This window comes from Rhodospirillaceae bacterium, from assembly GCA_018660465.1.
Classification (GTDB): Bacteria; Pseudomonadota; Alphaproteobacteria; order Rhodospirillales; family JABJKH01; genus JABJKH01.
This window is the reverse complement of sequence record JABJKH010000112.1, coordinates 1-40,900: the sequence shown is the minus strand read 5'-3', so window position 1 is coordinate 40,900 and position 40,900 is coordinate 1. Positions and strand designations below refer to the sequence as shown.

Here is a 40,900-nt window from a genome sequence, read left to right as displayed (position 1 = left end):
CTGCGATTTCTGTCTCATCTTCGTTCCCTTCGGTCACTACGATGAGCTAAAAATCCTCTCTTATGCAATCCCGCTAATTTGTTCCATAGGCGCTGACGTTAGACAATCTCCATTTTAGTTTAAAAAGTATTCTCAAATGTCGGTATATGTACATAAAACCAGTGAGTAGGGGAAAGTATCATGAGTGTCGGTTGGGCAAAAATTGAAGGCTGGTTCTTAACAATAACCAGAATAATGTTCTTCATAATAGCAGCCGTTTCTGCTGTTACTGCAATTGTGCTTGGTACGGAAGTAATCTCAGATTATACGGCAGAACCTAATGTAACTCGATCAATTCAAACACCTAATCTTTCTGAATTTAAGGCGATTAAGGAAAAAGAATTTAATCAATCGGTTAAAGAAAAAGAAGAGCGTCAAAGAAGAAAAAAAGAGGAAGAATTAAGAAAAAAAAATAAAGAAAATAGTACAGAAACTGAAAAGCAAAAAACTCCAATTAAACAAAAATCTCAAATTCAAATAAAATTTGAAAATCATAGAAATGAAATTCTAAAAAACCTTCGTGTTTACGCCGCTGAGTTAGGCGAGCCCGAAATTGATGAAAAAAAATTAGGAGCATATCTTGTAAATCAAGCTAATAAGTTTCTAAAAAAGGATGAAAGTTTGGCATTTGATATGTTGCTTGGGTTGAATCGAATGGTAATTCGATTACGTGAAAATGCTAAAGAAATCGCAAAATTTAATGTGGCGGATCCAAGACGAGTAAACTCCCGTGATATAGTCGTGTGGTACGTAAAGGAATTTGAAGATCGCCAGTTAAAAGAAGATAGAAGAAGAGTGCAAGAGGAACGAGAGGTGCGAATACAAAAAGCGTCCGTATTTGCAAAATTGCCAATTTTAGGCGGTGCACTTGGTACATTTATTGTTGCAACATTATTCCTTGTAATCTTTCGCATAGAGTCAAATACGCGGGTTTCCGCGAACAAACCTTCCGATTAACCGCTATGTGACAAGGATCAACAATATTACGGCGCGGGTGACCAATCTGAATTAGAGGTTGATTTTTTAAAGGGGTATTGGACGCTATGAGTAACGCAATCAAATCATCAAAATCTTGGTTCGTCGTCGCACTGGTATTTTCTATTTTTGTGTTCAACGCGCAATCCTCTCTCGGCGCTTCAAGTTCACAGGAACAGTTTATGAAGGGGCTGAAACTGTACGCAAATTGGGCTCCAATTCCCTGGCGCAAAGCATTTAGTATTTTCGAATTAGACTCTGGGACTAATCCTAATTCTACTGTGTTTTTGGCAAGACTGTATCAAACAGGTCGTGGCGTAACGAAAGATGAAAATATGGCGCAGCAAATTTCTAAAAAGGCGTTTCCAAAAGTTAAGAAACTCGCCGAAGGTGGAAATGCGACTTCTCAATTTGTTTTAGGCATGATGTACAAAGCGGGATTAGGAACAGAAAAAAATTTTGAAAAGGCTTTGAAGTGGTTTGAGAGTTCGGCAAAGCTTGGATTTAAAGTGGTTCATTGGGAATTGACAGCCGTGTTTCATAATGGACTAACAGGTAAGAAAGACTGGACGAAAGCAATAGAACATTCCAAAAAATGTAGTTCTATACTTTCCATTTGTTCCCGTACTATAGGACTGTATTATTTTTGGGGTGGTAATGGAGTTACTAAAAATTAAAAAAAACGGCAAAATGGCTTCGCAAAGCAGCAGATCTAGGCAATGGCTCAGGTCAACAGTTCCTTGGTAAATTGTACGAAGAAGGTAAGGGCGTTACTAAAGATCCTAAGGAAGCGAACAAATGGTTTCGTAAGGCGGCAGAAAATGGAAACGTACAGGCGCAGTTCGCTCTCGGACAGAATTATCGTTTAGGTTATGGCGTTCAAAAGGATCACAAGGAAGCAGCAATTTGGTTTCGTAAGGCAGCTGAACGAGGTCACAGGGTTGCGGCGGATAATCTTGCAACGATGTACAAGAACGGACTAGGAGTCGCTCAAAGCGATAGTGAAGCTCAAAAGTGGCGTAGCAAAGGACTTCTAACCAAGGTAACTAAAATGAATAAAGCGACCGACAAATTAACAGAACTATATCGGTCATATTCTTGGGTGAAAAAATGTCATGAGGCGAGGAAAGGGTATCAATTACAATATATTCATGCGAATGAATTGAAACAGGCAAAAAAGCACATAAAAGCATTAGAAAAGAGGTATAAAAATGACGGAGCGAATACGGATCGTGCTTGGGACGATGGAACGCAACAGGTAATAAAATTGGGCGCAATTATGGGTGCTCAATTTACGCAAAGCGCACTCAATCTATGCAAACTGAATAAACTTAACCTATCGTCTAACTTTAGTAAGTCTGTTGGTCCAAAAACGATCAAGAAGGATTTCTGAGTGTCATAAAGAACGTGGCGAATGGTGAGTTTACATTCTGAGTGAATTCAAACAGTTTCATATATGAAACAAAGAGAAAGCGCCTTTCGATTATTTGAGAGTAGCAACCCTTACAAATATGGTTTCCGTGCGTCAGCGGCGATATGGATGCTTTGGAGGCGTGGTTCCAGTGGTCTGATGGAACATAACTGCTAGATAGTGGTATTTTGGCGATCTATTATTATCCCTCAATTTGAAGTGCTAAAACCTGATCGTCCGTCATAGGTAGGTATTTGAGATAAAATCGTTCCAATTGATCCACAGAAGTTCCTGCTGTTTTCGCTAATAGCAGTATATTTAGTTTGCCCTTTGATTTTAGAAACCTGATTTGAAGCGCGTAATGTCGTAACGCATATGGCGTTCTGTTGCGACCGTCATTGGTTTTCTTCAATTTTGCCTGTTCCAGTAGATAATTGAATTGCCGATTTACCAATCGTTTGGCGGTGCTTCTATTCTTGTATTTTGGAAAGAAAACATAATCATCGGGGTTATAATCTGGATGAATATTTTTCTGGATATGCTTGTAGAAAACGGGCGCGTATCGAGTCGTAATAGCAGGTCTATATCCAGTTTTACCTTGAACTTCTATTACCAATCTTCGGGGGTTCTGTTCTTCTGTGATATCTCGGTGTCGTAGGGCAAATACTTCGCTTTCAGTCGGTCGTAGAAATGAATGGGTCATAAAAACGATAAAATAATACATTTCAAGTGTGATGGGTATTCCTCTAACTTTTACACCCTCCTTTACGACCTCACGGGTAATTTTGAGTAAATGCTTATATTCTTTTTCTGTAAATGACGGACGCGGATTATCGACGCGGCGGACTGGCGGCATTTCTGGCAATCCATCAATTGCGCCACTTTCGATGGCTAATTTCAAAACCTTTCTAATTACAATTACCCGTTTGCTTCTTGTAGACGCCGAAAGTGACTTTTCGCTCTTATCATCAACCCAATTTAGGTATTCCCTGATATCGGATGTTTTTATTGAACCAATATCTCTGTGACCAAAATATTTGAGAACACCAGTATCTTTGCCGTTCAAAACATAGGCGTCTTCTTTCGCAAATAATGGGTGCCTATCTTTGCCAGCAAGTCGCTCCTGATCCCTCATTAACTTTTCAGCAAAATTCCTAAATGATCTTTGATTAGGAATACTGGCGACAATCTTCTTTTCTTTAAGGTCGTGTAAGATTTCTTCCGCAACCTCCTCGGCGACTAAACGGGAGGTTTCTTTGGTTGAGCGATACACATATTTTTTTTGCGAAGCGTTCCAAATCCGCGCGATCCAATAAGGTGATGCGACGATTTTGTAGATTGAGAGACCCCGACGTATGGTCTTTTTGTGCGTTTGGGTGTTTGGAGTTTTCTTTTTCATAACAGACCATAGACTACTTCATAGGTCTTCATAACTCAATATCAAAGAAAAAGACTTACGAGAAATCTATGTAAGTATCTAATAATAAACAACGAATGGTGATCCCGACAGGATTCGAACCTGTGACCCCCAGATTAGGAATCTGGTGCTCTATCCGACTGAGCTACGGGACCTTTATGAGTGTTCTATAGCACAGACCTAGGCTTGATCAACGCTGGGACTTGCCGGGATCTATGAAGGGGAATCAATGAAGAGAAATCAATCAGGCGGGAATAAGACGTTTAGGGGAATCGAATAATATACCGATAGGGTTTCCGTGCCCGGGTTGGTATCGCCGATGCTGGCGTTGGAGTAGTGGGAAATTGCCACACCTAAACGGGACCGGTCATTAAACCGGTACGCCAGTTCCATTTGCGAGCGGAATTCGAGTGGGTAGCCTAAATCCAACCCTTCGGTTTCGCCGCGCCACCATGTTGGCGCAAAACTAGGGGTCAAAACCAAACGCCGTCCTAGATGAATATCGACTAGCACACCCATGCCAAGGAACGACATTTTGTGGTTGGTTGCGGCAGCCATCAGGAACGGTTTAAAAATCCACCATTTATGATCGGATCTGTATTCCAGGCGGAATTCACCGCCGACATCTTTTTCTCGATTCCAGTCAAACCAGCCCGCACCAACAGACAGGAAATCCGGATCATCCGCACGCGCCATCTTGCTGCCGAGGGTGCTGCCCGCTCCAATCAGCAGAGAAAACACAAAGAGAATCGTCAATAATCGCTTTGTTCTAAAGGCCACGAAACCGTTTCCGTTTTTAGTAATCCCCAAGGAATCACGCATCTTACGTAACCTCAGGAAGGTTTCAATACTCTTAATCTTAAATCGTATTAGAGAGTGAGCGCCTTAAAGCGCTCGCTTGCCTTGATCAGGGCGGACCGAATGCCGGGCTCCAGCGCTGAATGACCCGCGTCAGGAACGACGATAAATTCTACGCCGGGCCAGGATCGAGCCAACATGTCTGCGGTCGTGATCGGACAAACCATATCATAGCGGCCTTGGACAATGGTTGCCGGATGATCGCGCAATATTGAAATTTTGTTGAGCAACTCGCGATCTTCAAGAAACATTTCATGTTTGAAGTAATGAGCTTCGATTCTTGCCAGGGCAACCAGACCAAGGCCACTTCCCCCGTTGCCACTCGATTGCGGCCCCGGAAGTAATGTGGAACACGCGCTTTCATATCTGCACCATGCGGCTGCCGCTGCCCGGTGGACATTGGGGTCATCGTCGGTCAAGCGGCGGTAATAGGATTCGACCAAGTTCCCCCGTTCATCTTCGGAAAGGAATTCAACAAAATTTCGCCGGGCCTCTGGAAATACGGTCGCAATACCATTGAGGAACCAATCCAATTCAGAATTCATGCCCAAGAATACCCCGCGCAGGATAAACCCCAGGCATCGTTCCGGGTGGGCAATGCCGTACGATAAGGCGAGCGTGACGCCCCACGATCCACCAAATATGAGCCATTCATCTATGCCCAAATGCCGTCGTAAGTGCTCAATGTCGTCAACCAGATGGGCCGTGGTGTTGTTTTGAACCTCTGCATAGGGTTTAGAACGCCCAGCCCCCCGTTGATCGAAGATAACAATTCGATAATGACCCGGATCAAAGAACCGTCGGTGTGTCGGGCTCGCGCCTGCACCGGGGCCACCATGTAGAAAAATTACCGGCACGCCGTCTGGATTGCCGGATTGTTCCCAATACATTTGATGCAGCCCATCCAGGTCTAAAGTGCCATGCTCGAAGGGCTCTATCTGCGGAAACAAATCCATTTTATCGGTGGTGGCGTCCATAAGTCGTCGCGTCCTTTTTGGGTCTGGCTAGGACGCATTATACGAACTTGCGATGCAAACTCCCGGTAAAACGTTGCCGATTTAAATAAAAGTTTCTGGACGCATTGACGGTGAGCCCTCATCCTTTCACCTATGATGTGTCGGCTGCCATTACTCTTCCTGATTTTGGCCTGGGCGTTTCCGGTCCAAGCGAGCGAGCCACGTCTCGTTGGAGGCGAACGCGCCTTTGTAAGCTCTGTTGTGGATGGCGACACGGTGGTTTTGCGTGACTCTATCGAAGGCATGACACAAATTCGGCTGGTTGGACTGCAGGCCCCAAAGCTTCCCCTTGGAAGGCGGGGTTTTAAGGCCTGGCCCTTAGGCGAAGACTCCAAGTCCACGCTCGAAAGCCTTGTTCTGGGGCAGGCGATTACGTTGAAGTTTGGCGGCAGACGGAGCGACCGACATGGCAGAATCTTAGCCCATTTGTTCCTGAACGATGGCGGCTGGGTTCAAGGCGAGATGTTGCGCCGGGGCATGGCCCGGGTCTACAGCTTTCCAGACAACCGTGCCGAAGTTGCTAAGATGTTGGCGCTGGAAAGGGCGGCGCGCACGAAAAGGCAGGGTATTTGGGACCATCCGTTTTACGCCGTCCGTAAGGTCAAAAATCTTCACCCACACATCGGCACATTTCAGGTGATAGAAGGCCAAGTGCTGGATGTGGCCAAGGTTAAGAGCCGGGTCTACCTTAATTTCGGCGATAATTGGCGCACGGACTTTACCGTGACCCTTTCTTCAAAAGTATTCCGGCTTTTCAAAAAAGCTGGCATGGACCCCATGGCCTTTAAGGACCAGAGCATTCGAGTGCGCGGCTGGCTCCGCAAAAGAAATGGCCCGATGATCCAAGCCAGCCACCCTGAACAGGTGGAAATCGTTAAATGAAACACTTCCGGTTAACAATCAATCAGGATAAACTGAGATTATGATGAAACGATATTTTGTTCTTTTGATCCTTATCGCATTGCCAATCCTTTCAGGTTGCACGCAGAATCCGGCGACCGGAAAGCAAGATTTTACCGCCTTCATGACGCCGGAAGACGAAGTCCGCGTTGGTAAGGAAGAGCACCCAAAAATTCTAAAACAACACGGCGGTGTGTATGACGAATTCAAATTGGGCCGCTATGTTAGCGAAGTCTCATTTCGACTGACCCAAGTCGCCGAACTGCCAAACCTGACCTATACCATCACGATCTTGAATGACACCGGGGTGAATGCCTTCGCTCTGCCGGGGGGGTATATCTACGTCACCCGAGGGCTTCTGTCCTTGGTTGAGAATGAAGCAGAAATGGCTGGCGTATTGGCCCATGAAATTGGCCACGTCACCGCCCGTCATACGGCGCAGCGCTACAGCAAGGCCATCGCGACCAATCTGGGCCTGAACGTGGTCGGAATTCTTGGCAGTCTTTATGGTGCGCCTGCCGGGGCGGGGAACGTTCTTTCGCTGGGTGCGGCACTTTATCTTCAGGGCCATTCCCGGGAACAAGAATTGGAAGCTGATAAGCTCGCCGTGCGCTACCTGGTCCGGGCGGGCTACGACCCCAAGGCGATGGTCACATTTTTCAAGAAAATGCAGGCGCATAGCCATTTACAGGCGAAACTTGCCGGTAAAACCGACGAACCTGATCAATTTCACGCCCTGTCGACCCATCCCCGCACAGAACAGCGAATTGTGCAGGCGATTAATCTGGTCAAGTTGGCGCGATTGAAATCACCGCGTTTGGGCCGGACCCAGCTGTTGGCTGCGTTGGACGGCATGTTGTACGGCGACGACCCCAAGCAGGGCGTGCGTCGTGGGAGAGACTTCATCCACCCTGGTCTTCGCCTAAAGTTTCGCGTGCCGCCGGGGTTTGTCATGGTCAATACCCCGACCCAAGTTATCGCCCGGGGTCCGATGGGATCCGTCATCGTATTTGATTCGGAAAAGAGTGCCGAAGTTGCCCGGTCCTACCGAAATCTATCGGTCTATTTAACGGAGAAATGGGCGAGCCGTCTGGATTTACGGGGGGTGGAAAATATATCTATCAACGGTCTTGCCGCAGCCACGGGTGGAAACCGGCTGCAACTCCAGGCCGGGGTTCGTGATGCTCGCTTGGTGGCCATGCGGGAGCGGCCCGACGTTATTTATCGATTTGTTTTTCTAACCCCACCGAACCGCACAGGCGCGCTGTCGACGGAACTTCGCCGTACAACCTATAGCTTCCAGCGCATTTCAGAACGTGAAGCCAGAAATCTTCGTCCGCTTCGTATTTCTGTGGTGACAGTTCGGCGCGGGGATACGGTTGAAAGTTTGGCAGCCCGCTTACCGGTCGAACGTTTTCGTTTGGAATTGTTTGAGGCCCTTAACGGCATCACCCGCGGTCAGCGCCTAAGGCCAGGGCAAAAAGTTAAATTAATCTCTGGCTAAAGTTTAATTATTCTGTGGCGCTAATCATATCGTCCAGTCCGCCATCGGCGTCAAAGCACGCAGCGATGAGGTCGCCACCGAAGCCACATCTGTCGTCTAGAGTTGCGGTGTAGGGATTTACTTCTGCACCGCCACCAGAAAAATCAAACCCTCGGACGATGCGTTTGAATATTCCATACGGCGCATCGATGCCGCGGAACATGCGCCCGCCCCACCAAAATGTATCGCCTTGCATCGAAAGCGGGCGAGTGATGTCCACACCAGCGCTTACCAATAACAGCGGCCCGTGCTCTTGATACGCCGCCCAGGTAAGTTGATCTAGAAGCTTATTATGGCCGTCAGACGCACGCAGTTGTGTTTGAATTTTCGCCGTCCACCGGCTTAGAGCGACGTTCCCCTGGTTGGCGGCGGCGAGCCCTTCGGCGGAGAACCCGCCGTAAGCAGATAGGGTCGGCGCAATGCCATGTTTCAACATCCACCCAAGTACGAATTCAGGGTCTGGTGCGAACTGAATTTGCAGCAGCTTTTGGAACATTTCCTCTTGGCATCCTCTGAGATACACCAAGGCGCTTTGCTCGCTGTTAGGACGTGCCAGCAGGGTGCGACGGAAATTCAGAAGTTCGTTTATGGTTTCTGAAACGCGCGGGCCGTGGCCCATGTAATTTCCGAGATAAACAAGATTGTCGCCGGTCTCGAACCGTGGTTCTAGCTTCCTGTGCAATGCCCTGAGACGGTTGGCTTCGCCATGAATGGCGGCAACGGCCCAGGTTTTTCGACCTTCTGTGAGGGTTTTAAAGTTTTGTTGGTCGGAGATAATTCAAGATTCCGAAAGACAAATGAAGCAAAAAAAACGGAGGACATAGCCCCCCCGTTTTTGAATTGAAGAATAAAACGATCTAAGCAGCGGTTAAAAGTTCTTCCAACCGTACCGTTGCTGCGGCGAGGTCGAGATCTTCGACTGCGCCCAGTTCTAGTGCCAGCCGATCACGGGCTGATTCGTAGATTTGGCGCTCGCTGAACGATTGATCCGGTTGGCCTGTATTGCGATGTAGGTCACGGACGACTTCCGCAATCAAGACTGGGTTGCCGGAATTAATCTTGGCTTCGTATTCCTGGGCGCGCCTGCTCCACATGGTGCGCTTGGCTCGGGCGCGACCCTTTAAGGTCTCCAAGGCAGAATCCATGATTTTTCGGCTGCTCAGCTTTCTGAGGCCGGACGTTTCGGATTTTTGTGTCGGCACCCGTAGGGTCATGCGCTCTTGATCGAAAGAAATAACGAACATTTTTAATTTATGCCCGGCAATTTCCTGGGTTTCGATATCGATTACCTTGCCGACGCCATGGGTCGGATAAACGACATAGTCTCCGGCGCTAAACATTAGATCTTCAGCCATTTAATTTTCGCTCTCCATATTCAAGTACAGCGCTTCCCACTCTCGAAAAAAATCGATGCCACATGACGTGCACCGACAGGCACTATTATACCACAAAATTAAGGTGAAATCACCTTTGGTGGTGGGAATCCGGGCTAAGCTGTCAGGATACTCACGGGAGCAACCTGGCAGGCATCAGGATGATTAGGGGTGTTTAATCCCCTTTTCCCGGATTAGCGCTAAAGTGTTCCATTTTATCAGGCTTGCCACGCCAGTCGGCTTCATCCGCAGGGCTTTCTCCCTTACGGGTGATATTCGGCCATTTTTCGGCGTATTCAGCGTTTAATTCCAACAACTTGTCCAGATCGGGTTCTGTATCCGGGACGATGGCTTCAATCGGGCATTCCGGCTCACACACGCCACAATCGATGCATTCGTCGGGGTGAATGACGAGCATGTTCTCGCCTTCATAGAAGCAATCGACAGGGCACACTTCGACACAGTCCTGCAATTTACATTTAATACAGTTTTCGTTAACGACGTAGGTCATGTTTATCTCCGCTGAATGAAACAGATAAAAAGTCTAAATCAAAATGCCCGACTTACGGTGCCTGAACTTTCGAAGCCTGGATGTTCTAAGTCTGGGCGTCGTTCAGTCCCATGGTTGTAAGTACCCGTTTGCGCGCTTCACCGCTCTCACGATCAGAAACATATATAAGTCCGGTAACGCGACGGACCAAATTTGCTTCAAAATGATGCAATTCACCGTCTGAATACGCTACTTCCCACAGCATTTCAATCATTCGAATTCGTTCTTCCTCGGAAAAATTATCCTTAATGATGCGGGTAAAGCCATACAGCTCGCCGGAATGAGCTACAGCCTTGCGGCCTTCTTCCATAAGATCATCGGTATCTGCGGCGTTTAATTCAAAATGGTCTTTAAGGAGAGCCGCAACTGTCGCCTGCTCATCGTCGTCAAAATGGCCATCCATGGATGCCGCTTCAATCAGCAAAGCCGAGGTCGCAACGCGAAGACGTTCGGAGTTTTGATCCGCTGTTTTTGCATCAACAGGCGCGGGTCGGCCTGTCAGTAACGCTTTAAATTTTGAAATCATGGACGTCGTCTAACACACAGCAGCCCCCAAGGACAATAGGCGGTGCCACCCTCAGTCTTCTTTCGGCTAGAAAACAGATGTGCAGCAATACAACCGCGAAAAGTCCAACACTAGGGATCAATCTGCCGCAGGCGGTCGGTTGCGCGGCGTTCTGCTTTGGTCGGGCGACCACTGCCCGGCAACCTGGAGGCTGGCGACGTGAGGCCTGTTTTCTTACTGGCGCGCGGTTGCGGCGGGCTGAGGTCTTCATAGAGACTTTGGGCCTCTTTGGCAGGGCCTCTGCGGGTACCGAGCGCCAGCACCTTAATGACCCGAATGTGGTCGCCCTTGGAAAACGTCAGGACATCACCGGGTCTGATGACCGCGTGTGCCTTGGTGATGAGAACAGAATTCACCCGCACCGGCTTTGCAGCACAAACCTTTGCCGCCAGGGACCGGCTTTTGAAAAATCGCGCATACCACAACCATTTATCAATCCGCAACGCGGCGTCTTGGGCGCCATCTGTTTCTTGAGTCTTGGTCATGAACGTTTCGAGAGATTTTGCAGTACGGCGAAGGGTGAATCCGGCTTCGGCGTCCGGGACTTCTTTTGCTTCGCGGGCTTTCTAGATTTGCGCTGGCGGTGAAAAATTTGATTTTTGCCTTCACCCTTTGCCAAATAGCCCAGTTCGGACAGGATATCAGCTAATTCTTCGTGCCCGCATCCGCACATCGATAAAAGCTCAGGCGCCAATCCAAAGCCGCCTGATTTTGACCGTTCCCAGGCTTGGTGCGCGAGCCGTTCCAGGATATCAATGCGCACGGCGCGTCGGCCCAGCAGGGTGTATCCAATCGCCTCAAAGGTCGTGCTTTTAACCCCTGGGGATGCCGGCAACGAAACCCGACCCGGCGGCAGTGGGGCAACCGGTTTCGATTCCATCCAGGCTGCCCATATAATGTTGCGGAGTTCGACCGCTTTGGGTTTGAGCAACGCCGGCATATAGGCGGCTTCGCGTCCAATTTGGACGCCTAATTCCCGTAACTTGCGCCGTTCGGCAGGCGCAAGCACCGAAATTTCCTCCAACGCAGATGAACGCGATACAGACCCCAAAGATTGGTAAAGCTGAAAACAAAGCCCCCGCGCAGCCCCTGTTAAAGAGGCATCGGTTCGAATTCGAACCAAGGACACTAAAATCGAATTAATGCGCCGACTTAACCAGGCGGCAAGTTGCTTTTGAATGCGCTGCGTGGCATTGGCATCCAAAAGGTCGCTCTGAAATACAGTGACATCCGGGCGCAGGATATCGCCGCCTTTGATAACCCGTGCGATGGCAATGCCGAGCCACAAAATGATACCCTCTTCGGTCAATTCGATAGCCGCATTTGTCGCCTTTTCGAGATGTCGAATGCGATGATCAATTTCCTGACGAAGCGCCTTAAGTGCGGCGGCATTGACCGCCTTGGCAGCAGCACCATCTTGCGCGTCATCCGGTATAAATCGAAAGCCTTCCAACTGACCCACGTGATGGCCTTCGACGATCACGGCGCCGTCAGGTTTTACCCCGGCCAGGAAACTCGACCCCTTGTCCAATTGGCTTATAAGACCGGCAGATCGCTTATCGACGAAACGTTGTGTCAATTTCTCGTGCAGGGCGTCGGACAACCGATCTTCCACGTCCCGGGTCCTGTCCTGCCAATGAAGAGCATCTACGAGCCAATCACTGCGGTGAGATACATAAGTCCAGGTTCTAATATTTGCGATCCGCTGAACCAGGGTATCAATATCGCCCTCGGCCTTATCAATCCGCGCCACATGCCGGGCAACCCAGTCTTCTTCCAACGCCCCGTCTCCCTGCATAAGGTGGCGATACATGTTTGCCAACAGCCGAGAATGCGCATCGCTCATCACTTGGCCGAAATCAGGCACCTGGCAGACCTCCCACAGAAGTCGGACGGCCTCAGGTGTTGTTGCCAGATCGCGAATTTCCTCGTCGTCAGCCAAGACCTCCAGCACGTTTTCGTCATTGGCGACCCGTGCTTTAACCAGACCGTTTAATTCAGGCGTGTGGGTGAGGCTTTGACGCAGGGCTTCAATTGACGACACGTCCAGGTTTGGATTGCGCCAAAATAAAGTTTTAAGCGGCTTAAACGAATGATTTTCAATATGTTCGGCGACCCTGTCATCAAGGGGACCAGCCATCGCCGTTGTCCCAAAGGTACCATCGTTCATGTGCCGCCCGGCCCGCCCGGCGATTTGCGCCAGCTCCGCTGGTTGCAAATCGCGCCGCCGTCGGCCATCAAATTTTCGAGTTTGCGCAAAGGCTACGTGGTTTACGTCCATGTTGAGGCCCATGCCAACCGCGTCGGTGGCGACCAAATAATCAACCTCTCCTGCCTGATACATCTCGACCTGAGCATTGCGAGTTCGGGGGCTCAGCGCGCCGAGGACCACGGCGGCACCTCCGCGTTGTTTGCGGATCAATTCAGCCAGTTCATAAACCCGCGCCGTCGTAAAAGCGACAATGGCGCTTCGGGGGGTAAGGCGAGTTATTTTTTTATGACCGACATGGGTGAGCGTTGAAAACCGGGGCCTCGAAATAATTTCAGCTTCCGGCACTAATCGACGCAGCAAAGGTCGAATGGTGTCAGCGCCCATGAACATGGTTTCTGCCGTGCCGCGGGCATGCAAAAGACGATCGGTAAAGAAATAGCCGCGATCCGGATCCGCTGCCATTTGAATTTCATCAACGCCTAAGAAGGCGACCGGCTTGTCCTGCGGCATGGATTCGACTGTGCAGAGATAATACCGCGCACCTTCCGGGATAATTTTTTCTTCGCCGGTGATCAGCGCGACTTTGTCTATGCCTTTAATTTTGATTGCACGGTCGTAGTTTTCCCGAGCCAAAAGGCGCAACGGAAAACCAATAATGCCGCTGGCGTGGCCCAGCATGCGTTCCATGGCAAAATGGGTCTTGCCGGTATTGGTGGGGCCCAGCACCGCGGTGATACGAGGGCCGTCGGATCCGGTTCGTATTTGCATGGCTTCAGGATCGTCGTTTGGGCATTAAATTTCAAGGGATGTCACAGGTTATTTTAGGCTTTCCACCATGGGAACAAAAGCAACCGGCAGGACTTTCTTTTTGGTCAACTCGCCGTCGTCGTTTTTGGAGCAAAGATAGAGCGTCTGTGGTTCATGCGGCCTGCCCACCGGGACGATCATACGACCGCCGTTGGCAAGTTGCTGGGTTAGGGCTTCAGGAAAACGAGGCGGAGCCGCCGTGACGATGATTGCATCGAAGAGGGCTTCTTCCGGCCAGCCTTCGTAACCATCCGCATGGCGCACGTGCGCATTTTCGTAGCCCAGATTTTTCAGACGCAGCCCCGCTGCATCGGCTAGGGGGGCAATTGTCTCTACGCTGTAGACCTCCGCCACGATGGAGCTTAGCACAGCGGTTTGATAACCTGACCCTGTGCCAATTTCTAGAACTCGGTCCTTGGGTGTTAAGTCCAATAAATCGGTCATGAGAGCGACAATATAGGGCTGTGAAATGGTCTGCCCATGGCCAATGCTTTGCGGACGGTTGATATAGGCGAAGCGGGCTTCATCAGGTGCCATGAATTTGTGTCGAGGAACATTGGCCATAGCGGACATGACCTTGTCAGAAAACTTCCGCCGACCCGTTCTTTTGCGGGTCTCGAAGGCGTCAACTTCGATTTCCTGTAGCAGCCGCTGACGATTTTTTTCCAGCTTGTCAGGGTCCATAACTCAAAAAAATCCTTAAAGGCCTTGCAATAATGCCCCATTCACACATATCACGTGCGGAATTAATTGATCTAACATAAAGGGACATCAGCAGATCATGGCGAAAGAAAAATTCACATTCCAAGCGGAAGTCGGCAAGCTTCTCGATATCGTTGCCCATTCGCTCTACAGCCACAAAGAAATTTTTCTCCGTGAGTTGATTTCCAACAGCTCGGACGCGTGTGACAAATTGCGCTACGAAGCACTGACTCAAGCGGACCTGATCGAGGGTGACAGCAATTTCAATGTCACACTGACCTTAGATGCGAAGAAGAAAACCATGTCAGTGGCTGACAACGGCATCGGCATGAACCACGACGATCTTTTGGAAACACTCGGCACGATTGCCAGTTCCGGTACCCAGTCGTTTGTTGATCAATTGGGTAAAGACGATGGTAAAGACGTCGATTTAATCGGCCAGTTCGGCGTTGGGTTTTATTCAGCGTTTATGGTGTCGAAAAAGGTTGAAGTGCTGACCCGCAAAGCTGGCGAGGATAAGGCCTGGCTGTGGACTTCCGATGGCAAAGGCGAATTCACCATCGATGAGACCTCGCGGGACGGTCGTGGCACCACGGTCACCTTGTACTTTGCCAAGGGTGAGGACGAATATCTTGAGCCCATGCGAATTAAGAACATTGTTAAATCCCATTCAGACCATATCGGCATCCCGGTGATCCTGACGCCGAGTGAAGAGGGTGCTGAGCCGGAAACATTAAACGAAGCTTCGGCCCTTTGGACCCGGATGAAGAAGGACATCACCGAGGAACAATATAAGGAATTTTATCATCACGTTGGCGGCGGCTTCGACGAGCCTTGGATGACCGTCCACAACACGGTTGAAGGCGTTCTGTCGTATACAAACTTGCTCTTCATCCCGTCTGCCCGACCGTTCGATTTGTTCCAGCCGGAACGTAAGACCCACGTAAAGCTTTATGTAAACCGGGTCTTTATTACAGATGACTGTGAAGGGTTGCTGCCTGCGTACCTGCGGTTCTTGCGCGGCATCGTGGATTCTGAAGACCTGCCCTTGAACATCAGCCGCGAGATGTTTCAGCATGACCCGCGATTGGCCAAGATCAAGACAGGTCTGACCAAGCGGGTGCTGGGAGAGCTAAAGAAAAAAGCCGATAAGAAGGCCGATGAGTATGCGAATTTTTGGGAAAATTTTGGACAGTTGCTGAAAGAAGGCCTCTACGAAGACTTTGAAAATCGCGACAAGTTGCTGGAATTGGCTCGGTTCCATTCAACCAACGGTGAAGACCTAACCAGCCTCGCGGATTATCAGGGCCGTATGAAGGAAGGCCAGGATGCAATCTATTATATCAATGGCGAAGACCTAACCCAGGCGCGACGCAGTCCGCAATTGGAAGGTTTCAAAGCGGCCGGGATCGAAGTGCTGATCCTCACCGACCCGATTGATGAATTCTGGATGCCCACGGTTGGAGTCTACCAAGAAAAGCAATTTAAATCCGCGACCCGAGGCGGTGCTGATTTGGATAAGTTTAAGCCTGACGAGAAGAACGATGATAAAAAGGCTGAGGATAAGGCGGACACGCCCGCTTTGGACGCCTTATTTGCGAGTTTCAAGGAGGCCCTTGGCGAGCAAGTTAAAGATGTCCGTGCTTCGGATCGCCTAACCGATAGTGCTGTGTGTCTCGTTGCCGATGAGGGGGATCTGGATATCCACACCGAACAGTTGATGAAGCGTCATGCCCAGCTTCAAGGGGGCGGACCGACACCCCGAATTCTCGAAGTCAATCCTAATCACCCCCTGATCAAGCGTCTTGGCGAATTGGCGACTGCAGATGGCTCAGACGACGGCGCAGGAAACTCTGTGGCCGACGCGGCGTTTCTGTTGTTCGATCAGGCCCGCATCATGGAAGGCGAAGGCGTCACCGACGCAACAGAATTTGCCCGACGTATGGCCAGCATGATGGAAAAAGGCTTGGTGGGTTAGCTAATAAACTTGTTCTCAAGTGCCTGAATTTGTGAGCGAAAGCTTGGCCGCGCCAAGAATTCTACCGGTTTGTTTGGACTGAACGATGACGGCGCAGTTGTCTGGTTTGTGCTTGGCTAGGTTCAAGACATTGGCGGGAATGGTGACGGCTTTGCCGGACCATGTGCCGATCCGGCGCATGCCCCGCACGACATTATAGTTATAGAGCTTCCGCCCACTGTTTTCGCCGCGCCGGATATCGGTGCTGTGAGAATTGTCAAAGCCAATGAGATATATCTCGGCACTACCTTGGTCTTTAAAAGCCTCTACGCTGATTTGGACATCGCCCCCGGACTTTTGTTTAATTGTTACGGGCACGCTGTCGTTGCGCTGAGTCTTGGCTATTTTTTTATTGATGTCCGCGATGTTCGAGCCAACGGCTTGTTCTGAGCCCTGAATAACGACTTGCGGCGTATACACATAACTGAGGTTCATCTGCCGGGAATAGCGCCGCTGGCGCACTGTATGTTGAGGATTGGCGAACGGGTCTTTCCAGCCGATGTAGTCCCAATAATCCACATGGAACGACAACGCCAAAACATCATCACGTTTGGCCAACTCGCCAACATACGAATCCGCAGGCGGGCATGACGAACACCCTTGTGAGGTGAACAGTTCCACGACCGTTAAGGTTTTTTCTGCTGCCTGTGCCGAAAACGGTGTCAGAAGCAGAAATGCCGCGAACAAAACTGTTAGTTTTAAGTAACGCATCCAAAAACCTTAGAACGAAACGGATCACGCCGCCAATCACATGAGGGTGATGGCGGCGTGAAGCGTTTGTTAGATTTGTTATTAGAGATTTAAGCCGCGTGCAAATTCCCCAACACATAAGGCAGGATGCCGCCACTTTTGTAGTATTCGACTTCATCCAATGTATCGATGCGGCAGCGCACGGTGGTTTCTTCGCTTGAACCATCGGCGCGGTTGATCTTAACCGCGATGTCCATGCCAGGGGTGATGCCACCTTCGAACCCGGTCACGTCATAGGTTTCGGTGCCATCCAGCTTCAAGGACTTCCGGCCTTCACCGTTCTTGAATTCAAGTGGTAACACGCCCATGCCCAATAAGTTAGACCGGTGAATCCGCTCGAAGCTTTCGACAATAACCGCCTTGACGCCCAGCAACCGTGTGCCCTTGGCTGCCCAGTCGCGGGACGAGCCACTGCCGTATTCCTTGCCGCCGATAATGACCAAAGGCGTGCCTTCTGCCTGATACTTTACGGCAGCATCGTACATCGTCATCGGATCGCCTGATGGCATGAAGCGCGTAACGCCGCCTTCGGTGCCAGGGGCGACTTCGTTCTTGATGCGGATGTTGGCTAATGTGCCGCGCATCATGACTTGATGGTTGCCACGACGTGAGCCAAAGGAATTGAACTCATGGGGTCGAACTTGATGTTCCAGCAAATAATTCGCCGCCGGGCCGTCCGGTGCAATGCCACCCGCCGGTGAGATATGATCGGTGGTGACGGAGTCTGCAAGGATTGCCAGAGGCCGTGCGCCAACCACGTCTTTCATCGTGCCTGCGGCACCGCCGTCACCACTCTCAAAGAACGGCGGGTGCTGAACATAAGTTGACCCTGGGTTCCATTTATAGGTCAAGCCCGTCGGCGTCGGGATGCTCTTCCAACGGTCCGAGCCCTCCAACACGTTGTCGTAGCGCGCACGGAACATTTCAGGTGTGATGACCCTCGCGATGGTTTCTTGGATTTCCTGATCGGTCGGCCAAATGTCTTTCAGAAACACCGGATTGCCTTCGGAATCTTTGCCCAAGGGATCGTTGTAAAGGTCCCGGGTCAGAGACCCTGCCAGCGCATACGCCACCACGAGTGGCGGAGAAGCGAGGAAATTTGCCTTAACAAACGGACTGATGCGGCCTTCAAAGTTACGATTGCCGGACAGCACCGCCGTGGCAACGAGGTCGCCTTCGGTGATGGCGTCGGAAATTGGCTCATTCAGAGGGCCGGAGTTGCCAATACATGTCGTGCAGCCGAAGCCCGCAATGTTAAAGCCCAGTGCATCCAAGTCGTCTTGCAGACCGGCACCCTCCAGATAATCGGCAACAACCTGGCTGCCGGGTGCAAGGGATGTCTTGACCCATGGCTTAGACTGTAGGCCCTTCTTAACGGCATTCCGAGCAAGCAGCCCAGCGCCCATCAGCACGGAAGGATTGGATGTGTTGGTGCAGCTGGTGATGGCTGCAATCACGACATCGCCATCGCGGAGTTCGTGGTCCGCACCTTTGACTGCAACGCTCCGAGTTTCTGATATCCCGGCGAGGTCCGACAAAATTTTATCGAAACTCGCAGATGACTCAGACAACTGAATCTTGTCTTGAGGACGTTTAGGTCCGGAGATGCACGGCTCTACCGTGGAGATGTCCAGTTCCAGGGTGTCGGTGAAGACAGGGTCTGGGGTATCCGCATCCCGCCACATGCCGTTGGCCTTTGCATAGGCTTCTACCAGTGCGACCTGATCATCATCGCGACCCGTGAGTGTTAGATAACGGATGGTCTCTTTATCAACCGGGAAGAAGCCAATTGTGGCACCATATTCAGGGGCCATATTTGCAATGGTCGCCCGATCCGGCAGTGCCAAGTTATCAAGGCCTGGGCCATAGAATTCGACGAACTTACTGACCACGCCCAGTTCGCGCAGCATTTGCACGACGTTCAGCACCAAATCAGTCGCCGTGGTGCCTTCTTTCATTTTACCGGTCAGCTTGAAGCCAACGACTTCCGGGATCAGCATGGAAATGGGTTGACCTAACATGCAGGCTTCAGCTTCGATGCCACCGACGCCCCAACCCAACACGGCCAATCCACTGACCATGGTTGTGTGGCTGTCGGTGCCGACGCAGCTGTCAGGGTAGGCGACTGTCGTGCCACCATCATCAGCGGTGAAGACGGTCTTGGCGAGGTATTCAACGTTGACTTGATGACAAATGCCCGATCCCGGCGGGATCACGCGGAAATTATCAAATGCAGTCGCACCCCAGCGCAGGAATTCATAGCGCTCGGTGTTGCGTTCGAACTCAAGATCAATATTTTTTTCGAGAGCATCCGGTGTGCCGTAATAATCAATCATCACAGAGTGATCGACGACCAGATCAACCGGGGCTAAAGGATTAATTTTGGCCGGATCACCGCCCAATTCCACCATCGCGTCGCGCATAGACGCAAGATCAACAACGGCGGGGACGCCGGTCATGTCCTGCAACAAAATTCGCGCCGGGCGGTAGGCAATTTCGTGGGTCGATCGGCGATCTTTCAGCCAGTTGGCGACGGCTTCAACGTCTTCTGTGGTGACGGTACGACCATCTTCCCAACGCAGAAGATTTTCCAAAAGCACCTTTAGCGAAACGGGAAGGCGGGATAAATCGCCGAAGCCGGCCGAATTAGCAGCGGCTTCAAGGCTATAATAATCGTATTTCTTACCAGCGGCCTCGAGGGTCCTACGGGCTTTTAGCGTATCTTGACCAAATACCGACACGGTCTCTCTCCTTTATGGGAAACTTTGGAGCGAGTCAGTCACCACAAATCGCCCAAGATGTCTAGGACAAGTGTGCCAAAATAGCAGAATTACAGATATTATCGGGCGCGTTGCGCAAAGGTATCAGGAGCGCGATAGTTCGCCTGGCCCTGGCGCTTTTCGGCGCCGTCAAAGGCGCTCTGGCCATTTCTGCGTTCATTCGCAGCATTAGCGTGCGTCCGGCGGTCCTGACCCCCAATTTCCATTCGGCGCCGACGGCGGTCGGGACCAAAAAAATCTTGGCAGCGGATGAACAGGCGTTGCCGCTCAATGATCGAGCAAATTCTAGAATAAATCATTCCAGCCGATATGGGCTTTGCCAGAAATTCAGTCATTCCAGCATCCCTGGCCGTCATAATATGGCGGATTTCAGTATTGGCGGTGACGACGATGATTGGCACAAATGGATTTTTCGACTGATTTTCCTGCCGAATCATTTGCATCAAGGTGATGCCATTAAGGCCCGGCGACCAATCGGTGACGACAAGATCAAATTCTTCTTCTTGAAAAATTTGCAATGCATGGTCAGGTTTAGCCGTATCAACGATGCTTTCAACGCCCATTTCGCTAAGAATATTGCGCATGATCCGCCGCATATAATTATGTTTTTCGACCAAAAGGACGTTTAACCGCCGAATATCGTAATTTTTCACGTTTCTTAGTCTCCAATAACCAAAAAGATCACAGAAATTTACTTATTGCATACACTAATAAGCTGTCTACAAGCTTAAATTTAGGGAGGGGGCATAAAAATGCCACATTTATTTGCCTTAATAGTAATCGTAGACCTCCAAATCTACACCACCAGAGATCCCCCTCTCTGGTCCCCAACATCGGCGATTATCGCCGAACTTCATGGCCGGGCTCCGAAAGGATGTCCGGCCATTTTTTTATAATTGGACGTTATTGAGCCAACGGTGGAAAAGCAATGACAACTTCGATCCGGCGCCGGGGGCGAAATCCCAGTAGCCGGGCGACATGGCGCCAGTAAAATCGTAATGATAGCAACATTTTTGGAAGCCTTTATTCGAAAATCCCAGTGTTGAGAAACACCCAAAATGTGATCGCTGCATAGACAAGTGCAACCGCGATTAAGGTGCTGAAAAATTGGACCAGGGTCCGAAGAGGGTACATGTATTGTCGGCGGCCCTCTCCGGCCCTGGCCTCCTCCCTGACGGTCAAACCCGCCGCGGGTAACAGGCCAATTAATGCCTCCATTTCCAGTTCCCCCTTTTCGATCTTTCCAACAGGTTCATTTATCGCGCTGAAATGTGGCTGAGATGCGGCTCGACTAAGGTAATTTTGTGTGCCTGAAAGCTCTCTCATCGCCCTTCTAATATCTGGAGATATGGGCTAGCGTGTCGCCGAAACGACAACGGCGATCAAACGGACCTTTTTATGGCGCAATTTTCCGGCACGGACATCACCTGCGTACGGGGCGAGCGACGGGTATTCTCAGGATTGAATTACACCCTGGAAGACGGCGGTGCGCTTGTGCTGGTAGGTCCCAATGGCAGTGGTAAGTCGAGCCTGCTGCGACTCATGGCGGGTCTCTTGCGGCCGTATGAGGGGCAATTAACCTGGTCTGATGAGGTCATTCATGAAGACCCGGAAGCCCATAATGCGAAATTACATTACGTCGGCCACTTGGATGCTGTTAAACCCGTATTGAATGTTATTGAAAATATATTGTTTTGGGCGGAACTTCGGCAAGGTCGCAAAGGATTTGGTGTCGAACCCGCCTTGGAGGCCTTGGGCATTAGCCACTTGGGCGACGTGCCAGGGCGATATTTGTCAGCCGGTCAGAAACGTCGGGTAAATCTTTCTCGGCTTCTAGCAGCCCCAGCTCCGCTTTGGCTGCTCGATGAGCCAACCACGGCGCTGGATGCGCAGGCGATCAAGAGTCTCGCCGACATTATTGCTAAGCATCGGCAAGAAGGCGGCATGGTGGTCGTTTCTACTCATACGCCAATGGATTTGCCGGACGCGGAGATTCTCAACCTTGGCGATTTTACCGGGGGGGACATGCTATGAACTCGTTCACAGCTATTGTCCGCCGCGATTTGCATATGGCGTTCCGCCAAGGCTTCGACAGCCTGATGGTGGTGATGTTTTTTGTCTTGGCAGTAATCCTGTTCCCGTTTGGCGTCGGGCCGGAAGGCAATATCTTGGCGCGAATTGCCGCAGGTGTGATCTGGGTTGCGGCCCTGCTGTCGACCATGTTGTCGTTAGAACGCTTGTTTCAAACTGATTTTGAAGACGGCAGCCTGGAACTTTTGGTGCTGTCGCCGGTGCCTTTAGAAGTCGTGGTCGTGGCCAAAGTCGTCGGTCATTGGCTGACCACAGGCTTGCCGTTGATCATCGCCTCACCTTTGTTGGCAGTATTTTTAAACATGCACGGTGATGGATATCCGATGATGTTGGCCGCATTGGCGCTTGGAACGCCGACACTTAGTCTTATTGGCGCTGTCGGAGCCGCTTTAATTTTAGGAGCCCGACGCGGTGGTGTATTATTATCACTGTTGGTTTTACCATTGTTTATACCCGTATTAATTTTTGGTGTCAGTGCGGTCGATGCTGCGTTGGGCGGGTTCAGCGTCAAAGCGCAATTGCTGATTCTAGGCGCTCTTTTGTTGGCGGCCGCGCCCTTGTGTTCGTGGGCCGCCGCCGCCGCGTTACGCCAAGCTGTTGAATCTTCATGACGATCAATATCTCTTGGTATAAGGTCCCTCTTAATGTCACGTAATTTTATTCGCCAGGTCCTGTATCCCGCCATCAACAACCTCTTGCACCGCTACGCCAATCCGGCTCGGTTCATGCGGATGAGTGCGCGCGTCACACCGTGGTTGGCTGGGATTACAATTCTACTTGCAGGCGCCGGGCTTTATCTTGGGCTGTTTGTATCGCCTGCGGATTACCAACAAAGTGAGACCGTTCGAATCATGTATGTGCACGTGCCGGCGGCTTGGATTGCGCTGTCGTGCTATGTCGGCATGGCGGTTGGGGCGGCGGTTGGCTTGATTTGGAAGCACCCACTGGCCCATGTGATGACAAAAAGCAGTGCCCCGATCGGCGCAATATTTACATTTCTGGCGCTGTTAACGGGCTCGCTTTGGGGTAAGCCGATGTGGGGAACCTATTGGGTCTGGGATGCGCGACTGACGTCAATGCTGGTGCTGTTCTTTTTATATATTGGCTATATGGCGCTGAATAATGCTTTCGATGATCCCGGAAGAGGCACAACCGCATCCGCAATTTTGGTATTAGTCGGCTCCGTGAATATCCCAATTATCAAATTTTCCGTCGAGTGGTGGAACACGTTGCATCAACCGGCCAGTGTTATTCGGGCAGGCGGGCCAACAATTGATACGAGTATGCTCTGGCCCCTCTTGTTGATGATCGCGGCGTACACCACTTATTATGTGTGGGTCCTCTTTATACGGATGCGCACTGATATTATGGAAACCCGCCTCCGGGCGCTCCGGATGCGGCAAGTGCATGAACAGGCAGGCAGCTGATGCAAGAATTTCTAGACATGGGTGGATATGCTGCCTTTATTTGGCCTTGTTTCATCGTTAGTGCGGTGTTGCTGGTGGGATTGTTGGTGGTGAGCCGACGTCAGTTAAACACAACCCAAGCGACTTTAACCGCACTGGAGGCAGAAATGCCTGCCCGAAAGGATATGTCTTGAAGCCTAAACATAAGCGCCTGACCTTCGTTTTTGTTGCTGGAGTTTTGCTCGCATCTGCGGTCGCCTTGATGCTAGTGGCATTTGAAGAGAACATTGTTTTCTTCCACAGCCCAACGGATATTGTTGAAAAGAAAGTACCGACAGACCGTCGCATGCGCATTGGCGGCTTGGTTAAGGAAGGCAGCGTTAAAAATGGCGACGATGCGGTGGTTAGTTTCCAAGTGACCGATCTCACCAACACAATAGCGGTTACCTATAAAGGCATTCTTCCGGATCTATTTCGCGAAGGCCAAGGGGTGGTTGCTGAAGGACGCCTGACCGATGGGGTGTTCAAGGCCGACGAAGTGCTGGCCAAGCACGATGAAAACTACATGCCGCCAGAAGTCGCCGATGCGCTGAAAAAGTCGGGGCAATGGCAAGGTAACGTTAAGGAGAGCAAAAAATGATCGCTGAAGTCGGACATTTCGCGTTGGTCCTGGCCCTGGTGGTCGCAATGGTTCAGGCGAGCGTGCCGATGGTTGGGGCGGCTCGCAACAACGAAGTCTGGATGGCGCTATGTCGTCCGGCGGCCATTGCCCAGTTCCTGCTGGTAGCGTTATCATTCTTATGCCTGACCTATGCGTTCGTGACATCTGATTTTTCGGTTATCACGGTCGCCCAGAATTCACATACCGACAAACCGCTGATCTATAAAATTTCCGGCGTTTGGGGAAACCACGAAGGCTCAATGCTGTTGTGGGTTCTGATCTTGAGCATCTTCGGCTCTGCGGTGGCTTTCTTTGGCAGCAACTTACCGCCAGGCCTGCGCGCCCGTGCCTTGGCCGTGCAGGCATTGATTGCGGTTGGGTTTTATTTGTTTTTATTGCTGACGTCGAACCCGTTTGAGAGGGTTATTCCGCCGCCGATAAACGGCAATGATTTGAACCCGCTTTTGCAAGACTTCGGCTTGGCCATCCATCCGCCGATGCTGTACCTGGGCTATGTCGGCTTCTCGATGGCGTTCTCGTTTGCGATTGCGGCTTTGATTGAAGGCCGGGTCGATGCGGCTTGGGCGCGCTGGGTTCGGCCTTGGACCATGGCGGCGTGGTGTTTTCTGACCGGCGGCATCGCGCTTGGATCATGGTGGGCGTATTACGAATTGGGCTGGGGCGGATTTTGGTTCTGGGACCCAGTGGAAAATGCCTCGTTCATGCCCTGGTTGGCGGGGACCGCGTTACTGCATTCGTCCATCGTTGTTGAAAAACGTAATGCCATGAAGACCTGGACGGTGTTCCTGGCCATCGTCGCCTTTTCTTTCAGCCTTTTGGGAACCTTCCTGGTGCGCTCAGGTGTGCTGACATCGGTGCATGCTTTCGCGACGGACCCGGAACGGGGTGTGTTTATCCTGTTGTTGCTGATCATCGTGATTGGCGGCTCATTCGCGCTATTTGCGTGGCGCGGTCCGCAGTTGAAGAGCGAAGTCCTGTTTCAGCCGATCTCTCGCGAAGGTGGGTTGCTGCTCAATAATTTAATTATGACTGTCGCAGCGGCGGCAGTGCTCTTGGGAACGTTGTATCCCCTCTTCCTGGATGCCATTGGCGGCGGCAAGGTATCAGTAGGCGCCCCCTTCTTTAATGCGGTCTTCATCCCACTGATGATACCGATGATCGCGGCCATGGCGGTGGGGCCTCTGTTGTCATGGAAGCGGGCTGACCTTGGTCCTGCATTGAAACGTTTGTGGATCGCAGCAGCTGCCATGTTGGCGATGGTTGTGGCAACCTGGATCCTGATTACAGACGGCCCGTTCATGGGCTTGGTTGGGGTGGCACTTGCAACCTGGCTGGGCGTTGGCACGCTGGTGTCGTTTGCGGATCAGATTAAGTTATTCAGAGTGCCAGGTGCTGAAAGCCTGTCGCGACTTCGTCGCACACCCAGGGCGACGTGGGGCATGACCCTTGCACATCTGGGAATTGCCATCGCCATTGCCGGTGTAACGGGTGCGGGTGCTTGGAAAATCGAAAGCGTTCAAGTGATGAAGCCCGGCGACAAGGTTACCGTCGGCGGCTACGAATACGAATTCAAGGGAGCCACCGAGCACCCCGGTCCCAACTACACAGCCCGTCGCGGCCTGTTTATTGTGAGCAAGGACGGCAAAGTGTTCACCGCGATGGAGCCTGAGAAACGTTTTTATCCTGTGCAAAACATGCCAACCACAGAGGCCGCCATCCATAGTACTCTATGGGGCGACCTGTACGCCGTTGTCGGTGACCCCCAGGGAACCGACGGTGGTTTTGTCACGCGAATATATTTCAATCCGTTGGTGATCTGGATGTGGATGGGTGGTCTTCTGATGATGTTCGGCGGCTTTTTAAGTTTGACCGACCGGCGCTATCGAATTGGCGCCCCGACCCGCAGGCAGGCGGGTGCGGCACCCGTGGCGGCGGAATAGGTTGACCCGAAAATGAAACGGCTTGTGTACCTTCTTCCGCTCGGTGTGTTTATGGTCTTGGCCATTTATTTTGCTGTCGGCTTGACGAAAGACCCGCGCAAACTGCCCTCTGTTTTGATCAACACGCCAGTGCCGGAATTTGATCTGGTAGCCATTCAGGGACGTGATCGCGGCTTTTCCAGTAAAGATTTGAAAGGCGAGGTGTCGCTGGTCAATGTCTTTGGGTCCTGGTGCGTCGCGTGCCAGGTTGAACATCCGTTTTTGATGAAGCTGGCGAAACAGAAACTGGTTCCAGTCCATGCCATTGATTGGCGCGAAGTTAATCGTACGGCTGGCCCCGCATGGCTGAAAAAATATGGCGACCCTTATACGCTGATTGGGGATGACCCCCGTTCAAAGGGTGCGATTGCTTTTGGAGTGACGGGCGCGCCGGAGACCTTTCTTATCGATGCTGAAGGCGTGATCCGATATAAATATATAGGTCCGCTTTCGCAACAAAGTTGGGATGAAACAATATGGCCAATCATCCAAAAGCTCCGCCAGACGATAAAACAAAAGGCAGGAGCCAAGTCATGAGGGCGTTGCTGTTGAGTTTGATGTTGAGCCTAATGGCAATGCCTGCATTTGCTGTGCTGCCCAGCGAAATCTTGAAGGATCCAGCACTTGAAGAACGGGCACGGGACATCAGTAAGGGACTTCGGTGCTTGGTGTGTCAGAACCAATCGATTGACGATTCCGACGCGACCTTGGCCCGCGACCTCCGAGTTCTGGTGCGAGAACGCTTGGTCTCGGGCGATAGCAATGAGCAAGTGATGGACTACGTGGTTTCCCGCTACGGCGATTTTGTCTTGCTGAACCCGCCATTCAAAACCAGCACCTTGGTTTTGTGGATTGGGCCATTTGTTTTTTTTCTAATTGGTTTAATTACCTTGGGCGTCATGTTCCGTAAACGTACACAAGTTGTGACCGAGGCCGGAGCCCCGGCATTGAGCACTGACGAAGAAAAACGCGTAAATGCACTTTTGAAGGATGATGACGCATGATGGCGCTTTGGATGATGATCGTCATGCTGACGGCGGGAATTGTCGCCGTGTTGTTGGTGCCGATGGCATTTCGCCGTCAGGCAGGCGCCGCGCCGCGCGAAGATTACGATCTGAACGTCTACAAAGACCAATTGAGCGAGGTCGACAAAGATCTGGAGCGGGGCCTTGTTAGCGACGCCGAAGCCGTTGCCGCTCGCACCGAAATCAAACGCCGCATGCTGGCGATCATTCCGTCAAATCAAACCGATGCTGCTCAGGAAGGTGGCCGCGGAGTGATGATCGGCATCGGCGCGTTTGTCTCAGTTAGCGCGATTGCGGGATATCTGTGGCTGGGTTCCCCGAACCAACCGGACGTCCCCTTCGCCTCCCGCAATGTTCCGCAACAGACGGCAAGCAGCGCGCCCGGCCCCACGCAAGATGGGGGATTGGGCAGCGTTGTTACCAGTCTTGCGGAACGTTTGAAAACCAATCCCAACGACATGCAAGGCTGGATTTTGCTAGGTCGGTCCTACATGTCGATGGAACGACCAAACGACGCGGCCGAGGCATTTAAACGTGCCATAGACTTGGGCGGCAACCGACCTGATGTTATGGCCGATTATGCTGAAGCGTTGGCGATCGCAGCGGACAATGCGGTGCCGGCAGAGGCTCGGCTGACTTTTTTCCAAGTTCTGAGCGATGATCCTTATAATGTCAAAGCGCGGTTTTATTTAGGCTTGGATCAAGCGCAGCAAGGAAATTTCCGAGACGCCATGCAACAATGGACCGACTTGATCGCGGTTTCTCCGCCGGGTGCACCGTGGATCGAACAAGTCCGCAGTCAAATTGCCAAGGCAGGTCGATCCGGCAAAGTGGATCCCGGTACGATTAAGCCTTCTAAGGCAGCGCTTGCGTTTGCCAAAGTTAGACCGGCCCCACCACCCCAACCAAAAATGCCCCCTGCCACTGCGGCAGCTCCCAGTTCAACTCCAGGCCCCACCCAAGAAGACATGAAGGCCGCACAGGAAATGTCGTCGGAGGATCGTCAAGCAATGATCCGGTCGATGGTTCAGCGCTTGGCCGATCGTTTGGAAGAAAATCCCAACGACAAGCAGGGATGGATGCGTCTCGCGCGGGCGTACGAGGTGCTGGGTGAAAAAGAAAAAGCGAAGAAGGCACGAGAACGGGCGGCGGCGGTTAAGTAGCGGGTACGCCCGCAATGCCTTTCTCAATTAAGGCGCCAATTTGGGGGTCTAATAATCCCAACTCCTCCGCCAACACCTGCTCTGTATGTTCCCCTAAAATGGGTGCTCCGCCGGGGGAAGTTCGTTCCGCGCCAGAAAAATCTATCGGGCTTCCCGCCGTCAGGACTTTGCCAATCCCCGGATTGAGAACGTTTTCGAACATTGGGTTGTTATCTGAGACCCTGGGGTCTTCCTCAACCACTTGAGAAAAAGATTGGTAGGGTCCCCAGCAAACACCAGCTTCATCAAAAGTTTCTCTGATATCTTGAAGAGTACGCAAATTGACCCAAGGTTTGATCAAGGCGACGATCTCGTCTCGCCCTGCCCATCTATCGGCTTCGTCTTTCAGGTCCCACCCGTTAGCTGCTTCCAATAGGGCGACTTCCTTGGCAATCCCCACGGCCTCGACGAGCACGCTCCAATGGCGCGGCGTAAAGGCGGTGACAACGACCCGTCGGTTGTCTTTGGTTTCAAAGTCATGAGAAAACGTGCCGTAGACATGATTGCCGGTTTTCGGACGTTCGGCGTTATTGATTTGAACTTCACCAATAAATCCCAATGCGCTCAACACATGGAATGGAGCATCTGATAAAGCCAGTTTCACGAACTGTCCGTCGCCGGTGTCTCTGCGATGACGTTCCGCTGCCATCAAGCCATTGACCGCTTGTAGTCCTGCGATGAGGTCCCAGGCTGGCAGAACGCTGTTCACCGGTTGATTGTGATCTATGGGACCGGTGATTGACGGAAATCCAGCAGCAGCGTTGACCGTGTAATCAAGCGCCACCGAGCCATCCCGATTACCGGACAGGCTCACCATGATCAGATCGTTACGTTTAACTTTCAGGGTTTCAAAGTCGAGCCATCCCCGAGCAGGCAAGTTGCTGAGCACAATCCCCGCACCTGGGTCCGACCGGGTCATTAGGGCGTGGGCGATTTCTTGGCCTTCCGGGTCGCGCACATTCAGAGTGACTGATCGCTTACCTTTATTCAGTCCTGCCCAATACAAACTTCGCCCGTTCTCCGTCAGCGGCCAGCGGTTGTAATCGAGTCCACCGCCGATGGGATCAATGCGAATGACGTCGGCTCCCATTTGCGCCAGGGTTAGCCCAGCATAGGGGGCCGCAATAAATGCTGTGGCTTCGACGATTTTCAGATCCGACAGCAGGGCGGTCATTGTTAACTGGCTTCCAGCTCGTTGATTGCTTCCGCCATCGCAACCAACTGCTTAGCACTTTCGACGTGCAGGTTTTCGACGAGCTTACCTTCGACCACGACGACTCCCTTGCCTTCTTTCAAAGCACCGGCGTGGGCCTCAATGATTTTGTGGGACCAAGCCAGTTCATCTTCGCTGGGACCAAATACTTCGTTGGCGGCGGCGATGGTCTTGGGATGAATCAGAGTCTTGCCATCGAAGCCTAATTCCCGACCTTGAATACAGGACGTGCGAAAACCGTCGTCATCGTTTAGGTCCAGATGTACGCCATCAAGCACAGCCAACCCCGCCGCCCGTGCTGCGAGAACGCACATGTTGAGGGTTGTCATGAATGGCAGCCGCATTTCCGTGTGCGCAGCGCCCAGGTCTTTGGCCAGGTCAGACGTGCCCATCACGAACGCGCCCATGCGCGGGTGTGAGTCCGCAATTTCTTCGGCATGCAGGATCGCCCGCGGGGTTTCCATCATGCACCAGATTGCCATGGTCTCAGGCGCGCCGACGCTGTCCATGATGTTTGCTGCCTGGTGTACGGCTTCGGCGCTGTCGACTTTGGGGATCAGAATGGCATCGGCATTAGTACCTGAAATAGTTGCAATATCATCGAAGCCCCAAGGCGTGGTCAGGGCGTTGACCCGAACCGCCAGTTCTCGTCCACCGTAGCCGCCCTCGCCTAATGCCGCGACAATCTGTTGGCGGGCATCGGCTTTGGCGTCTGGTGCGACTGAATCTTCCAAATCAATGACCAACGCGTCTGCCGGTAGGGTTCGGCCCTTATCCAGAGCGCGGGCGTTTGAGCCGGGCATATAGAGGACACTGCGACGAGGACGGGATGAGTTGGTCATAATTAGGCTCCTTTATTAGCCACGAACGAAATTTTTTTTGCAGGGTAACCTACAAGTCCTTGGGGCTCAATTCCAAAGCTACCACAAGGGGTTGGGGGTCTGAAAATATGCCGGATAAAGCGACATTTCCCATAACGAATTGTTAAACCTAGGCATGCTTCCTTAGTAGTCTCCCAAGCGCATTTGGGGCGGGGCCTAAACTTAAAACGGTTTACAAATGAACTTCGTTAATACCGAGCAGCAACCGACAGAGAAGAACCAACTGAGTAAGGGATTAACCGTCCCTAGCGCGGCGGATAAGGCACCTGGCTATCTTGAAAACCTCAAGTTTTTAATCGTCGATGATAATGCCTTCATGCGGTCGATTGTTAAGAACGTTTTGAATTCTCTCGACGCGCGTTATTTCCGTGAAGCGGCAGACGGTGCGGAAGCGCTAAAAATTTTGCAGAGCGGCTTTACTCCTGATATCGCCATTGTAGATTGGGAAATGAAGCCACTGGACGGCATTGAGTTGGTTCAAATGATTCGCACTGCACCCGATAGCGCCAATCCGTTTTTGCCCATCATTATGCTTTCTGGACATTCTGAAGTGAGCCGTATTCTGCAAGCCAGGGATGCTGGTGTGAATGAATTCGTGGTCAAACCGATCTCTGTTAAATCGCTGTTTAGCCGAATTGATTCGCTCATCAACAAGCCTCGGAAATTTATCAGGGCAGGCAGTTTTTTTGGTCCTGATCGCCGTCGCCGCACAATTGATGTTGGAATTTCAGACCGGCGCGGCGAAGCAGCCCCTGACCAAAGCCAAAGCCTGACCACCGATCAGGTGTCCGAACTTCTCGCGCAATAGAATTCTTAGCAATCCATTAACTGAATCGCTCTAGAGTATAACTCTGCGGTTTTACCGCGGCCTCAGAACGAGGCTAAATCTTTAGAATAGAGAGACAGTACCGTGACTTATATTCGATCAAATTTTCCGCCCACCGGGTTGGAGGACCTTCGTGTCCTTCTCGTCGATGACAACGAGCTTACCCGCCGAATGATGGAGCGTGTTCTCCGAGCCTTTGGCATCACCCAAATTTGCCATGCGTCTGACGGCGAAGAAGCCTTGGAAACTGCGCGCCTGTATTTTCGCCCGAACGTGATTATTACTGATTGGGACATGAAGCCCATGAACGGTTTGACGTTCGTGTCTGAACTTCGGATGACCCAGCCTTCTAGCGTGAATATACCTGTTGTGATGGTTTCTGCTCGTACAGGGGAGAGTGCTATTCGTTCAGCCATGGATGCAGGCGTTGACGAATACCTGACCAAGCCTATCGATCCGACAGCGCTTTATCACGTGCTAGCCCAGGTCACCGGGAAGATGGGTTTGGGACAGGCCAGCGTCGCACCTTGCGCCGCAGCCCATCCGTAATCCAGCTTCTTAAGCCGCCTTCTGTAGGTAGCTTGCAATCAGCTCTTCAGCAATTTGGATGGTGTTGAGTGCGGCACCTTTGCGCAGGTTGTCCGCCACCACCCAAATGTTAAGCCCGTTCTTAATCGTCGGGTCTTTCCGGATGCGACTAACGTAGACCGCGTCTTCACCAGCGCACTCAACCGGGGTCACGTAGCCTTCATCCGCGCGGTGATCCACAACAACGACGCCAGGCGTATTTTTCAACGCGTCGCGGGCTTCCTCTTCAGAAATCGGCTTTGCAAATTCGATGTTGATCGCTTCGGCATGGCCAATAAATGTTGGAACACGCACACAGGTTGCCGTCAAATCTATCGCCGGGTCGAGAATTTTCTTGGTCTCTGCCGACATCTTCCATTCTTCCTTGGTCGAGCCATCATCCATGAAGATGTCGATGTGGGGAATGCAATTAAACGCGATCTGCTTTGGAAAAATTTCTTGATTGTCGTGCGCCGGTTGGTTTACGAAAATGCCCTTGGTCTGATTAAACAGTTCATCCATGGCGTCTTTACCACTACCGGACGTGGACTGATAGGTCGAAACCACCACGCGCTTAATCGATGCCAGATCGTGCAGCGGCTTTAGCGCTACCACCATCTGAATGGTCGAACAATTCGGGTTGGCAATAATGCCGCGCTTGGTGTAGCCGGCAATAGCGCCGGGATTAACTTCGGGTACAACCAACGGCACATCCGGGTCCATACGGAACTGAGATGTGTTGTCAATGATCACAGCCCCGGCTTTGGCGGCCTTGGGGCAGAATTCAGCGGATACCTTGGCCCCCGGTGAAGACAGCACAATATCGGTGCCGGTGAAATCATAGTCAGCAAGGTTTTGGACCTTTAGGTCGTCATCGCCACAGGATACTTCTTTGCCAACCGACCGCGCAGAGGCAAGTGCCACCACTTCATCGGCAGGAAATTCTCGTTCACTCAGTGTGTTCAGCAGTTCACGTCCCACGTTCCCCGTGGCACCGACTACCGCAACTTTGTATCCCATAACAACTCCTTCAAGCACCAGACATCAGGAACGCCTGATAACAACATAGACTCTGATTTTAACAGATTTTCCAGCGGGGCGGATTTTTATCAGCCTAACTCTCTTTGGACAAGGGAGTTATTTCTGAATCTGGGGTGGTGACGTTGGTTTTATGACGGCGACAAGAGGCCGATGATCACTGCCAATATCAGGCCCGACAGTGAGGGATGTAATATCCAGCCCAGATGTAGGTAGGATATGATCAATTGGAATCCGTAATTGCGAGGGCGAAAAGGGTCCCCATGTTGGCAAAAAACCTCGGTTTTTCCGAGGATCATTCAACCCAGCAGTTTCTAAAAATTGTTTGTATGCGTGGGAAAATGGTGTGGTGTTTAAATCACCTGCGACCAGGGTTGGGCCGGGCCGGCTTGAGACCCAATTTGCAACGGCCTGTAAATGGGCGTTTCTGAGTCGAAGTCTCTCTATACCAACGGGCGGTAACGCGTGAATTGCAGCAATATGATAAGTCTGGCCCTTAATCGATAACTCAAAAAGCAGACTTGGAATGTTCTGATTCTTTAGGAAGTAGCGGGTTTCTGCGGCTTTTATAGAATTTTTAGAAAAAACCATCATTCCGAAATGTTGGGCGCGAGATACAAACAGTTTATAGGGATAAATTTCGTTCAGGGGGCTCATGGCCTGAACCCAGCGGTCGTTGGTCTCGATAAGGACTAAAAGATCTGGGTTCTCTTTTCGGGCGAAGGAAAGAACGGCGTTATGGTCGCGGTTTGCCGTAAGGATGTTTGCCACTGCAACTTTAAAAGACCCTCTCGTCGAAGCTTGGGCACCACCGGTCGGCAAGTAAGACCACAATACCAAGCCATTTATAACGGCTGCACCTAAGAACATATTGGTTGCCCACTTGGCACGTGTCCCCATGCACATAATCAAGAGGCAGGTAACAAATCCTATGATTGCAGCGCCAAAATATTGGAAGCGGAAATGCGACAACAGGTCGATGATCAAATTGTTGGTTGGTAAAAAAGCGCTGGCCGAGACGATTAAAAGCAAGGCGGCGCAGATAAATATGGGGCGTTCAAGTTTCATCATTTTAGCGTTTTTACTGTGAAGCCTCATAGAATAGCGAATATTACGGCAAAAAAAGGGTGGACTGCCAAGTCCACCCTTTTTCATCATTTACGCAAATTATTCAAGCTATGCCGCCAACTTATCCAATTCACCAATTAGGGTTTCGCCCATGACTTCGGTGGAGACCTTGGCCTTGCCGGGCTGCATGATGTCTGCGGTGCGCATGCCACCATCGAGGACGTTCTTAACCGCCTGCTCAATCATGTCAGCGTCTTCACCCATGTCGAAGGAATAGCGCAGGCACATGGCATAACTCAGCAAGGTCGCCAGCGGATTGGCAGCACCTGTACCGGCGATGTCGGGGGCGGAGCCGTGGACTGGCTCAAACATGGCCCGGCGACGCCCGCTTTCGTCGGCTTCGCCCAAGCTGGCCGATGGCAACATGCCGAGAGAACCCGTACACATCGATGCTTCGTCAGACAGGATATCACCGAACAGATTGTCAGTTACAATCACGTCGAACTGTTTGGGATTGCGGACCAACTGCATGGCCGCGTTATCGGCGTACATGTTTTCGAATTCCACATTCGGGAATTCGGTTTTGTGGACGTGTTCGGCTTCTTCGCGCCACAGCACACCTGCTTCCATGACGTTGGCTTTTTCGCACGACGTCACTTTGTTGTTGCGCTTTTCAGCCAGTTCACAGGCGATCCGAACGACCCGACGAATTTCATTTGTGGTGTATCGGTGAGTGTTGATGCCAACCCGTCCGCCGCCTTCAGGATCATCCTCAACGCCGCGGGGTTGACCGAAGTACATGCCGCTGGTGAGTTCACGAACGATCATGATGTCGAGACCCTGGACGATTTCGAGTTTCAGGGTCGAGGCCTCCGCCAACGCATCAAACACGATGGCCGGACGTAAGTTCGCGAAAAGGTCCATTTCTTTGCGGAGCCTTAGCAGGCCGCGTTCTGGCTGCATATCAAAGGGCAAGGTTTCCCATTTAGGCCCCCCGACAGCGCCAAGAAGAACCGCATCCACACCCATGGCATCGGCCATGGTGTTGTCATGCAAGGGGGTGCCGTAGCGATCATAGGCCGCACCGCCGACATCGTCTTCTTGAATGTCGAAAGAGACATGGCGGCGTTTGTCCATCCAGTCGATGACGCGACGGACTTCGACCATGCATTCACGACCAATGCCGTCGCCGGGTAGGATGAGAAGTTTCTTATTTCCGGCCATGGTGCTGACCCTTTCTTAATTTTCTTGTTTGTAAAAGTTTAGCCAGCTAACCAGGGCTCTGACGCCTTCTTGCCGTCTTCGAATTTGGAGATGGCATCGTCTTTTTTCATCGTCAGGCCGATATCGTCCAAGCCTTCCAACAGGCATTTCTTTTTGAACGGATCGAGCTCAAACGAAATGGTTCCGCCATCAGGACCGGTAATAGTCTGTGCTTCCAAATCCACTGTGATGGTGGCATTGGCACCACGCTCGGCATCTTCCATCAACTTGTCCACGTCTTCCTGCGGCAACTTGATCGGCAAGACGCCGTTCTTAAATGAGTTGTTGTAAAAGATATCGGCGAAGTCGGGTGCGATCACACAGGTGATGCCGAAATCCAACAAGGCCCAAGGAGCATGCTCGCGACTGGACCCACAGCCAAAATTATCACCAGCGACAATAATCTTTGCGTCACGGTAGGCCGGTTTATTCAGTACGAAATCTTCGATCTCTGAACCATCATCGTTAAACCGCATCTCAAAAAACAAACTTTTGCCGAGACCGGTGCGTTTGATGGTTTTCAGGAACTGCTTGGGGATGATCATGTCGGTGTCGACGTTGATCATGTTCAGAGGAGCTGCGACTCCGGTCAATTGGGTAAACTTTTCCATTGCTTCTCTCCTTTCCTAGCTTAAGTCCCGGACATCGGTCAGATGACCTGTCACGGCGGCTGCGGCAGCCATGGCGGGGCTGACCAAATGTGTGCGTCCGCCTCGACCTTGGCGGCCTTTAAAGTTACGGTTGGAAGTGGATGCGCATCTTTCTTCCGGCTCCAATTTATCTTCATTCATGGCGAGGCACATGGAGCATCCGGGCTCACGCCATTCAAAACCAGCTTCGAGAAGAATTTTATCAATGCCTTCTTCCTCTGCCTGTTCCTTGACCAAGCCGGAGCCCGGAACTGCCAAGGCGCGGACGCCATCGGCGACTTTCTTTCCTTTGGCAACCGCCGCTGCGGCGCGGAAATCTTCGATGCGACCATTTGTGCAGGAGCCGATAAAGACCGTATCCACGGCGATTTCATTCAGCGGTGTGCCCGCATCCAAGCCCATGTATTCCAAAGACCGTTCGATGGACTCACGCTTTAAATCGTCGCCTTCATCTGCCGGGTTGGGAACAGCGCCCGTGATCGGCAGCGCGTCTTCCGGGCTGGTACCCCAGGTGACGTAAGGAATGATATCAGCGGCATTCAAGGTTACTTCCTTGTCGTAGCTTGCACCCTCGTCAGATACCAAAGTCTTCCAATAGGTCACAGCAGCTTCCCACTCTGCACCCTTGGGCGACATTGGGCGGCCTTTGAGGTATTCGAATGTCTTGTCATCAGGCGCAACCAGACCCGCGCGTGCGCCCCCCTCAATGGTCATGTTGCACATGGTCATACGGCCTTCCATCGACAAATTACGAACTGCTTCGCCCGCATATTCGATGACGTGCCCGGTACCACCGGCAGTCCCAATGGTGCCGATGATTGCCAGGATCAAATCCTTCGCCGTGACACCAACAGGTAATTCTCCGTCGACCGTGACCCGCATGTTTTTGGCAGGGGTCTGCAACAAGGTTTGTGTCGCCAGAACGTGTTCGCACTCAGACGTCCCAATGCCGAACGCCAGCGCGCCGAACGCGCCGTGGGTCGCGGTATGGGAATCACCACAGACGATGGTTGACCCCGGCAAGGTGAAGCCTTGTTCAGGGCCAATGATGTGGACAATGCCTTGGCGGATGTCGTTCATATCAAACAGCTGAACGCCAAACTTCTTACAATTCTTTACAAGCTCTTCCACTTGGATGCGGGATTCTTCTTCGGTGATGCCACCAGAGCGATCCGTCGTCGGAACGTTATGGTCCGCGACTGCCAATGTCAGGTCCGTCCGACGCACTTTGCGTCCGGCCAGTGTCAAGCCTTCAAAGGCCTGTGGGCTGGTGACTTCATGAACCAAGTGGCGGTCGATGTATAACAGGCACGTGCCGTCATCTTGTACGTCGACCAAGTGGCTGGCCCAAATTTTGTCGAACATTGTCCGCGGACTAGTCATCCCGCAATCTCCTGTCTTGTTGCTTTATGGAAAAAGCGGACCGCTCCTTAAATCAGGAGCAGTCTCGCCTCGAACCTCTACTCTGTAGCTGCAGTTTCTGGCGCCGCTTCTTCTTTAGCCGCAGCTTTTTTCTTACCCTTCTTACCCTTCGAAGACTTGCCCTTGCTCTGAGCCTTGGCTTCAGCCGCTGTGGCTAGGTCCTGTTGGGTCAGCTTACCAGAATAACCATCAGTCTTCTCAGCGATCCGAGCAGACTTACCAGTACGGCCCCGAAGATAATATAGCTTCGCCCGGCGCACATCACCCCGGCGTACAACATCAATGCTGTCGATGGATGGGGAATAAAGCGGGAAGACCCGCTCGACACCTTCGCCATAGCTCAGCTTACGAACCGTAAACGAAGAATTCAGCCCAGAGTTTTTGCGCGCGATGCAAACCCCTTCATAGACCTGAATACGCTCGCGGGTCCCTTCGACGACCTTGACGTTCACTTTAACCGTGTCACCTGCAGCAAATTCTGGCACAGGCCGTTCACCGGTGAGTTTCGCCAGTTGTTCTTTTTCGATTTCTTCAATTATATTCATAGTTCACTTCCTTATATCTAAACCGTTTTTGCACCGGAGATTAATCCCGGCAACAAAATTTCTATTCAGCGGTATACCTGCTCCATAGATCGGGCCGCCGTTTCCTTGTCGCGGCTTCGGCTTCCGCCAATCGCCACGCGCGAATTTTTTCGTGGTGCCCGGATAAAAGAACCTCTGGCACAGCCCGGCCATCCCAATTTTGGGGCCGGGTAAAGTGGGGATATTCCAATAACCCCCGATTAAAACTCTCTTCCTCCAGCGACTTATCGCTGCCGATCACACCGGGCAGCAAGCGCACACAGGCATCAATCAGCGCAATCGCTGCGGGCTCGCCGCCGGACAGGACAAAATCGCCTAAGCTGATTTCTTCCACGTCATGTGCCTCCAGGACCCGGGCATCTACCCCTTCAAAGCGGCCACACAGAACAGTCATACCAGGACCGTCTGCCAGTTCCCGGACCCGTTCCTGATCAGCCGGACGACCACGGGGCGACAGATAAATGAGCGGAACGTTATCCGCTTTATCTTTAGCCGCACCAATCGCCGCGTCTACCACGTCGGGTCGCATCACCATCCCAGGGCCACCGCCGAAAGGCGTGTCGTCCACAGTGCGGTGTTTATCGCGTGCAAAGTCCCGAATGTCCACCGTTTCCAGCCTCCAACGACCGTCGTCAAGCGCTTGACCCGCGAGCGAATGGCCTAACGGTCCTGGAAACATTTCCGGGAACAACGTTAGCACTGTCGCCTTCCACGTGGCCTCCTGCGCTTTAGCCGTCATTTCGTCTCTTCTTCCTCTGGTTCCCCTGGTTCAAACAACCCGTCCGGGGGATCTATCACCACTCGGCCCTCGCCGATTAATATTTCTGGCACCACCTCTTTGGTAAACGGCACCAAAAAACTTACTTCCGCTTCGATCTCCAAAAAGGGGCCGGCACCATGGTCTTCAACCGCCGTGACCTTTCCAAGGTCGCTTCCATCCAATCCCACCGCTGTTAGACCAATCAGGTCTGTATGGTAGAATTCATCTTCTTCCGCATCCGGCAATTTGTCCCTGGAGACAAAAAGCTCGGTTCCTTTTAAAGCTTCTGCTGCCGTTCGGTCATTTACATCACCAATCCGGGCCAGCAGTTGGCCTTTTGCCGATCCGGTCACCTTGACCTTGAAGGTCTTAGTGCCGGTTTCACTCAGAAGCTCACCATACGTCGCGATATCCTTTGGCTCTGCGGTGAAGCTTTTAATTCGGACTTCACCTTTTAAGCCTCGGACCCCAGTGATAACGCCCACCAGGACCAAGTTATCGTCGACGCCGCTAATTAGCTCGCTGCCGCTTCTTCAGCGGGAGCATCTTCCGCCGGTTTTTCTTCAGCAGGCGCTTCCTCAGCAGCTGCCTCTTCCGCAGGTGCTTCTTCCACAGGTGCTTCTTCGGCAGGTGCTTCTTCGGCAGGCGCTTCTTCGGCAGGCGCTTCCTCAGCGGCAGTCTCTTCAGCAGGCGCTTCTTCAGCCGGAGCGTTGGCGGCTTCTTCTGCTTCCTTCAGGCGTTCCTGCGCTTTGGCTTTGGGCAGGTGCTGTTTGGTCTGCTCAGGGATTGCAGGCTTTTCACCCATGTTTGCATCAGCCAAGAAGCGTGCCACCCGATCGGACGGCTGGGCACCAACGCCGAGCCAGTATTTGATGCGTTCTTCATTCAGGGTCACCCGCTGACCGCTGTCTTTCGGCAGCATCGGGTCATAGGTGCCGACCCGTTCGATATAGCGACCGTCGCGGGGGCTTCTGCTGTCGGCAATGACAACGCGGTAGTACGGACGTTTTTTAGCACCACCTCTGGAGAGCCGAATTCTAATAGACATATTTTGCTGTTTCCTTATCTCTGTTCGATCTTTTGGTTGATTTAAGTGTCTTATCTAATGGGTGGCATAGGGGGCATCATGCCGGGCATCATTCCCCCCATGCCGCCCATCAGACCGCGTTTTCCTTTTTTACCCATCTTCTTCATCATCAACGTCATCTGCTTATATTGTTTAAGCAGTCGGTTGACTTCTTGAACCGTGGTGCCCGCACCGGCAGCAATCCGCCGTCTGCGCGACCCGTTCAAGATTTTCGAGTTTTCTCGTTCTTTCTGCGTCATCGATAAGATGATCGCTTCCTGACGGGCAATCATCTTGTCGTTAACGTTGGCTTCTTTAAGCTGGTTCTTGATCTTGCCAACCCCTGGCAGCATGCCAAGCAGGCCTTCCATATCGCCCATTTTCTTAATTTGGCCCAGTTGCTGGAGCATGTCGTCCAGGGTAAAGCGGCCTTTGATCAATTTCTTGGCCATGGCTTCGGCTTCTTCTTGGTCGATCTGCTCGGCAGCCTTTTCAACCAACCCAACCACATCGCCCATGCCTAAGATGCTGCCGGCAACCCGTTCAGCCTGAAAGCTATCGATGGCGTCCAGGCCTTCGCCGGTGCCCATCAGTTTAATCGGGCACCCGGTGACCGACCGCATGGACAACGCCGCACCGCCTCTTGCATCACCATCGACCCGGGTCAGGGCAATGCCGGTGACGCCAGCTTTCTCGTGGAATTCCTTGGCGACATTGACTGCATCTTGACCCGTCAAGGCGTCGGCCACCAACAAGGTTTCGGTTGGCGATGTCGCGGCGCTAACGGCAGCGACTTCATCCATCAATTTCTGATCGATGTGCAGACGACCGGCGGTATCCAAGACAACAACGTCGTAGCCTTCCTTGCGGCCTGTATCCATCGCCCGATTGGCAATCGCCAAGGGCTGCTCACCAAACACAACGGGAAGGGTCGCAACCTCGGCTTGTTCGCCAAGAACGGCCAACTGCTGCTGGGCGGCAGGACGGTAGATGTCCAACGATGCCATCAGAACTTTTTTCTTGTCACGAATTTGCAGCCGACGCGCCAACTTGGCACTGGTGGTGGTCTTGCCGGACCCCTGTAAACCAACCATCAGGATGGCGACTGGCGGTGTGCCGTTCAAATTAATTTCGTTTTCGCCGGCACCCAAGACGTCAACAAGGTTATCGTGGACGACCTTGATCATCATCTGGCCCGGCGTCACGCTGCTGAGAACTTCGTGTCCAACAGCACGCTCACGAACGGCGGCAACAAAGTCTTT

At 51.8% G+C, this 40,900-nt stretch carries 43 protein-coding genes and 1 tRNA gene; 17 read left to right on the top strand and 27 right to left on the bottom strand.

Annotation, left to right across the window (positions count from 1 at the left end; genetic code table 11):
• Positions 1-180 precede the first annotated feature (180 nt).
• The 3 genes from HOM51_18790 to HOM51_18780 all read left to right on the top strand — a co-directional run bounded on the left by HOM51_18790 (position 181) and on the right by HOM51_18780 (position 2,407).
• The gene (locus HOM51_18790; GenBank protein ID MBT5036563.1) at positions 181-996 is read left to right on the top strand and encodes a hypothetical protein; all 816 of its coding nucleotides are present in this window, start codon (positions 181-183) and stop codon (positions 994-996) included.
• 86 nt (positions 997-1,082) lie between these two features.
• Positions 1,083-1,691 carry a sel1 repeat family protein gene (locus HOM51_18785; GenBank protein MBT5036562.1) on the top strand — a complete coding sequence of 203 codons (609 nt, stop codon included), beginning with the start codon at positions 1,083-1,085 and terminating at the stop codon, positions 1,689-1,691.
• A 71-nt stretch (positions 1,692-1,762) separates the two neighbouring features.
• Positions 1,763-2,407, top strand: a complete 645-nt coding sequence (locus HOM51_18780; protein MBT5036561.1) for a sel1 repeat family protein — start codon at positions 1,763-1,765, stop codon at positions 2,405-2,407.
• A 220-nt stretch (positions 2,408-2,627) separates the two neighbouring features.
• Here HOM51_18780 and HOM51_18775 read toward each other — a convergent pair whose 3' ends face one another.
• The 4 genes from HOM51_18775 to pip all read right to left on the bottom strand — a co-directional run bounded on the left by HOM51_18775 (position 2,628) and on the right by pip (position 5,656).
• Entirely contained in the window at positions 2,628-3,824 is a 1,197-nt protein-coding gene (locus HOM51_18775) for a site-specific integrase (GenBank protein ID MBT5036560.1), read from the bottom strand.
• Between the two features lie 96 nt (positions 3,825-3,920).
• A tRNA-Arg gene (locus HOM51_18770) sits at positions 3,921-3,997 on the bottom strand.
• A gap of 85 nt (positions 3,998-4,082) precedes the next feature.
• On the bottom strand, positions 4,083-4,622 hold the full coding sequence (locus HOM51_18765) for an acyloxyacyl hydrolase (protein ID MBT5036559.1): 540 nt from the start codon (positions 4,620-4,622) through the stop codon (positions 4,083-4,085).
• 89 nt (positions 4,623-4,711) lie between these two features.
• Complete coding sequence (pip, locus tag HOM51_18760) at positions 4,712-5,656, bottom strand: prolyl aminopeptidase (GenBank protein MBT5036558.1); 945 nt, start codon at positions 5,654-5,656, stop codon at positions 4,712-4,714.
• A 153-nt stretch (positions 5,657-5,809) separates the two neighbouring features.
• Between pip and HOM51_18755 the strand changes: the two genes are divergently transcribed.
• Together HOM51_18755 and HOM51_18750 are read left to right on the top strand one after the other, a co-directional pair.
• Positions 5,810-6,598, top strand: coding sequence for a thermonuclease family protein (locus HOM51_18755; protein MBT5036557.1), 789 nt, complete (start codon positions 5,810-5,812; stop codon positions 6,596-6,598).
• Between the two features lie 40 nt (positions 6,599-6,638).
• The gene (locus tag HOM51_18750; GenBank protein ID MBT5036556.1) at positions 6,639-8,120 is read left to right on the top strand and encodes a M48 family metalloprotease; all 1,482 of its coding nucleotides are present in this window, start codon (positions 6,639-6,641) and stop codon (positions 8,118-8,120) included.
• Between the two features lie 7 nt (positions 8,121-8,127).
• On the opposite strand, the gene HOM51_18745 is transcribed toward HOM51_18750, so the two are convergent.
• From HOM51_18745 to HOM51_18715, 7 genes are all read right to left on the bottom strand, one after another.
• On the bottom strand, positions 8,128-8,934 hold the full coding sequence (locus HOM51_18745) for a hypothetical protein (GenBank protein ID MBT5036555.1): 807 nt from the start codon (positions 8,932-8,934) through the stop codon (positions 8,128-8,130).
• An 82-nt stretch (positions 8,935-9,016) separates the two neighbouring features.
• A complete protein-coding gene (locus HOM51_18740) occupies positions 9,017-9,514 on the bottom strand; it encodes a CarD family transcriptional regulator (protein ID MBT5036554.1) in 498 nt (165 codons plus the stop codon).
• 193 nt (positions 9,515-9,707) lie between these two features.
• Positions 9,708-10,043, bottom strand: coding sequence for a ferredoxin family protein (locus HOM51_18735; protein MBT5036553.1), 336 nt, complete (start codon positions 10,041-10,043; stop codon positions 9,708-9,710).
• Positions 10,044-10,128: 85 nt separating this feature from the next.
• Positions 10,129-10,608, bottom strand: a complete 480-nt coding sequence (locus tag HOM51_18730; protein ID MBT5036552.1) for a TerB family tellurite resistance protein — start codon at positions 10,606-10,608, stop codon at positions 10,129-10,131.
• A gap of 110 nt (positions 10,609-10,718) precedes the next feature.
• Positions 10,719-11,132 carry an RNA-binding S4 domain-containing protein gene (locus HOM51_18725; protein MBT5036551.1) on the bottom strand — a complete coding sequence of 138 codons (414 nt, stop codon included), beginning with the start codon at positions 11,130-11,132 and terminating at the stop codon, positions 10,719-10,721.
• A complete protein-coding gene (locus HOM51_18720; GenBank protein ID MBT5036550.1) occupies positions 11,129-13,627 on the bottom strand; it encodes a disulfide oxidoreductase in 2,499 nt (832 codons plus the stop codon). The genes HOM51_18725 and HOM51_18720 overlap by 4 nt, the downstream gene beginning before the upstream one ends.
• Positions 13,628-13,675: 48 nt before the next feature.
• A complete protein-coding gene (locus HOM51_18715; protein MBT5036549.1) occupies positions 13,676-14,314 on the bottom strand; it encodes a protein-L-isoaspartate(D-aspartate) O-methyltransferase in 639 nt (212 codons plus the stop codon).
• A gap of 133 nt (positions 14,315-14,447) precedes the next feature.
• Here HOM51_18715 and htpG point away from each other — a divergent pair, with 133 nt between their 5' ends.
• Complete coding sequence (htpG, locus tag HOM51_18710; protein ID MBT5036548.1) at positions 14,448-16,346, top strand: molecular chaperone HtpG; 1,899 nt, start codon at positions 14,448-14,450, stop codon at positions 16,344-16,346.
• A gap of 15 nt (positions 16,347-16,361) precedes the next feature.
• On the opposite strand, the gene HOM51_18705 is transcribed toward htpG, so the two are convergent.
• From HOM51_18705 to HOM51_18690, 4 genes are all read right to left on the bottom strand, one after another.
• Positions 16,362-17,096, bottom strand: a complete 735-nt coding sequence (locus HOM51_18705) for a DUF1223 domain-containing protein (protein ID MBT5036547.1) — start codon at positions 17,094-17,096, stop codon at positions 16,362-16,364.
• 89 nt (positions 17,097-17,185) lie between these two features.
• The gene (gene acnA / locus HOM51_18700; protein ID MBT5036546.1) at positions 17,186-19,876 is read right to left on the bottom strand and encodes an aconitate hydratase AcnA; all 2,691 of its coding nucleotides are present in this window, start codon (positions 19,874-19,876) and stop codon (positions 17,186-17,188) included.
• Positions 19,877-19,974: 98 nt separating this feature from the next.
• The gene (locus HOM51_18695; GenBank protein ID MBT5036545.1) at positions 19,975-20,568 is read right to left on the bottom strand and encodes a response regulator; all 594 of its coding nucleotides are present in this window, start codon (positions 20,566-20,568) and stop codon (positions 19,975-19,977) included.
• Between the two features lie 370 nt (positions 20,569-20,938).
• On the bottom strand, positions 20,939-21,133 hold the full coding sequence (locus HOM51_18690; protein ID MBT5036544.1) for a hypothetical protein: 195 nt from the start codon (positions 21,131-21,133) through the stop codon (positions 20,939-20,941).
• A gap of 180 nt (positions 21,134-21,313) precedes the next feature.
• Here HOM51_18690 and ccmA point away from each other — a divergent pair, with 180 nt between their 5' ends.
• The 9 genes from ccmA (at position 21,314) to ccmI (ending at position 28,261) form a co-directional block, all read left to right on the top strand.
• Complete coding sequence (gene ccmA / locus HOM51_18685; GenBank protein MBT5036543.1) at positions 21,314-21,949, top strand: heme ABC exporter ATP-binding protein CcmA; 636 nt, start codon at positions 21,314-21,316, stop codon at positions 21,947-21,949.
• A complete protein-coding gene (gene ccmB, locus HOM51_18680; protein MBT5036542.1) occupies positions 21,946-22,617 on the top strand; it encodes a heme exporter protein CcmB in 672 nt (223 codons plus the stop codon). The genes ccmA and ccmB overlap by 4 nt, the downstream gene beginning before the upstream one ends.
• 84 nt (positions 22,618-22,701) lie before the next feature.
• Positions 22,702-23,433 carry a heme ABC transporter permease gene (locus HOM51_18675; protein MBT5036541.1) on the top strand — a complete coding sequence of 244 codons (732 nt, stop codon included), beginning with the start codon at positions 22,702-22,704 and terminating at the stop codon, positions 23,431-23,433.
• Positions 23,433-23,606, top strand: a complete 174-nt coding sequence (gene ccmD / locus HOM51_18670) for a heme exporter protein CcmD (protein MBT5036540.1) — start codon at positions 23,433-23,435, stop codon at positions 23,604-23,606. The genes HOM51_18675 and ccmD overlap by 1 nt, the downstream gene beginning before the upstream one ends.
• Positions 23,603-24,052, top strand: a complete 450-nt coding sequence (gene ccmE, locus HOM51_18665; GenBank protein MBT5036539.1) for a cytochrome c maturation protein CcmE — start codon at positions 23,603-23,605, stop codon at positions 24,050-24,052. The genes ccmD and ccmE overlap by 4 nt, the downstream gene beginning before the upstream one ends.
• The gene (locus HOM51_18660; protein MBT5036538.1) at positions 24,049-26,034 is read left to right on the top strand and encodes a heme lyase CcmF/NrfE family subunit; all 1,986 of its coding nucleotides are present in this window, start codon (positions 24,049-24,051) and stop codon (positions 26,032-26,034) included. Before ccmE ends, HOM51_18660 begins: the two co-directional genes overlap by 4 nt.
• Before the next feature lie 12 nt (positions 26,035-26,046).
• A complete protein-coding gene (locus HOM51_18655) occupies positions 26,047-26,610 on the top strand; it encodes a DsbE family thiol:disulfide interchange protein (GenBank protein ID MBT5036537.1) in 564 nt (187 codons plus the stop codon).
• Positions 26,607-27,077 (top strand): cytochrome c-type biogenesis protein CcmH, encoded by a 471-nt coding sequence (locus tag HOM51_18650; protein MBT5036536.1) that lies wholly within the window; start codon positions 26,607-26,609, stop codon positions 27,075-27,077. The genes HOM51_18655 and HOM51_18650 overlap by 4 nt, the downstream gene beginning before the upstream one ends.
• Positions 27,074-28,261: a c-type cytochrome biogenesis protein CcmI gene (gene ccmI / locus HOM51_18645; protein ID MBT5036535.1), complete on the top strand. Its 1,188-nt coding sequence runs from the start codon at positions 27,074-27,076 to the stop codon at positions 28,259-28,261. Before HOM51_18650 ends, ccmI begins: the two co-directional genes overlap by 4 nt.
• Here the strand turns inward: ccmI and HOM51_18640 are convergent.
• Positions 28,254-29,474, bottom strand: a complete 1,221-nt coding sequence (locus HOM51_18640) for a 2-methylfumaryl-CoA isomerase (protein MBT5036534.1) — start codon at positions 29,472-29,474, stop codon at positions 28,254-28,256. The genes ccmI and HOM51_18640 overlap by 8 nt on opposite strands.
• 2 nt (positions 29,475-29,476) lie before the next feature.
• The gene (locus HOM51_18635) at positions 29,477-30,355 is read right to left on the bottom strand and encodes a CoA ester lyase (protein MBT5036533.1); all 879 of its coding nucleotides are present in this window, start codon (positions 30,353-30,355) and stop codon (positions 29,477-29,479) included.
• A gap of 217 nt (positions 30,356-30,572) precedes the next feature.
• On the opposite strand from HOM51_18635, the gene HOM51_18630 reads away from it, so the two are divergent.
• Positions 30,573-31,202 carry a response regulator gene (locus HOM51_18630; GenBank protein ID MBT5036532.1) on the top strand — a complete coding sequence of 210 codons (630 nt, stop codon included), beginning with the start codon at positions 30,573-30,575 and terminating at the stop codon, positions 31,200-31,202.
• Positions 31,203-31,304: 102 nt separating this feature from the next.
• A complete protein-coding gene (locus HOM51_18625) occupies positions 31,305-31,769 on the top strand; it encodes a response regulator (GenBank protein MBT5036531.1) in 465 nt (154 codons plus the stop codon).
• 9 nt (positions 31,770-31,778) lie between these two features.
• Here HOM51_18625 and HOM51_18620 read toward each other — a convergent pair whose 3' ends face one another.
• From HOM51_18620 to ffh, 10 genes are all read right to left on the bottom strand, one after another.
• Positions 31,779-32,807: an aspartate-semialdehyde dehydrogenase gene (locus HOM51_18620; GenBank protein MBT5036530.1), complete on the bottom strand. Its 1,029-nt coding sequence runs from the start codon at positions 32,805-32,807 to the stop codon at positions 31,779-31,781.
• 117 nt (positions 32,808-32,924) lie between these two features.
• Positions 32,925-33,896, bottom strand: coding sequence for a hypothetical protein (locus HOM51_18615; GenBank protein ID MBT5036529.1), 972 nt, complete (start codon positions 33,894-33,896; stop codon positions 32,925-32,927).
• 105 nt (positions 33,897-34,001) lie between these two features.
• Complete coding sequence (gene leuB / locus HOM51_18610) at positions 34,002-35,117, bottom strand: 3-isopropylmalate dehydrogenase (GenBank protein ID MBT5036528.1); 1,116 nt, start codon at positions 35,115-35,117, stop codon at positions 34,002-34,004.
• Positions 35,118-35,155: 38 nt separating this feature from the next.
• The gene (gene leuD, locus HOM51_18605; protein MBT5036527.1) at positions 35,156-35,767 is read right to left on the bottom strand and encodes a 3-isopropylmalate dehydratase small subunit; all 612 of its coding nucleotides are present in this window, start codon (positions 35,765-35,767) and stop codon (positions 35,156-35,158) included.
• Positions 35,768-35,782: 15 nt separating this feature from the next.
• Positions 35,783-37,189 (bottom strand): 3-isopropylmalate dehydratase large subunit, encoded by a 1,407-nt coding sequence (leuC, locus tag HOM51_18600; protein ID MBT5036526.1) that lies wholly within the window; start codon positions 37,187-37,189, stop codon positions 35,783-35,785.
• A gap of 77 nt (positions 37,190-37,266) precedes the next feature.
• Entirely contained in the window at positions 37,267-37,773 is a 507-nt protein-coding gene (gene rplS, locus HOM51_18595; GenBank protein MBT5036525.1) for a 50S ribosomal protein L19, read from the bottom strand.
• A gap of 61 nt (positions 37,774-37,834) precedes the next feature.
• Positions 37,835-38,551: a tRNA (guanosine(37)-N1)-methyltransferase TrmD gene (gene trmD / locus HOM51_18590; protein ID MBT5036524.1), complete on the bottom strand. Its 717-nt coding sequence runs from the start codon at positions 38,549-38,551 to the stop codon at positions 37,835-37,837.
• A complete protein-coding gene (gene rimM, locus HOM51_18585; GenBank protein MBT5036523.1) occupies positions 38,548-39,066 on the bottom strand; it encodes a ribosome maturation factor RimM in 519 nt (172 codons plus the stop codon). Before rimM ends, trmD begins: the two co-directional genes overlap by 4 nt.
• Before the next feature lie 20 nt (positions 39,067-39,086).
• Positions 39,087-39,620 carry a 30S ribosomal protein S16 gene (gene rpsP, locus HOM51_18580; protein MBT5036522.1) on the bottom strand — a complete coding sequence of 178 codons (534 nt, stop codon included), beginning with the start codon at positions 39,618-39,620 and terminating at the stop codon, positions 39,087-39,089.
• Between the two features lie 50 nt (positions 39,621-39,670).
• Positions 39,671-40,900, bottom strand: a 1,230-nt coding sequence (ffh, locus tag HOM51_18575) for a signal recognition particle protein (GenBank protein MBT5036521.1), incomplete at its 5' end; no start/stop codon positions are given.

Coding starts and splice junctions, on each gene's coding strand:
- HOM51_18790 (MBT5036563.1), top strand. CDS start 181: ATGAGTGTCGGTTGGGCAAAAATTGAAGGCTGGTTCTTAACAATAACC.
- HOM51_18785 (MBT5036562.1), top strand. CDS start 1,083: ATGAGTAACGCAATCAAATCATCAAAATCTTGGTTCGTCGTCGCACTG.
- HOM51_18775 (MBT5036560.1), bottom strand. CDS start 3,824: ATGAAAAAGAAAACTCCAAACACCCAAACGCACAAAAAGACCATACGT.
- pip (MBT5036558.1), bottom strand. CDS start 5,656: ATGGATTTGTTTCCGCAGATAGAGCCCTTCGAGCATGGCACTTTAGAC.
- HOM51_18755 (MBT5036557.1), top strand. CDS start 5,810: ATGATGTGTCGGCTGCCATTACTCTTCCTGATTTTGGCCTGGGCGTTT.
- HOM51_18750 (MBT5036556.1), top strand. CDS start 6,639: ATGATGAAACGATATTTTGTTCTTTTGATCCTTATCGCATTGCCAATC.
- HOM51_18740 (MBT5036554.1), bottom strand. CDS start 9,514: ATGGCTGAAGATCTAATGTTTAGCGCCGGAGACTATGTCGTTTATCCG.
- HOM51_18735 (MBT5036553.1), bottom strand. CDS start 10,043: ATGACCTACGTCGTTAACGAAAACTGTATTAAATGTAAATTGCAGGAC.
- HOM51_18730 (MBT5036552.1), bottom strand. CDS start 10,608: ATGATTTCAAAATTTAAAGCGTTACTGACAGGCCGACCCGCGCCTGTT.
- HOM51_18725 (MBT5036551.1), bottom strand. CDS start 11,132: ATGACCAAGACTCAAGAAACAGATGGCGCCCAAGACGCCGCGTTGCGG.
- HOM51_18720 (MBT5036550.1), bottom strand. CDS start 13,627: ATGCAAATACGAACCGGATCCGACGGCCCTCGTATCACCGCGGTGCTG.
- htpG (MBT5036548.1), top strand. CDS start 14,448: ATGGCGAAAGAAAAATTCACATTCCAAGCGGAAGTCGGCAAGCTTCTC.
- HOM51_18705 (MBT5036547.1), bottom strand. CDS start 17,096: ATGCGTTACTTAAAACTAACAGTTTTGTTCGCGGCATTTCTGCTTCTG.
- HOM51_18690 (MBT5036544.1), bottom strand. CDS start 21,133: ATGGAGGCATTAATTGGCCTGTTACCCGCGGCGGGTTTGACCGTCAGG.
- ccmA (MBT5036543.1), top strand. CDS start 21,314: ATGGCGCAATTTTCCGGCACGGACATCACCTGCGTACGGGGCGAGCGA.
- ccmB (MBT5036542.1), top strand. CDS start 21,946: ATGAACTCGTTCACAGCTATTGTCCGCCGCGATTTGCATATGGCGTTC.
- ccmD (MBT5036540.1), top strand. CDS start 23,433: ATGCAAGAATTTCTAGACATGGGTGGATATGCTGCCTTTATTTGGCCT.
- HOM51_18660 (MBT5036538.1), top strand. CDS start 24,049: ATGATCGCTGAAGTCGGACATTTCGCGTTGGTCCTGGCCCTGGTGGTC.
- HOM51_18655 (MBT5036537.1), top strand. CDS start 26,047: ATGAAACGGCTTGTGTACCTTCTTCCGCTCGGTGTGTTTATGGTCTTG.
- HOM51_18650 (MBT5036536.1), top strand. CDS start 26,607: ATGAGGGCGTTGCTGTTGAGTTTGATGTTGAGCCTAATGGCAATGCCT.
- ccmI (MBT5036535.1), top strand. CDS start 27,074: ATGATGGCGCTTTGGATGATGATCGTCATGCTGACGGCGGGAATTGTC.
- HOM51_18640 (MBT5036534.1), bottom strand. CDS start 29,474: ATGACCGCCCTGCTGTCGGATCTGAAAATCGTCGAAGCCACAGCATTT.
- HOM51_18635 (MBT5036533.1), bottom strand. CDS start 30,355: ATGACCAACTCATCCCGTCCTCGTCGCAGTGTCCTCTATATGCCCGGC.
- HOM51_18630 (MBT5036532.1), top strand. CDS start 30,573: ATGAACTTCGTTAATACCGAGCAGCAACCGACAGAGAAGAACCAACTG.
- HOM51_18620 (MBT5036530.1), bottom strand. CDS start 32,807: ATGGGATACAAAGTTGCGGTAGTCGGTGCCACGGGGAACGTGGGACGT.
- HOM51_18615 (MBT5036529.1), bottom strand. CDS start 33,896: ATGATGAAACTTGAACGCCCCATATTTATCTGCGCCGCCTTGCTTTTA.
- leuB (MBT5036528.1), bottom strand. CDS start 35,117: ATGGCCGGAAATAAGAAACTTCTCATCCTACCCGGCGACGGCATTGGT.
- leuD (MBT5036527.1), bottom strand. CDS start 35,767: ATGGAAAAGTTTACCCAATTGACCGGAGTCGCAGCTCCTCTGAACATG.
- leuC (MBT5036526.1), bottom strand. CDS start 37,189: ATGACTAGTCCGCGGACAATGTTCGACAAAATTTGGGCCAGCCACTTG.
- rplS (MBT5036525.1), bottom strand. CDS start 37,773: ATGAATATAATTGAAGAAATCGAAAAAGAACAACTGGCGAAACTCACC.
- trmD (MBT5036524.1), bottom strand. CDS start 38,551: ATGACGGCTAAAGCGCAGGAGGCCACGTGGAAGGCGACAGTGCTAACG.
- rpsP (MBT5036522.1), bottom strand. CDS start 39,620: ATGTCTATTAGAATTCGGCTCTCCAGAGGTGGTGCTAAAAAACGTCCG.